Below are 57261 nucleotides of genomic sequence, written 5' to 3'. Positions count from 1 at the left end.
TCCACAGCCGGTTCATCTATATCAAGCTTCCATCGAATCCTTACCATTTCAACCTGAGCAATTTGATATTGTATTATGCGAATCTGTTCTTTCTTTCGTCAAACTGCCAAAAGCGTTACAAGAAATCTATCGAGCGTTAAAGCCGCATGGGAAGCTCATTGGTATTGAAGCGGCTCATGCGCAGTTGTCCGAAAGCGACAAAAAGGAAATTTGTTCGTTTTATCAATTTCGACAGCTTCTTACAAAAAAAGAGTGGCATCTTCTTTTACGTAAATACGGATTTCGCGCAATTCAAATGGCTGCCTATTCCGCCACCCAATATCCTGCCGACCAAACGATCTTTACACTGGAGACTCGTTTATCTGCTGAGACAATGGCGATCTTAAACACACATGAATATATGAAAAAACGATATGGAACTCAGCTTGGTTATTGCATATTTTCGTGCCAAAAGTAGACATTGGTACAAACCTCTTTTTTTTCGACACATACCCTATAAATATATCAATAAAAAGGAGGACTATACATGTCACAACAATGGTACGATGTCTGCTGCCGTTATCGCGGCCAAGTGGTGCGAATTCATGATCGATCCGGCAATGTTCATGTTGGCCGAATTACTCGCGTCACGCCCAATCGTGTCTATATCAGCCCTAATAACCAACGAAATTTAGGCGGATTTGGATACGGATATCCAGGCTGGGGTTGGGGCTGGGGTTGGGGATTTGGCTATGGAATTGCACTCGGTGCAATTGCAGGAATCGCATTAGTCGGATTATTCTGGTAGGCTTTCTCTTTTTCCTTCCTAAAAAACCGGACAGTATCCTTGCTCATGAATCTTCTCCATCTGCTCCGCAGATTTCCCTATTCACTAATGAGTCGAAAACATCTGCGCTTCAGTTTAGTTGCCTGTACGGTTAGAAGGATAAAAACGCAACTTCGCTTCCGTTTTAGCGTTCAAACGCAAGGAGAAGATCGCCATCTGCTAAATGTGATTCATTCCTAGCGATTCTCGTGAGTTCCAGAACTCCCTAAATGAACAAGCAGCGGATCCATGGTAGATCCGCTGCTTTTGTTTTGCATGATGAAAGTATAAGAAAACGCTATACTTTTTTTACAATCCGGAAATATTCTTCTAGCGTAATTCCTTTTTCAAAAATGACTTTAGCGGCTTTTGTTCCGACATAGCGCAAATGCCATGGCTCATACTCATATCCGGTAATCGCTTCCTTGCCCTTTGGATAGCGAACAATAAATCCGTATTCATGAGCATAGGCTGCCACCCATTTCCCTTCTTTCGTTTGGCCAAAAGCTTCCGTCAAGCCATTGCGGACGCTCGGGCTTGAAATGTCTATAGCCAGCCCTGTTTGATGTTCGCTTTGTCCTGGGATCGCCACAGCTTGAACCGCTTTCGCTTTTCCATTCTTTCGCACTTCTTCATCAAATAAAACCTTTTGCCGATCATAAGATCGATATCCCGATACGGCTACAAGCTGGATACCCGCTTGACGGGCAGCTGTAAATAATTGTTCGAGAGCGTTTGCCGCTTCTTTGCGCATATGCCGCTTTTCGACATTCGTTTCAGAAAAAGAAAACGGTACATTTGGAATCACTAAGTCACTTGGTTTATAGGTAGATGGCAAACTCTGTTCCTTGTTCACCATCGCCAATATATTAGCAGGGTTCATAATGACCTTCATGCCGTTTTTTACTTCAACTACATTCCAATATTGCGATTCAAGCACTAGATCCTGATCTGTTGGCGGCTTTGTTTCTTGCTCGGTCACTGGCGCTTTCGTCTCATTGCCTTGTTCCTTTGTATTCACTTTTTCCGGATGCTGATCTGTCGGCTCCGTTTGTTCTTGCGACTGATGTTGCATATGTTCTTTTTGCGTTGCGCAACCACCGAGCAGACACGCTGCCGCTATGGCTGTGATGATTACTTTTTGCATGTTTTTCACCTTGCTTTTGAGCATTCTTGGCTCACTTCGAATTGTACGGATTAAGAATGGATCACCGCTTCTAAAGCGACTTCGATCATATCATTAAACGTTGTTTGACGCTCTTGCGCTGTCGTTTCTTCGCCAGTTAAAATATGGTCGCTCACCGTTAGAATCGAAAGGGCTTTACGGCCAAATTTAGCGGCTAATGTATAAAGTGCAGCTGTTTCCATCTCAACCGCCAACACTCCGTAACGCGCCCATCTTTCAAACTCTGCATTTTCGTTATAGAACATATCGGCTGTGAATACGTTCCCTACTTTTAGCTGCAGGCCCTTTTCACCGCCAATATCATATGCTGTTCGCAGCAAATCAAAGTTCGCTGTTGGCGCATAGTCCACAGCCCCAAACGTGGCACGGTTCATTTGTGAATCAGTTGATGCGCTCATGGCCAAAATCACGTCGCGCACCTTTACATCTTTTTGAATCGCTCCGCATGTGCCTACACGAATCAGCGTTTGGACGTTATAGCTTTGCATCAGTTCATTTATATAAATCGAAATAGACGGTACCCCCATTCCCGTTCCTTGAACAGAAATTCGGTGTCCTTTATATGTACCTGTAAAACCAAACATGCCGCGTACGCGGTTGTAGCACGTTGCTCCTTCTAAAAATGTTTCTGCGATATATTGTGCTCGAAGCGGATCTCCTGGCAGCAAAACTTTCTCAGCAATTTCATGTTCTTTCGCTTCGATATGGATACTCATTCCATGTCCTCCTTCAAAAAGATCGTTTTACTCAACCATTGTACACTCTTTACTGAATATGCACAATGGTAAGAATGATGGATCGTTCCACACACGGAAGATGGAATGAATCATCTTTGAAAAATCGACGGCAAGAGACCATTCTATGGACCTGTCTATGCTATTGATGCCATAAAAGCCCAACTATAAATCCATATTGATACAAATATAAACATTTCCAGTTACATCTGTCCCAATCCGTACAACGAGCGGTCCTTTCTTTTTTATATTATGAACATCTTTTTATTTAATTCATGATTAAAAAATTTTATTAGTAGGTACAGTTAGAAGAAGATTTCGTAGGAAAAGATCAGAAGCACAAAAAAGGTAGGGAGTGTCCTCCCTATTTTCTCTACTGACCACATTCATATAGAAGAAAAAGCAACGATAGCCAAAAAGCTAGGAAGTCTTCGATTGATAGTTATCATGCCGCCCCCGAGCTAAATACTCCTCTTTAATATACAATACCTTTTTATCAGGACTTATTATATATTTTTTCCTTTTTCTTTCGTATTTTGAAAATCCGATGCAAACAAGGGCATAGATTGGCAACAGCAGTTGAATGGCTCCAAAATATACATAAAAGAATGACGGAAACGAGGGCCGACTATTCGCTTCGCTTAATATATAATACAAGCCAGCAATGATTATGCCAAGCAACAGCACATTGGCAACATGCAAACTCGAAATTTTTCTGCGCCGGTTAAACTTTCTCTCTATGACTGCTTTTATAGACAATAAAACCATTGTCAATATTATCGAAAGAAAAGCAGAAGCGATTAATGCCGTCATCATTCTTCAATCTCCTTCCTTTATTTAGCATTTAAAGTCAAAACTCTGCAAAAAATCTCCAACGATAATCCTAATAGAAGCAGCACATACTAATAGGCAAACAACACAAAGGAGGCGAAACAATGGGGAAAAAACATCGAAACCGAATAAACGGACAGAAGAAGAATAATCATATTCCAAAAGAGGCACTACAGTCAGAAAACGCAGCACATGCTAAGGAGTATTCAGCAACCGGACGAAAAAACGGTCCCGGCCATCACGACAATCCTGACAGCTAATACGTCTTACAAAATTTAACGGTAAAACGAAACAAACCCTTGCTGAACACAAGGGTTTGTTTTTACGACGATGAATCTACTTCATCCAGCGCGAGCGTCACAACCTTCGTATAGTCTCCGCGCGCAATTTCCTCTTTTGAAGCTTTTTGTCTCAATTCTTCATCATCGTCTATTCCCGGCGCCACAGTCGGTGGCTCTTGTTGCCGTTTCAAATCCTCGCCTCCTTTTTTATTTTTATCCATTCCCTTGTGTCCACGAAACTATTCGATTTTTTTCATTGTAGCATACTTTCTCGACAAACAAAATAATTTTTTAGAATTTTCTAAAATTAATCATTATCGAATGTGGACACGATTGATTTTTTTCCATCCTTCTGCGCAAAGCTTGTAATACGTTTTTCCGTACGTTCCTTCATCAATGAGGACAACATCTCCTGTACTAACATACCGCGCCTTATAGTCTTTTGGAAGCAAATCCGCTACGTTAAACATGCGATAAATCATCGCCAGTGCTTCATCGTGCGTAGTAGCATTGACCGTTAAACGATAAACAGGCTCATATCCCTTCACCTGTCCGTATCTTGGCGTCTGCAGCAGTGTCGCATCGTAGATTTGCCGTGATCTCAACATTTTTTTCACTAAAAGCCGAACCATATAACATCTCCCTTTCTTTTCTTTTATCAATTTATTAGTCATGTTGACTGTCGATTCCTTTAGCAAAATAACAGTTGTTTTGTCGAACTAAAAAAAGATCGGGCTTGTAGCCCAATCTTTCAGATTTCAGACAAAATTCATTTTGACTTTCCCTATCTCTCCGACATCCACTCATTTCGAATGTTCCATCTTCAACTGTCTTGACGCTTTTCAGATAAGAAACGCGGCTGAGCAAAGATGCGAATCGAATCAAGACGTTCATCAACGAGGCAAGTGGCACAGTATGAAAGCGTTTGTTCATCGTCTGCTTGTCGCTCCATTTTTAGCAATACGATTGTAGCAAACGGGAAAGCTTTTGAGGAAGCTGGGCAATTTCAGCAGTGGTGACGCGAAACCGAACATGCGATTCATCTAAATCCATCGCTTCTGCCAGCAAGCTGCCCAATCCACGCGCCCGACGATCAATCTGCATGTATATTTCGACTTCATCTTTCGAAATCGGCGAAAATACAAGTTCAATCTCATCCAATTTACTACGGAATGATCCGGCTTTCGGAACATACTCAAATTCTTGAACAAAAGGAAGACCGTTCGCACCTCGCGCTTTTTTACATTCCGCCTCACGCAATCGAAATCCAAGCTGTTCCACAGCCGCTAATACAGCGGTCATGACCGGAGACGGTTCAACGCGAATATAATCTTCATCTGTTGGGTCAAGCGCTTGCTTGATATCCAATCCTGTATGAAGCCATACCTTTGTCCTTCCAACAGAAATCGGCGTCTCAATCGGGAGAGTAAAACGAAAAGGGATTTGTCGCCTCTCATGAGCTCCGATCGTAAACTTGTCAGTGATGCGCCATTTGCCAATCAACGCATGGCGCGTGCTTTTTCGATCATCAATCTCCACTGTATACGTAGTATAGAGAGAAATATAAATATGATCAATTTCTTGCGCGCTGCTGCCTCCTATGATATCGACCACTCCCTGAACATCGTCGCCGATCATAAGCCTTTCAGATATCAGCTTGGCATCTACTTTAGCCGCTCCTATTCCGATGCTTGCCAGCATTTTATGAAATAATGACATGCTTGTTCCTCTCCTTCCGTTTGAGCATGCAATCAATATCCTCCTTTAATGACGCGATCTCGTCATAAGGCTCCGTAATTTGCAGCATCCTTCGCAAAATGGTGCGAGCGAAATTCGATATTTCCAATTCTTCTTCCCAGCTTCTTTCCTCTTTCGTCGTCGGCTCATAGGAAGAATAGAGCAAAAACAATAAAAAGTGTCCCAATGCATAAATGTCGCTTTTCACATCAATCTGCCGGCGTAGCTTTTTTTCCAGAATATATGTTTCTATATGAGGATCCTGTTCGGATAAAAAGCGCGCCAGACCAAAGTCGATAATGCAGACATCCTCATCGCGCAGCAAGATATTCGGGATTCGCAAATCACGATGAACAATTCCTTTTGCATGAATATACTCAACAATCGTTAATACTTGTTTTAATAATTGAAAGGCTTCTTCTTCCGTAAATACTTTTCCCTTTGCGAAGATAAGTGATTCTACCGTGTCCCCCTCCATATACTCCATTACGAGATAGGGAGTATGACGCACAGTAAACGTGTCGTATAAAGCAGGAATTTGCGAGTGATTGAGTTGCCTTAAAATAGCGGTCTCTCTTCTAAAAGAATCTTCTCTTGTTTTCCGCTTCCGCTTTCGCATTTGCTTGATCACGACTTGTTTATTTGTGTGCAAATCGTTCGCCAAATACGTGATGCCATAGCTTCCCATCCCTAGCTCCTGTATGATTTCGTAGCGGCCATACAAAACAGCTCCTTTTTTATAGCGTCGTTCGAATATTCGCTGAATGTTCATGAAAAAATAAGAAAGATTCATGGTTAGCTGCTAAAGAAGCTGGAAAAAAAGCTTCCGCTGCGATGCTTCTTTTTATAATGCCCATGACCGTAATGAGATGGATGAATATGCTTACGATATTTTGAATAATGATCGCTGCTCGAATAATGTGGCTTATGGTGGCGGCGCGAAAGGTTTTCTTTCAGAATCGACTTCATGATTTTTCTTAACACTGCCATCGCTCCCTTTGATCCATAGTCCCTTATATATACGTCAAAAGGCAAAGGAAGTTTCAAAAAGTTTTAAGGAGATACTTGCAATGGACAGTTTTCACAATTGGATCGCCAAGATTTCTCACCCATTCCAATCACTATATCGACATCTTTTATATCGGGAGTCCATTCCGATTGCCTCATCTTCTATATGTGAATACTTATGCCGACAGTGGGAGAAGCCAGAAAAAAGCCAGCCGTTCACGGACGAAGAAAAGCGTCTTATCTCCTGGATTCGCCAACAAACAAAACATCATAACCGCAATAACGTTACACGTACACAAGCGTATCTTTCTTTTTTCACACGCTTTCCCGAGATTCATTGGGCGCTTGTAGCACATCTCGTTTCGCGTAATGGAGGCTGGAATATGACTGATCTCAAAGGCGGGTTAATCCCATCGATTATTGGCCGCGAGCAAATTCAGCCGCTTTTTTTATTTTTAGAACGAGCCAATGCCTTAATCTTCCACGATGCTTATCCTCAGCTTTTGCTATATGAAGCAAGCAGGCAACATAACAAAGCGCTGTTTCATCTGCTTCCCGCCTTCTCTGTTTCTTCATTTATGCGCCCGTTTTGGGAGTATTTTTATCAAACAAAGGATTCTCCACTATTGACCGTAGCACTCATTATTAACGAGCAGCAATATATTCAACAGCGGGTCGTTGACCATCCGTTCTATCAACGGCACGTTCTTGATTCTTTTCCATTTCTCATTCAGCAATGGCTCGGATTGAATGATTTATTGATTCCTTATGTGCATAACGAGCGAATCCATCTTGCTGGGATCACGGCTCGTGACTTCGCTGATGTATATCACCGCATTCAGATAGGAAAAGCTCTTTATGGCATGCTGTTTTACAGAAAGCGCATTTTAAGAGGCGTGGGCCGTTTTGTTAGCCAAACCAAGCATACAGGATCGCGCGCTGATTTTTGGCCGCATATTTTTTCGGCGATCAACCATACAAAAGCCGCTCATATCTACAGCCCGCACTTACAAGAAGCGTGGGCTGATGTGACGCATCGTTTTTCTGATCGCCGCGATTGGTTTCACGATCTCGCAATCCTACAAGAAATCAAACAACTTCCATTCGTCAAAGCGCCAGAAATCACCAGTCATTATAAGCAAAATCTCAAAAAGCTACTTGCTGCCGCAAAGTTAACAAACTAAAAACGACGAGGTCATCTCGTCGTTTTTTTCTTTTCTTATTTTTTCTTTTCTTATTCATCATCATCCATTTCTTCATCAATAATGCATTTCTCAATTAAGTAGTCAAACGTAATATCCGCCATCTCCTCAAGCTCCATCCGCGATGGAACAAAACCGCGGCGAATCAGTTCTTTAAAAAAAAATTCCGCAATTTCTTCCGTATCAATGACGACCTCGATTTCTTTCATCCTATCGCCCCCTTTGTATTGTTGTATGTGGCAAAACTCCGATTTATGTCAAAAGATTTTTTTCATCCGTATGTATGCAAAAAAAGAGTCGCTCATACATTAGAAATAGCAAAACAAGGGAGGGGTTGCTTTGAATAAAATGGACGAAATCATTGATCATGTCATGGAAACCGTCACAAACAGCCTATTTTTAGCGATTGTTTGCTTAGGTATCCCTTATTTTTTCTATATACTTATCCAATTTTTATGATGGTAAATCTTTCTTTTGGACAAGCTTTTGTAAACGAGTGACTGTCATTTCCATCATGCTCTTATACTGTTCGTCGCCAAACCATTCATATAGCCGTTGATAATCGTTATAAGCATCTAACAGTTGATCGATTGATCCATCCTCTGTCGGGCGTTCTGGAAGCGGTAAATACGAAGAAAGCAATTGATGCTCACCAAGATACCCAAGGAGTGTGATATCTTGTAAAACCGTTACCGATGTTTCTTCTGAAGACGCGATGGAAATGACATCCTCAATATTCGCCTCGATTTCTAAACCGTCCTCTAAGCGCTTTAGCTCATATACAATTTCCTCCCAGCTTTCTTCTTGATAACGATAGATCTCCGTCCGTACACCAATAATTTTAAATAAATCGTGATCATAATTGTGGACATGCACAAGCTCACCAAGAAAGAAAGGAAGTTCAATTTCAATTTCTTCCGCAATGAGCACATCACCGGAAAATTCTGATAGCAATACAAGCGATTGTTCCATAAATAAGCTTTGACTATGATTTACTTCATACAAAAACATATCATCAACATGCTGAATGTCAGTCACCATCCCTACCGTTCCATACAACGTATTGACAACAATATCGCCAAGCGCAAATTTTGGCGTCTTCATCAAGTTTCCCTCCCTTCGATCAAGTGCTATAGTAAATTATATGCAGATAGAAACAAGCGGACACTCATTATCCAAGGAATATGCAGAAATCCAATTTCGTAAGCGATCGAATGAAAAAAGAGCGTTCTTGCTTGAACGCGCTTACGCTTCTTGCAAAAAACGCTCCCATACTTCATCAAACACCGTCATGCTTTCTACATAATCCCCATTCATTTCTAAATAACGGCTGATTTCATCGTAATCAGCTGAAGCTTTTGGAAAACCGTGATCATGATAAACCCCATTCGCCAAGCGAACAAATGGGTCATCTTTTTTTCCATCGCGAAATCTCAGCAAATATCGATAAAATGAACGCTCCATTTCTCTCATCCTCTTTTTTATTCATTCTTCTGCTGCTTGTCATTTTAATGGGTTTCATGATATTTGTGAAGAGATATTTTCATTTCATAAGTGTGAATGATCCATTATTTTACAAAAACAGAGAACGATCTGGTTAAACATTGGCTTCTCTTCCTCTTCCTTCAAATAAGAACGGCAGCAGACATATCCGTTTCGCCAACGTTTGTTGTTCGAGAAGGGCTTGCGTCTAAGGCAGAAAAGCGAGGAATCAAGCGACATCCATAGGTTTTTAGTGAATCATCCACACATCTGATGTCATTTAAAATAATTTCTTTTTAAACGGCGCGGCTGGCTCATTAGCTCTTCATAAGTGACGGTACTGGACAAACGGCTCGTATCAATTAAAAAGAGCTGATCCTCAATCTCTTCAACCACATCATCTTCTTGATACACCATTTGGCAGTCCGGACAGGAAATGCTTGGAGTATGGGTAATTTCAATAGCCCGAAGCCCGTCTGGCAGCTCCCAATAAACCGTTTGTTTCGTTTCTTGAGCTTGTGAAAACCCGCACCAAAGGCATGTAGTCATTCCTTCTTCATCTCCGTTTCATTTGTTTTTTTCAGCATCGCTTGATATTTTTTCTCTTTCAGTTCATCTCTTTTTTCCCGCAAATCCTTTAATGATTTATGAGCAGGATCTGATTCATACATTTTTCGCCGTTCAATGCGCTCTAATTTTTCAGGAACAATCGAAAATCGTGTGTCATTGGCGATGCCGGAAATACCCGCCGTTGATTGCTTCTGATCCATATCCGGAAAAATTTCTTGAAAATAGGCCTCCGCTCGATTGGGAACATAACCCTTCGGCTCCGGATATGACGTAATCACGCCTTCATAATTGCGCAAAATCACTTTTTCTGGCGTTTGTGAAATGAGGTAGTTCGGTTGCAAGGCAATTTTCCCGCCGCCGCCAGGAGCGTCAACCACAAAAACCGGCACGGCATATCCCGAGGTGTGTCCCCGCAATCCTTCAATGATTTCTAACCCTTTTGATACAGGAGCGCGAAAATGGCTAATTCCTTCTGATAAATCACACTGATAAATGTAATACGGACGCACACGAATTTTCACTAAATCATGCATTAGTTTTTTCATGATTGGAACGCTGTCGTTAATTCCCGCTAAAATGACGGCTTGATTCCCCACAGGAACGCCGGCATCAACCAGCATTTCACAGGCACGTTTTGATTCTTCCGTAATCTCAATGGAAGTATTGAAGTGGGTATTCAGCCATACTGGATGATTTTTTTTTAAGATGTTGCATAAATTTTCGGTAATCCGCTGCGGAAATACCACCGGAGCTCTTGTGCCGATGCGAATAATTTCAACATGGGGAATGGCTCGCAGTTTTTTTAAAATGTACTCTAAAATTTGATCATTGACTAATAAAGCATCGCCACCTGACAATAAAACATCGCGCACTTGCGGAGTTTGTGCGATATAATCAATGGCAACATCCAGCTGCTTTTTTGGCACCCCCATACCGACCTGGCCGGAAAAACGTCTTCGCGTACAGTAGCGGCAGTACATCGAGCATTGGTTCGTAATTAAAAAGAGAACACGGTCCGGATAGCGATGAGTCAGTCCCGGAACGGGAGAATCTTCGTCCTCATGCAGCGGATCTTCAAGGTCGTATTTTGTTTTATACTGTTCTTGTCCAATTGGCACAGACTGCATGCGAATCGGGCAGCGAGGATCATCTGGATTCATCAATGAGGCGTAATAAGGAGTAATGTTCAACGGGATGGTTTTAGCAGAAATTTTCACCCCTTCTTCTTCCTCTGGTGTTAAATGAATGACCTTTTTCAAATCATCAAGCGTACGAATCGTATTCGTTAATTGCCAAAGCCAATTATTCCACTGCTCTTCTGTGACATCCTTCCAAAGCTCGATTTCCTTCCAATGGCGTTTCGGCCGATATAGACTCATAGGTAGTAAACCCTCCTTTATTTGATCGTCGTGCTGCCTTTTTTGGCTTGCTACCATATTTATGCGTTTTTACTAAAAAGGCATCATGTCGCCGACAAATCTTTTACCCATATATTCATATCTTCTAAATCATTAAAAATATAGCAATTATTAATCAGCCGGCCGCTATAACGATAGCCTAGCTGATGGAAGGCAGCGTTCATTCCATACGATTGCGCACGGGCCAGCGAGTAAGCGCAAAAAATGCCTTGTTTTTTCAGTTCCATTTCTAAAAAGCGAAGCAAATGCTTCATAAGTCCATGCTCGCGATGCTCAGGAAGCGTAGCACAATCCGTAAGCTCTGCGTTGTAATACATCCGATTCACTTCTGCAGATGCGGCACTGACAATTTGCTTGTCATGCTCGATCAGGCAAAAGAGCGCACCTTTTTTCAAAATGCTCTCCATATATCCAAGCTCGTGCAATGGAGAGGGATAAATTTTAAAGACTGTTCGATATAGCTCGACAAGCGCCACAGCGTCCGCTTCTTGCGCGTTCCGCAGCTTATAAAGGTCAGGAAGCGGCGACAAGGAAGAGAGCGGCGATTTTGTCTGAATGTCTGCCACCATTTGATCCTCTGTCCATTCATGCCCGCTCATGCGCCTCTCTTGCTGAAAATAGTAGGTAAGAATATGAGCGTCACTCCCATGAAAGTATCCTTGAATCCATCCTTCATAGCGAAATCCTTTTTCAATGAACAATGGCACATGCTCGTTTCTCGCTTTAACAATTAATTTGCTATATTTCTTTTGTTGAGCGGCGGTTTTGATAGAATGAATAAGCGGTAAAACGCTCCCGCGATAATCTTCGACGCGCAACCGTTCATTAAAATCATCAAAGACGACAGAAGCGGCAAACTGCGTTTCTTTAATCCAGTCGTTCATATCACTTCCCCTTTCCTCACAAATGGCCAAAAGATTTTAGACTGATGTGTCCATTTCACACCAATCGATCATCGTTAATGCAATCATTTCTGCCGCTTCCAGCATCTGCGATATTTCAATATATTCATTCGGATAATGGGCCACTGCTGTCGTTCCCGGACCAAACACAACGGTAGGGATCTTTCCGACTTGTGTAAGAAGCCCTCCATCTGTTCCCCATGGTGCCGCCTCAATCACCGGTTCCTCCCGCTTCACATGACGATACGAACGGCTCAATGCTTGCATGAGCGGATGCGTTGGTTCAATCTCGCTTGGCAGCCATTGCGCGCCAAACCATTCTAACTGAACAGGATGCTCTCGAAGCCATTCATCTTGCTCATTGCATTCATGAATGGCGCGCGCCATCTCCTGCTTCGCCTGCTCAATCGTTTCATTTGGCGCTACCCCCATTCTCCCTTCTAAAACCACACAATCAGCCACAGATGAAGGCCATGTTCCTCCATGGATCGTACCGACATTAATTGGAATTGGAATCGGGATATTTTCGTACAGCGGATCGACCATGCGTTGATTTCTTTCTGTTTCTAACTGCTGAATCCTTGCTAAAATAAGCGATGCCTTCTCAATCGCACTCACTCCTTCATAGCGTGTGCCGCCGTGTGCCGATTTGCCTGAGACGATCAAACGGAACCAGAGAGAACCTTGCTGCTTTGGAAATAGTTTCATATTTGTCGGTTCAGGAATGATGGCCCCGTCCGCTTGGTATCCGCGCAAAACAGCAGCTAAAGTGCCTGCCCCACCGCTTTCTTCTTCAATCACACTTTGAAAAATCACGTTTCCTTTTAACTTGATACCAAGGGATTGCAGTGCCTCGATCGCCAATAAGAGCGATGCGGTTCCTCCTTTCATATCAGAGGCGCCTCGTCCATATACTTTTCCTTCCTTTATCTGTCCGCTGTATGGATCATCTTTCCATTGCTGCGTATCTCCCTCAGGAACAACGTCAATATGGCTATTCAAAATAAGAGACCGCCCTCCGCCTGCTCCTTTCCATATAGCTACAACATTCGGGCTATTTCTAAAGCTAGTGCGTGCTGATACAAAATATGGATGCTGTCGCAGCTTTTCGATATCCGGCTCCCATATATCAAGCTCTAACTGCAGCTGCCGACATTTTTCGATAATGAGCGCTTGTGCGTTTGCTTCATTTTTTTGTGTGCTCGCCTCTTGAACAAGCCGCCTTAATAATTGGATGGCTTGATCCTGATTTTTTAAAATCCATTGATGAAGCTGATTCTGTATATCTTTCATTCTTTCACCTCTTTTTTATTCGATTCGTTTAAGAGACGGAGCAATCTGAAGAAACGCTCCCGTATTGGCCACTACATCTTCCACATTATACGGAGCCATCACTTCTGTTAACAATAGCCCTTCTTTTGTCACTTCAATAACCGCTTGATCCGTAATAATCAAATGGACGCATTGCCTAGCTGTCAGCGGTAAAGAGCATTCCGTCACAATTTTGGGCTCGCCATCTTTACTAACATGGCTCATCACCACAATCACTTTTTTCGTTTTTTGAGCCAGTTCCATTCCTCCGCCAACTCCCGGAACACGTTTCCCCGGAACCATCCAATTCGCTAAATCTCCTTGTTCACTTACCTGCAATCCTCCGAGAACTGTAACATCAATCAATCCCTTTCGAATCATGGCAAAAGCGGTAGCACTGTCAAAATAAGAAGCTCCATCGACAATCGTGACCGGATAGCCGGCAGCGTTGCAAAGGTTTGCATCCTCTTTGCCTTTGTCCGGACTTTCCCCCATGCCCAAAATGCCGTTTTCCGCCTGAAACATAATGCGCATCCCTTTCGGCAAAAAATTAGGAATAAGTGACGGAATACCGATGCCAAGATTGACGATCATTCCATCCTTGAGTTCTTTCGCAGCCCGTTTGGCGATACGCTCCCTTATTCCCATGCCCACTTCCAATTCACTCCTCTGCTTTTCACAATATAGTGAACAAAAATCCCTGGCGTTACAATTTCCTCCGGATTCAGTTCGCCAAGCGGCACAATCTCTCCAACTTCAGCAATGGTTATATTTCCGGCCATCGCGACAAGCGGATTTGTATTGCGTGCACTTTTGCCATATACTAGATTGCCGAAAGGATCTGCTTTTTTCGCATATACAAGCGATACATCCGCTGTCAACGGACGCTCCAAAAGAAAGCGCTTTCCATCTACTTCAACGATTGGCTTCCCTTTTGACAACCATTCATGATCCATGCCAATATCCACAAGGATTCCTCCTAATCCAGCTCCTCCGGCGCGAATTCGTTCGATCAGAATTCCTTGCGGAGAAAACTCTACCTCCATCTTCCCTTCTTGAAATAAGGAACCCGCAATCGGATTGGAGCCGATATGCGAAACAATTGCTTTTTTTACTCTTCCTTCTTTCACAAGTGGACCAACCCCGATATGAGGAAAGGCTGTATCGTTACAGATGAGCGTCAGCTGCTCCACTCCTTTGTCAAACACCTCCTGAAGCAGCGTGGGAGGCGAACCAACACCGCCAAACCCGCCAACCATCAAGGTGCAGCCGTCCATTACTTTGTCAATCGCATATTCAATAGAAACGATTTTGCCATACTCATTTCCGGCTACCATCATTGCGACCATTCCCTTTCATTGGAAAATGCTTTTCAATATGATGAAAGGCTTCCTCTAGCAAACTTACTAATTCATCGAGTTGTGCGCGCTCAATCGTGAGCGGTGGAGCAATGATGATCGCTGCTCCATCTTTTCCATTTCCCGCAGCAGACGGATACACAAGCAAGCCATTTTCTTGGGCCTTCGTCACAACAATATCCGTAAATGCCCATTTATTGGGCATCATTGTTTTGGTATCGGGAACGGTGAACTCGATTCCAAGCATTAATCCTTTGCCGCGGATGTCGCCAATCCATGAAAACTTCTGCTGCAAACGGCATAGCTTCGTAAATAAATCGCTCCCAATCTCCTCTGCTTTTTGAACTAAACGATGCTGATCAATATATTGAAGCACAGCCAAAGCAACAGCAGCTGAAAGCGGATTTGCGCTTAACGTATGTCCGCTCATCACCACTCCTGACCCATTTCTAATCGGCTCAATCACGTGCTCGCTGACAAGCGTAGCAGCAATTGGCGTATATCCAGCCCCCAATCCTTTTCCAAGCGCAATAATGTCCGCCTTTGCCTGCCAATGGTCAAGCCCCATCATTTTTCCTGTCCGGCCAAGCCCTGTCATGACTTCATCGGCAATAAATAAAATCTCATGGCGACGGCAAATCGCTTGAATGTGTTCATAATACCCTTCTGGCGGAGTTAGCGCCGCGCCTGCTGCTCCGATAATCGGTTCAGCAATAAAAGCAGCAATGTGCTCGGCACCGATGCGAATAATCGCTTCCTCCAATTCATCGGCACAGCGCCATTGACACGATGGCCAAGTTAACTGATAGGGACAACGATAACAATATGGAGGAGGCACATTTGGAAAATCTTCGAGCAAAGGAACAAAACGCTCTCTTCTTGCTGTATGCCCAGACATGGAAAGTGCTCCGAGCGTAATGCCATGGTAGCTAAGCCAACGTGATAAAATTTTATTTTTTCCCTTTTTTCCTTTCTCTTGCCAATATTGAATGGCGATTTTCATAGCCGTTTCTGTCGCTTCAGATCCGCTGTTGACAAGAAACGTCCAATAGCGAGTTTCGCCGCCAATGCGCTCATTTAACGTTTCGGCAAGCTTTTCAGCCGTTTCGCTTGTAAATTGGGAACGGTATACAAACGATACTTTATTCGCCTGTTCCTTCATCGCTTCAATAATTTCTGGAACACCATGCCCGAGATTGGCTGTCACGGCCCCCGAACAGCCGTCTACATATTTTTTTCCATTCGTATCATACACATAGATTCCTTTGGCGTACTGCACGGTCGGATAGTGGCGCTGGAGATGCGGTTTAATCAAATATGTAGGCACCACAGCTGCTTCCCCCTTTTCTGTCTCTGTATTGAGATATTATGCGAATCAAAACTTTTTCATGAAAAGAAATGCTCGGCGCTACATCATGTAAAAACGCGAGCCTTTCACCTAAGGCTCGCGTTTTTTTCTGCCATAATGCTTTTATGAATCCAAATCGCCGCTTGAACCCCCTCCCCCATAGCAATCGCTACTTGCTCCGAATGAACTCCGATATCGCCAGCAGCCCATACATTGGGGACATTTGTCTGTTTCGTTCTCGCGTCTGTCGGAATGTGCCGATTTTCCAACCTTTCTACTCCAAGCTGTTTGGCTAAATTTGTATTCACCTGATTATTTCCAAAAGCAATAAATCCGCGCTCTCCTGCAATCACAGTGCCGTTTTGCAGACGGACACCGCCGAAAAGCGGACCGTCCTTCACCAACACTGCTTCAATCGGTTCGCGTACATAGCGAATATTTTGTTCTTGCAGCTTTCTCTTTAGCTCTGGAGCCACATCCTCACCATCATGATTGATATAAGTGATTTCTTTCGTCCAATAGAGGAGTGTCAACGCCATATTGGCCCCTGCCATTCCGGCACCAAGTACAATCACCCTCTTATCGGTCACCTCATATCCATCACAATCCGGGCACACGTAAACGCTCGTCCCTAAACAAGGAATCAGATTAGGAATCGGAGGAATACGATCCTTTATTCCCGTCGCCAATAAAATCCGTTTTGCTTCGTACCGTCGTCCACTTTTGCCCATAAGCTGAAATTGTTCCTCCTCCTTGGAAGCAGTGACAATTTCGTCGTCTACGAAGTGAACGTTCAGCCGTTCTGCCTGCTGCCTTCCGCTTGATCGCAGCTGTTCACCGCTGACTCCATCCGGCCAGCCAAGCAAGTTGTGATAAGCTCGGCACAGTGTGGAACGGCCATTCTGAGCATCTATAACAAGAACGCGATGATGATAACGGCCTAATTGGATGGCAGCCTGCAGCCCAGCAATTCCTCCGCCAATAATAATGCATTCATAGTCCTTCATCGTTTCACTTCCCTAGGATGTCATTCTTTTTTATTGTCGTTCACTTTTTCCGTTTTGATTCATCAAACGGCAACGAAGGTGATAGACAAAGTCAAAAGGGCCTCTGTCTATAACCTCCATTCATGGTGTTGATTTCCCCTGAGACTGAAGCAAACAAGGAACGCGGCTGAGTGAAGACAACGAATCGAACAAAAGACGTTCATGAGCGGATAAGCGAGGCCAGTGACGCAGAATGAAAGCGTTCGTTAACAGTCTAAGCTGCCCTCATTATCGAAGTCAGCGGCATCAGGCTAACCAACAAGCTCGGGACTAGTAAAATCAATTTCAAATCCAAGATCTTCTATCATGCGATAGTCCTCCGATTTTTCTTGACCAGCCGTTGTTAAATAATCCCCGACAAAAATGGAGTTGGCGGCATATAACCCGAGCGGTTGGAGTGATCGCAAATTCACCTCTCGTCCGCCGGAGATGCGAATTTCTTTTGATGGATTGATATAGCGGAACAGAGCCAGTACCTTTAGACAGTACCGCGGATCTAACTCATCCGTTCCCGCAAGTGGCGTGCCGTCGATTGCATGCAGAAAATTCACCGGAATGGAGTCAGCATCTAGCACCTTTAAACTTCTGGCCATATCAACGACATCCTGTTTCGTTTCTTTCATGCCAATAATAACGCCAGAGCACGGGGAAATGCCAACTTGCTTGACGATTTGTACCGTCTGTACACGATCATCGTATGTATGTGAGGTTGTAATTTTAGGATGATGCTCTTTCGATGTATTAATATTATGATTATAGCGATCCACTCCTGCTTCTTTAAGGCGGAGGGCTTGTTGAGGTTTTAAAATACCGAGACAGGCGCACACTTTTAAACCAAATCGCTCTTTTATTTCTTTGACAGCAGAAACAACCGTATCTATCTCTTTTTCGCTTGGCCCGCGACCGCTTGCCACGATGCAGTATGTACCTACCTGTAAACGATAAGCTTCCTCCGCTCCGCGAATCAGCGTTTCTTTATCTACCATTTTGTACGGTTGGACACGTGCCGTCGAAATCGAGGATTGCGAGCAATACCCGCAATTTTCTGGACATAATCCAGATTTAGCATTAATAATCATATTTAACTTCACTTTATTTCCAAAATACGCGCAGCGAATATGATAGGCCCCTTGCAATAAAAGAAGAAGCTGTTCATCCGGACAGTCTAACAGCGCCAGCGCCTCTTCATCGTTCAGCTCATATCCAGCCAACACTTGATCGGCTAACTCCAACCAGTTTTTCATATTTTCGCTCCCCTTTCCATACGATTACATTTATCGTAGGGTAGAAGGTTCTTATTGTCAACTTTTTTAATAAATAAGTTGACAATAAGAATACAATCATTCATCGAGAGTATTCTTTCCATTTACGAAAACAAATACCCGTAGTGCTTATCAATATAGCTTGATGCGTCGACATAGATCCCCGCGTGAGCACTATGGTGTGACCAAGGTAAGCCACCAGCTTGCTTGCGACTGTGAGTTTTTTGCAGAGGTTCCATTTTCCCAGTTCAATAGAAATACCGTTAAATCACCATAAAAAACAGGATAGGCGTACGCCTATCCTGCTATTTTGCTAGCTTTTGCGCGATATCGCGGGCAATCCAAACACCGCATGCGCCTGCCTGAGCAAGACCGCGGGTAATTCCTGCGCCATCTCCTCCAACATATAGACCCGTAATCTCTGTTTCAAAACGATCGGTTAGTTTCGGACGCGCAGAATAAAATTTCGCTTCTACTCCATAAAACAAAGTATGCTCAGAAGCAAGCCCAGGTGTCACATGATTCAGCGCTTCCGTCATTTCGATTAAGCTTTTCATTGTATTGTAAGGAAGCACGAGACCTAAATCGCCTGGAACCGCTTCTTTTAATGTCGGTTCGATAAATCCTTCTTTGATGCGCTTTTCCGTTGACCGTCTTCCTTTTAGAAGATCTCCGTATTTTTGCACAATGATACCACCGTTCGATAAAGCATTGGCCAGCCGAGAAATTTTATGAGCGTATTCATTTGGTTGATCAAACGGCTCAGAAAATTTATGTGAGACAAGCAGGGCAAAATTCGTATTATTGCTGCCCAACTTTGGATCTTTATACGCATGCCCGTTCGCCAGCATCGTTCCAGAATGGTTTTCCACGACAACATGACCTGATGGATTGCTGCAAAATGTACGGACTTGTGTACCGACCGATGTGTTGAAAACAAATTTCCCTTCATATAAATGTTCGTTAATTTCCTCCATCACAATATTGGCAGTTTCCACACGCACTCCGATATCCACTTGATTATTCAGCATGCGCAAACGGCGTTTTTTCAATATTTTGGTGAGCCATGCTGAGCCATCACGTCCCGGAGCAATCACAACCTTTTCAGCCATTACGGACGTTCCGTCCCTTAAAACCACTCCTTTGACCGTATGGCGTTCGTTTTGCTTCTCAGTTAAGATATCCCCTACTTCTATTTGAAAAGCCATGTCAATGCGCTCACGCAAATATTCATAAATGCTTTTTAAAATCTCGAGATTTTGTTCCGTTCCTAAATGCCGAACGTTCGCCCTTAGCAGTTTTAAGCCAGCAGCATACGCGCGCCGTTCAATCTCCTTGACCTTTTCTGTCGTCGGGTCAGTAATAGTAGACGTGGCACCGTGCTGCAAATTAATTTCATCGACGTAATGAATCAAGTCGAGCACAAGCGAAGCGGGTAAATAGTCCGTCATCCAACCACCAAACTCGCTGGTAATATTGAATTTTCCATCAGAGTACGCCCCTGCACCGCCAAATCCGTTCGTGATCGAACAGGCGGGCACACAGCCAGCATAATCTTTTTTTCCCATCGGTGGCGGACATTTTTCGATCCTTTTTTCCAGAATCGGGCAGCGCCGCTTATAAATATCGTGACCTTTATCAATGAGCAAAATCTTCGCTTCTTTTCGCTTCAACGTCAATTCATAGCAAGTAAAAATACCGGCCGGTCCAGCACCAACGACAATAACGTCATAATGTGACTTCATGATCCTGTCCTCCAACGCATCATTTTTTTCCATTTGTAACTATAGCAAGGATAAGATGAATCGTCAATTATAAATACGAACTTTTTATAAAAAAAATATAAAAATGTTCGTTTTTATAAACCTTGTCTTTTCTGAGAAAACTTGATAAGGTGATAGAGGATCACATAGAAAGGAGCAAACGCATGAAGACCCTTGCAAAAAACTTTATGAACGGCGTATTGACAGTTGTTCCAATTGTGCTGGCCATCTATGTGTTTATTAAAATATTCACTTTTTTCGATGGACTGCTCGGAAAATATGTCAAGCCGTATCTTCATGAAACATACATACCCGGCATCGGCATTTTATGCACGATTGCTCTCATTACCGTTTTAGGATGGCTATCGACCCAATATATTAGCGGCCGCCTCATTAAGCTGATCGATCGGCTGCTTGAAAGCATTCCGCTGATGAAAACCGTTTATTCGGTTTTAAAAGATACAATCTATTCCTTTATTGGTGAAAAACGGTCGTTTTCAAAGGTCGTCCTTATCGATCTGCCGCACACGGAAATAAAATGCATTGGTTTTATTACGTCAGAAGAAGTGGAATCGCTTTTTCATCCTCTTAAAGAGTACGTAGCCGTCTACATTCCGCAGACATTTCAAGTAGCAGGAATCACCGTCCTCGTACCCAAAGCGCAGATTGAGGTGATCAACGTCAAACCGGAAGAAGCAATGAAATTCATCCTTTCTGGCGGGATGACAGCGTCCAAAAACAAGGAAAAGCGTGTAGAATAGCCGTAATGATCGTTTTAATCCCGAACAAAAACCGCCCTTGATAAAAGGGCGGTTTTTGTTTTGCTAAAAATATCGCTTTTTCCAAAAAACAAAGGCGGTAATGCTCGATAGCAAAGCGGCCAGAAGCATTGCCACCATAAACGCATATGGGGAATGCTGATACGGAATTGGGACGTTCATTCCATAGAAGCTGGCAACCATGGTTGGCAGTGAAATCACAATCGTCACAGCTGTTAAAAATTTCATCACAATATTCAAGTTGTTAGAAATGACCGAAGCAAAAGCATCCATCATTCCGCTCAAAATACTGCTGTATACTTCAGCCATCTCAATCGCTTGCTTATTCTCGATGATCACATCCTCCAACAGCTCTTGATCGTCATCATACATTCGCAAGTAATTAAGGCGCATAAGCCGTTCCATGACAATGTTATTCGCTTTTAGCGAGGTCATGAAATACACTAAGCTTTTCTCCATGCTTAACAGCGAGAACAGCTCCTGATTTTTCATCGATTGATGCAGCTCTTTTTCAATTTCGCTTGTGCGGCGGTTGATTTGCTTTAAATACCGCAAATAGTAAGTCGAAATCATATAAAGCATTTGCAAAGCAAAACGCGTTTTCATAAAGGTGTAAAAATTTTTAATTTTGTGGTTCGCAAATTCTTCAAAAATCGGATTTTCTTGAAGGCAAACCGTAATAAAGCATGTATTCGTAATAATCATTCCGATCGGAATCGTTTCATAAATAGGGCCATCCACTTCATCATGAGTAATGATCGGGATATCCACGATAATTAACACATGATTATCTTCCTTTTCGACACGCGAACGTTCTTCATCATCGAGGGCGTCTTTGATCGAATCAATCGGGATGTCCAAATGGTTAGCGATATAGCGAATCTCTTCTTCCGTCGGAGCTACTAGCTTAATCCAGCAACCGTTTTTAAGCTCATGAATTTCTTCAATTTTTCCATTAGCATTTGACAAATACATCTTCATCATATGCACGCTTCCTCCTTTTCCAAGCGAGGAAGGCTTGCTATCTTTTCCTTTCGAATGGAGCCCGTTTTCGGATGGCGAGTAGCTCGTTCATTCGCAAAGGAAAAGGCAATGCTTCCCCGCAGTATTCCGGCTCAGGTTCGTTTGAACTTCGACTACTCATATGCGAAAACGTCACCCCTTCTCCAAAATATGTGTCCTTATTAATAATAGCGTTGAAATAACTATTTGTATAGTAAAAATTTGTTTATTGCAATAAAAAAGTAGCCTGCTGCATGGCTACTTTATTCACTTGCTTGCGTCGTATTGAAAAAATCCTTATTTTCTTTTTTAGGTGTCGAAGGCTTTTTCTGATGCTTTTTCTTCATGATCCCATCTGACTCATAGCTTAACGGAAAATCAGCTTGTTTTTTTGTCAATGAACCTTTCCCCCTTCATGGATGATGTATCTTTACTTTATGTAATCATCGCCCTGTTTAGTCAATGATTTCTGCAGCAAATATTCGCCCATTTTGCCAAAAATGCTTTATAATGGTGAATAAGGAGGGTTTATCATGGAAATTATTATCAAACCAAAAGCGTTAGCATGGTATAAAGAGGAGCTTGATTTACGCGAAGGAGATTCTATTCGCTTTTTTGCACGATATGGTGGATGCAGCACCGTGCAGAAAGGCTTTTCACTCGGTATGGAAAAAAGCGTCCCTTCCGATCCAAAAGCGCAAACGACTATAGATGGTATCACCTTTTTTGTTGAGGACAACGATATATGGTACTTTGACGGGCATGATTTGATTGTTGATTTTAATGAACAAGCAAGTGAACCCGTTTTTTCACTTGAATAAAAAGCGAAAAAGCTAGCTGACTTAAAAAAGCTAGCTTTTTTTTATAATAGCGATGGTACAGCGAGAGACACAAACAAGTCGCTGTTGATCGTCCACGATGCGAATATCCCATACCATCGTTGTTCTGCCGCGGTGAAGGACGGTGCCAGTCGCTGTCACTGTTCCGCTTCGGACTGGACGTACGTGATTAGCGTTGATTTCCAGCCCGGCCACACTTTCTGTATCTTGATCCACCAATGCGTAAGCGCCCAGACTGGCAACGGTTTCCGCCAAGGCAACCGACGCTCCGCCATGAAGCAAACCAAACGGCTGATGCGTCCGGTGATCTACCGGCATTGCAGCGACAACACGCCCGTGCCCTATTTCCTTAATTTCGATTCCAAGCGCTTCTAATAACGTTCCCTTTCCCATTTCATTTGCATTCATTGCACTTATCCCCTTTTTCTAAATGAAATCGCTCTAAATGATCCATCAATCCTTCCTGCCGCAAAACTTCTTTCTGCTTCTCTCCTAATAAATCAAAATGCGGAAAAGAGTCCCGTTGATGAACCCATTCAGGACGAAGCTGATATTTTTCGCCCCAGGCCAGCAGCTTGTCTAAATCGCCGCACCCCACTTTTGTGACTGTCGTATGATGCGGAAAGCGCTGATCATACCAAAAGTGAGTGAGAAAAGCGATTTCTCCGTTTATCACTTTTTTCTTCCATAATTCCAGCTCATTCCTTCGAATGCCGAATGCCATATGTATCGCCTTACTTTTTGGCACGCTCGTAAGCTTCATGCCAGTCCGGAAAATATTTGCGAATTAAAATCGGTCGAAAGGAATCGCGTCTGACGCACACATGCTGTGTTTTTCCAGTTGCCGCCAGCTCGCCGTCTGATGTAAAGATTTCATAACCATACGTCACACGGATTCCATCATAGGCATCAATCCATGTTCTAACGGTTGCCATATCGCCATAGCGAAGCGGCTTTTTATATGAAATTTGCAAATCGGTTACAGGAGAGAGGATATCTTCCTTTTCCATATCAGCATAATGAAATCCGAGCTGTTTGATAAATTCGGTCCGCCCAATTTCCATCCAAATCAGATAATTGGCGTGATAAACAACTCCCATTTGGTCCGTTTCAGCATAGCGTACTTCGATTTGTTTCTCAGCAATTTTCATGGCATTCCCCCACTTACTTTTTTCTTTATCTTACCATATGAATGACCTTTTGTCCTGTAAATAGCAAACAAGACGATCCGCAGCATCAGCGGGATCGTCTTCTTTCATTGTTACTGATAACCGTTTTGGCGCGCTGCCGCTTCATCTTTAATTTCAGAACGCAGCGCAGCAATGGCTTCTTCACGCCGTTTATTTTTGGCTTCGATCTGTTTTCGTTCTTCTGATGAAGAAAAAGGGATGGCTTCGTGGGCTTCTTCTATATTTTCAATGGTATTTTGCACCATATTTTGTAATTTCTCGACATTATCACTGCGATCATCTGGGTTTGGACGTTGATAAGCCATCTTCAATTCCTCCTTGATGTCGATTTAATTTTATAATAATTTTATTATGTTAACAAAAAAATTACCCACCCTTTGTCTGGATGACTTGAGCGTGCTGCCCTGATTGATCCTGCATTTTTTTTCCTTTATTTCCGCCCGCAGCACGCGGCTGAGTGCCTAGATGGTTTGGAACGAAATGTTTTCTGCTTCCTTTTGGATTGCTCATGACTCTCGCCTCCTCACCATCTAGTGTGCTCGGTTTAAATCGGCTTATACATCATTTTACTCTGCCTTTTTCAGCATCCGTTCCTCTAATTTTTTCTCGATTTCCTCCATCGCTTTCTCATCATTTAACAATTGCCGTTTATTTTCCAACACTAATTGTTCAAATGTCAGCTTTCGGTTCTTTCTCATTTGATCCAACCCCTCTCATTTTTATTATAATTTTAATAATTTCCTAAATAAGCAAAATTTATTACAAATTTTCGAAAAAAATAAAAAGAAGCTCCTCCATGTTGAAGGATGCTTCTTACGGAAGACGGCTTATGATATCTTGCATTTGTTTATATGTCATCGGCCCGATTACCTTTTTGCGAATGACGCCTTGACGATCAATCATATAGGTCGTCGGAATGGTTTGAATGTTATACAGCTTTAATACCTCTCCTTTTTCATCCATCACAATCGGAAAGGTTAAGCCATACTTTTTCATAAATGGGCTTAAGTTTTCGCGGCGGTCCTGTGATGTTAAATGAACAGATAAAAGCTCCACATCATCTTTGTACTGCTTGTAAAACTTCTCAATATCCGGCATTTCCTTCTGACAAGGCGGGCACCAAGTTGCCCAGAAATTGATGATCACTGGCTTGCCGCGCAAATCCGATAAACGAATTTGTTGACCCTCTGGGGTTTTTAATGCAAAATCATATGCGATATCACCAACGGCCAGCCCCGCTTTCCGATTTTGCTGTTCGGCTGCCAAAGCCTGCCAAATCCCATATCCAGTCAAACCGAGCAGCAAAACAATAGCAACGATTTTTTTCATGCTTTTCCCTCCTATCATCATTTAAGCATAAAAGAAAAAAAAGAGAAAGGGCTGTATATTTTCCCAGCCCTTTCCTTTCACAAACGCTTGATAAAAAATAGCTCCACTTGATCCCGTCTTAGACATACACGTGCTAGCGACTGTTTTTATGGTTGTTTTGCATTTTTTTCGCTTCTATTTCAGCATAAGAAGCAAACTCGTTGTTGAATCCGTTTTTTTGCTTGGCGTTATTGTTGCGCTGTGCATTTGCGTTTCCGAGCTTTGTGCGGCCCACTTGCTTCACCTCTTTTGAAAATCAGGAACTGCATATGTAGTTTCCGTCAGCCGCATGGAAAGTATGCTGTTAATTCTCTCCTGTTGCAATCGGATGATCCGGATAAGAAATCCAATCGCTAAAGCTGCCTACATATAGCTGCACATTCGTATAGCCCGCTTCCGATAGCGCGAGAACATTCGGACAAGCGGTGACACCTGAACCGCAATACACGATAATCTTCTCGTCCTTCGAAATGGAAGCAAAACGCGCGGCTTGCTCATGCGGCTTCTTCCAATATCCTTCGCTTGTTAGTGCATCTTTCCAAAAACAATTTTTTGCTCCAGGAATATGGCCAGCCATTCGATCAATAGGCTCTTCAATGCCCAAATAACGCTTCGGCTCACGTGAATCCAGCAAAATGGCGGAATCCTGTTCACTTGCGCGTCTTACATCTTCTGTCGTCGCCAAAAGAGATGGCTGATAGGCTGGAATAAAGGTGCGCTTCGGAAATGCAACCACTTCTTCGGTTATCGGATATCCAGCCCCTTTCCATCTCGTATAGCCGCCATCCAACACATAAATACGTTCATGCCCTAAATAGCGCAGCAGCCACCAAAAACGAGCGGCCATTGCACCATCTTGATCGTCATAAGCAACAATCGTCGTATGACGGTCAATTCCTGCCGCTGATAATTTCTCCATCAATTCATCAAAATCAGGAAGTGGATGCCGTCCCCCGTGTTCACGGACAGGACCGGACAAATCTCTTTCTAAGTCAAAATAAAGCGCGCCTGGAATATGAGATTGTATGTACTCATTTATGCCGCGGGAAGAATCGCCCATGTAAAAGCGGCAGTCAATGACCCGCACATCATCGCGAGAGAGCCTTTCAGACACCCATTGTGGCGAAACGATATATTTCATTTACGTTCCCCTTTCGTTTTTAGACGTTCTACGTATTCCGCGACCATGTCGACAGTCACGTATTTTCGCTGCGGAACCACTCCTTGTTTAGCCAGCTCATTGATTTGCTTGGTCGTCTCATTAATCTTTTCAACAGTAAATGTCTGTCCATTTCGGCAATGCTCCACCGCTTCCTCAATATAGCGCTCGCGTTGTGCATCGAGCTGTAAAAACTGCTTGATCAGTCTATGCTGCTTATGAGAATGTGCTGTGATCGCATGATGAACTTCACTCATCTTTTTTCTCCTCTCTTGCTCGTTCTTTTTCCATTAGTGATCGAACGTGCGGCTTTGGCGTCCAGCAGCGAAATTGATAATGCGGCTTCGTTTCATAGCCGAGCCGTTGACAATAGCGGTACATTCCGTTCTCTGTTTTTTTCATCCGATAATGAATGCACGTGGCACAAGCATGAAACCGCGTCATCGTTCGCTTCCCCCCTATCTTCAATCGCACGTTCAATCACCGCTTCAGTTTTTTCTAATTACTCATTTTGTGGTAAGAGAGCCGACAGCTGCTCCTCCACTTTACCGAGATGTTCTACATCCACTTGTTCGGTAAGTGCCGTCATGAGGCCTGCAAAATAGTCATCCATTTGTTGCTGCAGCGCATAAAGCAAATGATGGATCCGCTTTTCGTGTTCTTCTTGATAAAATGCAAAGAGGCGCGCTTCATTTTCGGACACATATTCATGAATTGGCTGCTGCAGCTGCTTTTCAATTTCTTCTCTCATGAGCCGCTTTTCATCCCGTTCAAAAAATGCTTTTGCATTTTTATAAAGCGACAGCGCTTTTTTAAAGTGTGATTCATTCAGCTGCTCAAGCCCTTCAGAAAACTCCAGTGTCGCAAATGCAGGAAGCTCGACCTTCGATAGCGTAATTCCCTGATGAATGCGGCCGATCTCATTTGCAAGCAGTTGAAAGCGATCCTGTGCCTTGTTTGTAAGAAAACGTTCAATGCGCAAGCTCGTTGCCCGCATTTCTTGCGCCAAATCAAAACCGACAGATTGAAGCAGCTCGCGCAGGCAGCCAGAAAGCGCCTGACGGATATCTCGGCCATCATCACGCAATGCAGCCGGATTGAACGCTTCTTTAAACCAATCGCCCATGCGGAATGAAATACGCTGCTTGATATAATACGCTAATTCAGCAATTTCTTGTTTTAATGCTTGCCTATCCATAGCAAGATCAGAGGATTGAAGCAGCGCCTGAATCCGAGCCTGTTCGTCGCCCAGCTTTTGCCGCTTCGCTGCCTTTTCTTCATTTCCTTGTTTCGCTTGGACCATATAGTCTTGCAAAGTCGCACGCAGGCGCTTCAGTTCAGCGTACGCCTCCGCTACGGCTACATTTGTTAATTCTCCCATAATGAAGCGAATAAAATCCGCTTCGAAGGCGCGAATCCCAGATTCGCGCAAAATCCCGTAATGGTGCTGCTGTTTTTTTTCTGTTTTCTCCTCAAGAGCCAATCGGCTTGATAAGGCATACAAGCGCGGAAAACGGATGCCGAAATGCTCGAGCTGCTCTTTCACATAGGAAGTGACCGTTTCTAACTCTTCTTGTGAATTCGCCAGATCCGCAGCATTGACGATAAAAAACATTTTATCCATGCTGAATGTGTCTTTGACGCGCCCAAGCTGGATTAAAAACTCGCGGTCTGCTTTCGAGAAGGCATGATTATAGTAAGTGACAAACAAAACAGCATCGGCATTTTTAATGTATTCAAACGCTACTCCTGTATGACGGGCATTAATGGAGTCCGCCCCTGGCGTATCGACCAGCGCAATGCCCTGCCGAGTGAGCGCACAGTCATAATACAGCTCCATCCACTCCACAAAGCAGGCTTTCGTCTCATCAGCTACATATTGCTGGAATTCATCAAGACCGATTTGCAAAGAGGTTCCCAGCACGTCCTTTACGTCTGCGTATCCGTGGACGACCGACTGCAGGAACGTATAATGCGGCTTTTCCTTCGCTTCGACCGTTTCGATCAACAGCGCTTTTTCGCACGCTCCCAGCGCCTCTTCCATCGTTTCCGCCTTCAAATGAAAATAGCGCAACGAGTTTTGCAAATCCTTTAACAGCTGTGAGGCTGTTTTCATCTGAACGACCACTGTGCCATGTGGATAGCTAGAAGTCGGCGGCACAATTTTATTAATGGTTGCCGTCGTTGGATTCGGTGACGATGGCAATAACTGCTCTCCCATTAACGCGTTGGCGAACGATGATTTTCCGGCGCTGAACGCCCCAAACAGCGCCACGGTAAATGTTCGGTTTTCAAGGCGGCGCGCTTTTTCCGTCAATCCATGAATAAAGCGTGTCATGCCTGGAATGCCAGACACAAGCTCGGCAGCTTGGCGTAAGTCGGCAATCGCTTTCGCTGTTTTTTCTTTTGTTTTATCACTGCTTAATGACACCGATTCGCTGTGAATCGCCTCACTTTTTTCTGCTTGACGCGCAGCATTCGAATGCTGTTCTTTGCCGACAGAAGGCACAGCCTGCTCAACTTGAATTGGCGTTAATTCGCTGACAAGCTCCTGAACCCGCGCTTCCTGTATATGGCTAGGAGCCGCGGATTCCAACAGCGCTAGCAATTGGGCGTAATGGTCGTCACGCTGCTGCTTTCGTTTCGCTAATTCATCAAGCAGCTGCTGCTTTTCCTTTTCTATTTTTAATTGCTCGGCAAGCTCATTTCGCTCTGCTTGCACCGTATTTTTCCAGAAGGAAAAAACAGGGGCAAAGATGTGCATCGCTTCGCTTCGATACCGCTTTTTCAATTCCGTCGCCACATCATTTGTATAATTTAATACAGATTCTCCTGTAACCCCCGCTCCTTTTTTAACAAGCGACTCTAGCAGCTGCTCATTCCATGTAGCAGACAACTGCTGGCATTGGCTCATTAACTGGGCATCGCCAATGTCATGCTCTTTTAAAAATCGAACAAGATGGTCGCGTACATGCCATTCGATTTGTGATGTCGCTTTTTCTTTCACATTTTCGTAAAATGCCGTGAGCCTTGCTTTCCGTTCCTGCTCTGTTTTTGCTTTACTAAACAGGAACCCGATTTTAAAATCCGGCTGAACCGATTGCAAATAAGCTTTCGCCAATTCTCTCGTTTCAAACGGCATGACATACGCATGCTCTAAAATGCTGTCAAGCTCCTGCTGAAACTTCGTCTCCACCTCCGCGCAAAGCGCATCAATCTCATGCAGTCGGCTCTCAAGATCATCGATATCACTTTCTTCCTTGGATTTCGTTAAATGCTCCATACGAGCATAAATGGCCTCTTCCTCTTTGGCATCCTGGTTTTCTATAAAAGCAAGGTGATCGCTGACAAGCCGCTTAGCTGCCACCTCGACTCCGGAGAGAAGCCGCGCCTCTTTTTCGGCAAATAGCAGCTGGAAAAAATGGACAAGCTCATTCAATTCATTGAATGGATGTTCTCGTTCTTTCAGAGAGGTAAAAAAGATACGCTCCACCTGAACATTCCATTGGCGAAACGCCTCGCGCACCGATTGCTGAAACTCTGAAAACGAAAGCTCTCCATCACGGTGCTTATCAATCTGATTGACAATTAAATACAATGCCTTTCCGTCACTTGTCAATTCCTTTGTAAATTGAAAATTTAATTCCGATTGAACATGGTTATAATCCATCATATAAAAGACGACATCTGCCAAATGAAGCGCTGATTCAGTAGCAAGCCGATGCGCATCGTCCGTCGAGTCAATGCCTGGAGTATCCAAAATCGCCACACCTTCGGGGATGTGCGTCGTTTTCCGGCTGATCTCGATCGCTTCAATTTCCTCTCCGTTTTTGCAATATGCACGAATTTGTTCATATTCATAGGGAGACGCATATTCGACCGACTGTCCGTTCTTATAAAAAATGCGGGCATATTCCCGTCCAGCCTTCACTTTGACAAGGTTAGCGCTTGTCGGAATCGGACTTGACGGCAGCAGCGGTTCACCGATTAATTCATTGATGATGCTTGATTTTCCAGCAGAAAAATGGCCGCAAAAGGCAATGGAAAATTCCTCATCTGCTATTTTCCGCAGCAGCTGCTGTACTTTTTTGGCATTTTCTTGATCTCCCTTGTTCACCCATTCGTCGTGAAGATAAGCTAGTTTGGCAAGCCAAGGACGCAATGATGAACGTTGTGTTATCTGAACCATGTATCAAAACCCCTTACGTTTGCAACATATATACCTATTTTACTGTATTTGCGCACATTTCCCAACATAAAAAATTGCAAAAAAATCTCCCGCCGTTATTTGGCAGGGAGAAATGGAAAAAAACGAGAGCGATTTCGAAAACGAGATTCATAATCTGTCATGGCGGCAAGCGCTTTTTCTTCAGTCGAAATTCGGACAAATAAGACGCAAACGTTCAAAAAAGAAAACACAACCGCCGTTATGTACGCTTGAAACAACAAAGGAATAAGCAAAAATTCAAGAACAACAACCAGATAATTGGGGTGGCGCAAAAAGCGATAGGGCCCTTTTACCACGACATGAGCGTTAGGCAAGATCAAAATTTTAGTATTCCAAAACGGGCCTAATGAAACAATGGACCAAATGCGCAACCATTGAACAATAAGAAACACGCCAAAAAAGAATGGCCACCATGGCGAAAGATGCCCTCCTTTGTATAGTGACTCAAACAAAAAAGAAAGTAAAAAAAACGTATGCATAATGACCATCCAACGATAGTGCGCACGGCCAAACTCCTTTGCCCCTATCGCCTTTAATCTCCGCTCATTCCGTTTAGCGATCCATAATTCAAGCACCCGCATGGACACAATAAGACAAAAGAAGGCATAAATGAGCATACGTTATTCACTCCCAGCACAATAAAATGAGCTCCGCGCTAAATCCTGGGCCAAGGGCCATCATTAAACCATAATCACCTTTTGGAATGGGCTGCTGCATAAATTGTTCGAGAACAAAATAGACCGTAGCAGAAGACATATTGCCAAATCGACGCAAAATCTCAAATGATACATTTGTTTTTGACTCATCCATCATAAGCGCTTCTTGATAGGCTTCAATGACTTTTTTTCCTCCTGGGTGGGCAATCAAATGGCGCAGGTCCTGCAGCGCCAGGCCGTTTCTTTGCAAAAATGCTTCTACATTCGGCTTCAGCCATGAACGAACGAGTGATGGAATATCTTTGGAAAAGACGACAAACCAACCATCATCCTGAATGTTCCACCCCATTACCTCTTCAGAATGCGGCATAAGCACCGACTGCACATCAACAATATGCGGACGAGGCACGTTATCGACAGCTTCATCCCCTGCCACACAAAGACAGGCAACCCCGTCAGCAAATAACGATGTGCCAATCAAATTGCTTTTTCCGGTATCATGCGGCTGAAAGGTGAGACTGCAAAATTCAGCGGCGACGACCAGCACCTTTGCTTTCGGAAACGCTAAGCAATATTCATAAGCGCGCGCTAGCCCGGCCGCTCCACCCGCGCAGCCTAATCCCCAAATCGGCACACGCTTCGTATGAGGAGAAAACGGCAGTTGGTTCATGATTCTTGCTTCGATACTTGGCGTGGCAAGGCCAGTAGTGGAAATATAAAAAATCGCTTCTACTTCTTCATAGTTGATCGGTTTAGGCAAAAAGGTCTCATTGCTTAAGCATTTTTCAATCGCCTCACATCCATAATGGACAGCGCGGTCTATATATAGCTCGTTTTTTTCTGAAAAGCCGTGCCGTTTTTCATACCACTCAAGCGGCTGAACGAACGATCGCGATTGAATGCCGCCGTTCGCAAAGACCGGCAGCAGCCGCTCGATATGTGGAACAGAGGACGCAAAAAGCCGTTTCACATATTGACGTATCTCGTCTTGCGTAACCGTAAATGGCAATGAAGCAAGACCAGCGGAAATAATCGCAGGCATACAACCACCTCTTTTTTCATCAGCTACCTGTACTATTCCCTTTGTGTTAAAAAAAATGCAAATGATTCCATTCTTTCCTTTTCTTCTTCCACCTGGTCAGGAAAGCGTGCCGTCCATCGCTGTTGGAACATCATTCATGGAAATCATCGAAAAATCGTATGAAACAGAAAAGCGATTCTATATAAAAAAGAGGCTGCTCATAGAAACAGCCTCTTCTGTCTGTCATACAGATCAAATCTATTCAACATGTCTACCGCTCAAAGATAAAATGATTGGCACATCGGCCATCTTTCCCGTTCACAGCACGGATCGTTCATTATTTTTCCTATTTCAACACACTTCGGAGCTTAAGCCATTATTCATCCATATCGACATTATGGTACACGCGCTGAACATCCTCTAAATCTTCCAATGCGTCGATCATTTTTTTAAATTGAGCCAGCGCTTCATCAGAAAGCGTGACATAATTTTGTGGGAGCATGGTCAGCTCAGCGACGGTAAATTCCGTGATTCCTGCGCGCTGAAACACCTCCTGCATCGCATGGAATTGATCGGGTTCGGCGTAAACGATCACCGTTTCATCCTCTTCCAAAATATCGCGCGCATCAATATCTGCTTCCATTAATAGTTCAAGCACTTCATCCACCGTCTTCCCTTCGACACCAATGACAGCCGTGGCGTCAAACATATATGATACCGATCCGCTTACTCCCATATTGCCGCCGTTTTTACCGAAGGCTGCGCGCACCTCTGATGCTGTCCGATTCACATTATTCGTAAGCGCATCGACAATGACCATTGATCCATTTGGTCCAAAGCCTTCATAACGCAATTCATCATAGCTTTCATCCGAGCTTCCCTTCGCTTTTTCAATCGCTCGGTCAATAATCGCTTTTGGCACACTATATGTTTTGGCTCGCTCAAGCACCATTTTTAAAGCCCGGTTTGACTCTGGATCTGGTTCTCCCTGCTTAGCAGCCACGTAAATTTGCCGCCCGAATTTGGCATAAATACGGCTTGTATTCGCATCCTTCGACGCTTTCTTTTCTTTGATGTTGTTCCATTTACGTCCCATTCCGCTTCACTCTCTTTCTATATTTTGAATCTGTCAAAGCCATATCGATCCATCTGTGACGCTTTTGAAACCACATAAGGCATTTATCTAGCCACAACATTATATTATATATGAAGTTAGCCATCTTTAGCTAGTTTTACTCCCTTCTGTCCAGTGTTTAAAAGCATAGAAAAATACAAAACAGCGCCATCTCGCTTTTGCTAAATACGAGACGGCGCTGTTCGTTATTCTTTATGATACTTGCTGCTCTTGAAGGGGAGAAGCGGAATGGCTGCGTTTTTTCGCGGGCCAGACATGGAAAATGATATTTAAAACAATGGCTGTCAGGCTGCCAGCGACAATGCCGCTATCGGTTAAAATTCGAATGCTTGACGGCAGCTCCGCAAATAAATTCGGCACCGCTGTGACCCCAAGCCCTACGCCAACTGAACAAGCAATAATAAATAAATTCTCTTGTGAAGCAAACTCCACTTGGCTGAGCATTTTAATGCCATAAGCAATGACCATCCCAAACATCGCCACCATCGCTCCGCCTAACACAGGAGCCGGAATAATCGTGGTCAGCGCGGCGACTTTTGGAATCAATCCGAGCACAACCAGAATCGTTCCCACCACATAAATGACTCGGCGCTTCTTCACTCCAGAAAGCTGGACAAGGCCCACATTTTGCGAGTAAGTGGTGTAAGGAAACGCTTGGAACAATCCGCCCAGCAAAATGGCCAAGCCTTCCGCGCGATAGCCATTTGCTAAGTCTTTGTCCGTCAACGGCTGTTTGCAAATATCGCTCAAAGCAAAGTAGACGCCTGTCGATTCGACCAAACTCACAATTGCGACTAAAATCATTGTTAAGACAGCTGTTAGATTAAAAGTAGGCATCCCAAAATAAAATAAATGAGGGAGATGAAGCCACGAAGCCTCTTGAACAGCGCTCATATCAACCTTCCCCATCCATGCCGCCACAATGGTTCCAGCAATCATGCCGAGCAAAATCGCAATCGAACGAATAAATCCAGTAGAAAACCGATACAACACGATAATCAATAACAGAACACCGAATGAAAGGGCAATATTATCAATATGACCAAAGTCTTTCGCCCCTTGTCCGCCTGCCATGTTGTTCATGGCCGCTGGAATCAGAGTCAAACCGATGACTGTAACAACCGAACCTGTCACAATCGGCGGAAAAAGAACACGCAGTTTACTAAAATACTTGGCAATGAAGATAACAAAAATTCCAGAAGCGATAATAGCGCCGTATACCGCTGACAATCCGTACCGCTGTCCGATCGCAATCATCGGGCCAACGGCCGTAAAGGTACAGCCTAATACAACCGGCAAGCCGATCCCGAAAAACCCCGTACGCCATACTTGCAATAAAGTAGCAATCCCGCACATTAACAAATCAATCGCCACAAGATAGGTCAGCTGCTCTGATGTCAGCTTCAAGGCTCCTCCGACTGTTAAAGGAACAATAATGGCCCCGGCATACATCGCCAAAACATGCTGCAGGCCTAAAGAACCTAATTTGATTGGATTCATTGGCACATCACCTCTTCTGCGAATTGTACGCCTTCTTTTAAAGAGGTAATGCGGGCAAGAGACACCACCCGAAAACCTAAGCGGCGCAACTGCTCTCCGCCATCTTGAAATGCTTTTTCAATCACAATGCCAATTCCTGCTACTTCTGCCTCCGCTTGCTGCACAATTCCTGTTAGTCCTAATGCCGCTTGACCGTTTGCCAAAAAATCATCAATAATCAAAACACGATCGTCTTTCTGAAGAAACGAACGGGATACGGAAATTTCGGTATATTCCTGCTTCGTAAATGAATAGACATTGGCTGTATACAAATCGTTTTGCAGCGTTAAAGATTTGCGTTTTCTTGCAAATAAAAGCGGCACCTTCAATATATATGCGGTCATTAGAGCGGGACTGATCCCGGATGATTCCAATGTCAGCACTTTAGTGATCCCCTCATTCCGAAACGCGTCCGCAAAATTTTCGCCAATTCGCATCATCAGTTCAGGGTCAACTTGGTGGTTTAAAAAGCGGTCCACCTTCAGCACATGATCGGAAATCGCTTCTCCTTCTTCTCTGATTTTTTCCATTAATTCTCGCATGCTGTTCCTCCTTTGAAAATAAAAAGCTTAAAAAACATCGCCCCCACTCTTTGTATGAGTAAGGCAATGTCTTTTAAGCCAATAGAAAACAAAGGATGGGGTCATGCGGCAAAATGAAGGCCTTCATTTATTCCATCCGTCCGTTTCTGACATTGCCACTCATAGTCGATCAATTTACGGTTGATCGGTAGAAACTAGCAGGCCATATCCCTGCTATTATATGAGTGAGTCAGCGATATCAAGTTATTAGCAGTATAGCATGATTTCCCTTGTTTGAAAAGAGATCGCAAGAGAGAAGCGAACATTTTAACAAAAACAAGATGAATTATTCGTCTAATTCCATTCACTGCCTCGGCCTTTTCTATCATTCATTCCTCTCCTTTCCTATACAAAAACGCGCCAAAACAAGGGACAGATTCGCCTCCGTTCATTGATTTTCCAGAGATCATTCGTTTTATCTTTTAACTTGACATATGAACAAGAGAAAACCCGGTCCATTTCCCTAAAACAAAGGAAGGCAGTCGAGCTGCTTTACAGGATCTGCAAGCTCCATCGTCGCGACTTTTGCCTCATAGCTGTGTAATGAAAAAGCAAGGCACAAGACTCTTCGGACTGTGCATTTTTTACAAACACTGTTCATCTATGATAGGTCAGCTGGAAAACCTATGTTCACAATATCGCCATATTTCCTATGAACGATTTTGCTCAAAAAGGGTGATCTATTAATTTCTTACTATTTCAATAGTGCTAAAGTAAGGAATGAACAATTTGTGAAATGACAAAAACCCCCTACCAAATGACCATTTGTTTTGTATTATGAAGGTGTAATCACTTGTTGGGGGATACAGCGGAAAGGAGGTATGGGAGGATGACAAAAGGAAAAGCGACAGAAGACAGCCATTTAAAAGGAACGCTGGCTGCTGTGTTTTTGCTAGGTTTTTTCCTTATCTTCACATGGGTCAGTGTTTATTTTCTATTTTTAGAACGTCTTTAAGGGAAAGGGGAGAATGGACGGCATGCACATACACAAATATGAAAAAATTTGGCTGATTTTTGGTATTGGCTGCTTATTCGTGTTTTTAACCGTCCTTGGCGTAAGCGCATTCGCTAAAGGAAACCAGCCGCCAAGCTGTTTGACAACCATCGATCCAGAGAAAGTGGATCAAACGCCCCCATTTGATAAACCGGGATTAGCCAAAACAGGAAATAATGAATATCAGCTCAACATGGTGGCATCAGCATTCGCTTATACGCCGGCTCAGGTTGAAATTCCAAAAGGAGCAAAAGTGACGATTAATATTACAACAAAAGATGTCATTCACGGCTTTGAAGTAGTAGGGACCAATATAAATATGATGGTAGAGCCCGGATATGTGAATTCATTCACAAAAACATTTGACAAAACCGGCGAATATACCATTTTGTGCAATGAATATTGCGGAGCTGGTCATCATATGATGACAGCCCGAATCAAGGTGGTGGATAAGTAATGAACGATGTGTTAAAGGTCGATCGCCGCGACGCTAAATTGGCGCTGGCCCATATTTATATAGCATTTATCGCACTAGCTCTCGGCGGCTTAGCGGGTCTGTTACAGACGCTAGTTCGTTCCGGAAAGTTTAATTTACCTGCAAATATTAGCTATTATACCATTTTAACCACTCACGGCGTATTGCTTGGTCTTGTTTTAACCACATTCTTTATTATTGGATTTCAATTCGCCGCTGTCAGTCGGACGACTGGAGCCTTTTCCGACCGCAACCGCTTTTGGGGATGGATTGGCTTTTGGCTGATGACCATCGGTACAGCCGTAACAGCCTTTTTTATCTTAATTGGGGAAGCCTCTGTTTTATATACATTTTATGCCCCGCTGCAGGCGCATCCTGGCTTTTATCTCGGCTTAACCCTTGTTGTCGTCGGCAGCTGGATCAGCGGATTCGTCTTATTTGTTCATTATGCTCGCTGGAAAAAAGCGAATCCAGGCCAGGTCGGACCGCTTCTCTCGTTTATGGCTGTTGTCAACATGGTGCTATGGTTGATTTGTTCGCTTGGAGTAGCAGCCACTGTTTTAATTCAACTATTACCATGGTCTCTTGGACTCGTCGATCAAATCAACGTACTTGTCAGCCGAACCTTGTTTTGGTATTTTGGTCACCCTCTCGTTTACTTCTGGCTGTTGCCAGCCTATATGGTTTGGTATGCCATTATTCCGAAAGTAATCGGCGGCAAAATGTTTTCTGATTCATTGGCTCGGCTATCGTTTATCTTATTTTTGCTTTTCTCCATTCCTGTCGGCTTCCACCACCAATTAATGGAGCCGGGGATTGATCCGTTCTGGAAATACGTTCAGGTTGTCTTAACATTTATGGTCGTGATTCCATCATTAATGACAGCTTTTGCGATGTTCGCCACTTTTGAAATGTACGGCCGTTCGAAAGGAGCAGCAGGCTTATTTGGATGGCTGCGCAAGCTTCCTTGGGGGGACGCCCGCTTTTTCGCTCCGTTTGTCGGGATGTTATTTTTCATTCCTGCAGGAGCTGGCGGATTGGTCAATGCTTCGCATCAGCTCGATCAGGTTGTCCACAATACCATTTGGGTAACAGGACACTTTCATTTAACATTGGCTACTACCGTTGTTCTTACATTTTTTGGAGCAGCCTATTGGCTTATTCCTCATTTAAGCGGCCGCATCATGACAAGAGCGATGAATCGCTTGGCCATTATCCAAACAATTGTATGGGTTGTCGGCATGTCCTTTATGTCCGGTGCGATGCATTTTGCTGGATTGCTTGGCGCTCCGCGTCGTTCGGCATTTTCAACATATGCGAATTCACCGCAGGCCCTTGAATGGATTCCGTATCAAATTGCCCAAGCCGTCGGTGGGACTATTCTGTTCATCGGTATTATTTTAGTGCTTGTTATCGTCACCAATTTAGCTTTCTTTGCTCCAAAAGGAGAAACAGAGTTCCCTGTCGCCGAAGTAGCCGAACAGGCAGAACGTACACCGCTTGTTTTCGAAAACTGGAAGCTTTGGATCGGCATCGCCATCATCTTGATTTTGATCGCTTATACGATTCCGTTCATTGATATGATCCAAAATGCTCCTCCTGGCTCAAAAGGCTATAAACTTTGGTAACATCGATCCGATTAAGATGGACAAGACATCGTTTCAGCCGTCCATTCCAAAGCGCTCTGGAATGGATGGCTTTTTATATGGCATCTGCTTTTCAACTCTCCCGCTATATTTTTTTAAAAAAGCGAAAGCTCTTTAGCAAATATGTTAAAACATGTTAAAAATAGAATAAATCCCTTCACTAGCAAAATAAAATGTAGTGATGAACACAGAGCGGGAGGAATCGTACGAGCATGGTATCAGAAAAAAAAATGATCCAAATTATCCAAAGCGGAATAGAAAAATCAAGTTATCCCAAAAGAATTTTAATTGTAGGAGCAGGAATGTCCGGACTTGTGGCAGCTTCCCTGCTAAACCACGCCGGACATAATGTGCAAATCATCGAAGCATCGACCCGTGTGGGCGGAAGAGTTTTCACAAAAAGGGCTCCATTTACAGAAGGGCTCTATTTAGATGTTGGCGCAATGAGAATTCCGAACTCTCACCGTTTAGTGATGGAATATGTAAAAAAATTCAATTTGCCTTTGCAGCCATTCATTAATTCATCCCCTCATGACATCCTTTACTTAAATGGAATTAAAACGACATACGGTCAATATTTACGCAATCCTGACATTTTGAACTATCCTGTCTCCCCTTCGGAAAAAGGAAAAAATGTCAATCAACTCATTACCAAAATGGTCGAACCGATTTTCCGTTTTGTCTCTCAAAATCCGAAGAAACATTGGCCTATTGTGATTGAGTATTTCGAAAAGTTTTCAGTGGACGACTATCTTCGTTCAAACCCTTATGGTCTTTTCTTATCAAACGCAGCCATTGAATTAATCAAAATTATGCATATGATCGAAGGATTCCCAGAATTTTCTTTGGTTGAAGTTTTACGAGAAATGTCCCTTCTTTTCAACGACGATGTGCATTTTTATGAAATTAAAGGCGGCAACGATTTATTGCCGAACGCTTTTTTGTCTGAACTATATCCGAACATTCATTTTAATCGTCAAGTCGTCAAAATTTATCAGACGCAGCACGATGTGACCATTTCTTGTATTCATCCGCAAACAAAATCTCTTTACCACTACACTGGTGATATTGCAATCATTACCATTCCCTTCTCCACCTTACAGTTTGTTCAGATGGAACCATACGATTCTGTTTCTCACGAAAAACGAAAGGCGATTCGCGAGCTTCATTATGTTACTTCGGCCAAAATAGGCTTACAATTCAGCCAACGTTTCTGGGAAAAGGAAGGAATGTACGGCGGAAGAGTCATTACTGATCTTCCTACTCGCTTTTCCTATTTTCCAAGTCATGATTTCGACTCAGAAGGACATGGAGTCATGCTAGCTAGCTATACATGGGAAGATGATGCGTTACCATGGGAAAGCCTAACCGAAGATGAGCAAATTAGAAAGGCTTTGGACACCTTATCGATTATTTATGATCAGTCTATTTTCGATCATTTTGTGATAGGGATCTCGCACAATTGGGGGAAATATCCTTATTCCAGCGGATGTTTTACATTATATAAACCATGGCAAGAAACAGAGCTTTCGCCACATATCGCTTCTCCAGAAGGAAGAATGTATTTTGCCGGCGAGCACACGGATGTCCCGCACGGATGGATCCAAACAGCGATTAAATCAGGAATCCGCGTGGCACTTGAAGTAAACCATCTGCCATAATCTCTTAAAGGAGTCTCCCACCTCTAAGCGAAATGTAGGTGGGGGAGCATTCCTATTAGAAAGGTTTTCGGGGACTTGAAAGAAAAAATTGTTAGTGGGAATTAAGGATAGACACCATTTATTGCATATTCACCGCTTCACATGGAGTGTCGGGTATGATATTGCCCTGCAAAGAATGGATTCATTCCTGCCTATTTAATTATTTTTAGTCAGGACAAAATCTTGAACTTTACGATCTTGTTTCGGTAAAAAAATGGATGTAACTTTATCTTCAGTGATGTCGTAAACACTTAATTTGCCACCAGCATCTTCTGATAGCTCGTATTGTTCTAATACAAAAAATTGATGATCAATAAATTTACCTGAACCATAATTAATATCCAAGTTAATAGTATTTTCCCATTTGTATTTTTCATCAAGAGTAAGAATTGAAACTTTCCCTTTATTGTTGTAGCTAACATAGAGTTTATTATTTATACTTATTGCTTTATCGCCTTCTCCTACTGCTGAACTTAATGGATAAGAAACGTCCATAACGTCAAAAGTATTCTTATCTATGAAATGTAGAAAATGATCCGTTACAGCAACCACTTTATCTTTATAAAACACTAAATCAGTTGCTGTGCTTGATATTTCAATTGTTTTAACTTCTTCTCCATTTTCTCTACTGATGATTCGTATCACAGATTTTTCCTGATCTATAACATCATTAGATAAATATATGTATTTATCATCATAATTCATTAAAGATAAATAAGTGGGATATTCTATTTGGTATTTCTTATGATATTTTAAATCACGAACATCTAGCGTATTAGATTGAATGTCTTTATTAATTCCAAACACTTCTAGATTTTGATCCTTAAACATAAAAGTTAAAGGAAATGGAATTTTATTTTCAACGATATCATCTCCTTTTTTTGTAATTTTATAATAAGAAAAGGCATGTTGCGATAATAAATAAACATTATTGTCAAAGTCATTATAAAGATATGATATATCATTTAGGTCAAATTTTACTTTTTCAAAGTTAAGGCCGTCTTTCGTTTTTAAATAATAACTTCCATCATCGAATGGATGAGAGTATATAAAATGCAATTCTCCATCATTTAATTTAAGTTCTATATTTTCATTCATTACAATATTACTTTTTTTATAAGATAAAAAGTCTAAGAGTAAATTACCTAAAAACCAAATGAATGCAGCTGATGCTACTATTATTAATAGTATTTTTATCGTCCTTTTTTCTTTTTGACTCATAATAAATTTATCTCCTCTATGATTATATTTTCAAAAGCAGAACAACAAAAATGGTTCTGCTTTTGAAAAATGGTTAATATGCTATTGTTAAATTATGCTCTTCTAAATCAGCAGGGAGTCACAATTCGGCCACCATCAGCATCTAAATCATAACCTGTATTGTTCCAAGCTTTCCAGACTAGTTGTGAGCAATAAAACTTGTCTACACTATCTTTTGTTGCTGTGAGGCTATAAGGATCTCTTACTTGATAATAAGCCCATTTTTGAGCAGAGTCATATTTCGAATAAGATGCGTCTTTTACATAAAACTTCTTTTTGGTAGAGAATCTATTTGCCCAGTTATTTTGGTAAACACGGACACCTACATCCGGCCACGCTTCTACAATATAGTCATTATTATCTCTAACAATAGCAGCGTGTCCATGTGCCCAAACAGATGTTTTATTATCATAAGTAATTAAAATATCTCCTACAGTTCCCATTTTTCCTGAATTCGCTAGAATGTTAACTTTTGTTGCTTCTTCATATTTTTCAGGTGCCATTTTTTTCAATGCTTCAAGGTTTTTTCTACTTTTTTCAGCAGTAGTCGGTTGAAAGTTTTTGATAGCTTGTTGAGTTTCTCTTTCTTCCTTTTCCCATTCAGCTTGCAATTGCTGTTCTGTAGTAACCTTATTATTAGCTAAAGTATTGCTGGTTACCGTGGAAAGACTAGAGCATAACACTGCAGTAGCAATTAATACCTTTAACTTCAATTTCAATATTAATCTTCCTTTATTTATAATTATTAGGTAACCATAACAAAATATATCAAAATTTTCTGTTTTTTCAATGAATGAATTTAAAAAATCCAACATAAAATACAAAAATTTCTTTATATGTTATAATATAATTATTGAATATGTAGAGGAGAGGATTTTTTTGAGCGGATTTACAACTATACCATTTTGGTTACTTGTTTTAATTGTAGGTATCATTATTCTAAGTATACTTGTTTCTATATATGGGATTTTTAAGAAAGTCAGGTTTTCAATATTAAACATAGTATCATTGATATTGATATCCGTTTTTCTATCCATTTTCCCACTGTATAGAACTCGGGGAAACGAATTAGAATTTTTTATATCTGAATTATTTAAAGGATCTTGGTGGGCAGTAGTAGTTTTACTTTTGTGTTTAATAAGTATTTATTGGTGGTATCATTTCTTTAAATTCTTAAATAAAAAATAGCTATGTCAAGACCAATTTTATCATCAGCTTTAGCACTTTTAATTCTTCAAAAAAATGGGAGAATTCATTTAAATAGTTCCTTAACGGTTCGTAATGGGGATACAAAGCAAAAAAATCTTTATATAACAATTTTCTTTGCTACTTAGAAGTCTAATCACTAGCGTTGCATTAATTTAATTCGAAAATTCCGAATTGAAAAAAGTCCATAAAAAATCCTTTATAGCTGTCGCCTTGGTAGTGGTAGTTTGTCACCACGCCATTGACGTTCTTTTAAATGCGGCGGCCGTCTTCGTCGTATTTTGATATAACAAAAAGAGGTTATCCTCGAAATTCTCGGATAACCTCTCACTAAGAAATATTTGGAAGCTGTCCTTGCAATTGGATCATCGAGTTTAGCAAAAAGATTGCTTCCTCGTTCAAATAGTATCTTGGAATTTTTGAATTAATAAATTTTCAATCGCTTTCTCACCAGCGATTCCAAGAGGATTAGGAATCTGATCGGCTTCCTCTTTCGAAATCACTTCACATTCCGCGATTTCTTTTACACTATCCCCGACGCTCTTACGATACTTATCCAAAAAATAGACTTTATATGGTATCTTTCTTAGTTCTTCATCACTAAATACTTTATCGGAGTAATTAGTAACAAATCTCCACCTACGTTCCCTAATACCGCTAATTCCTGTATTTGCAATGAATAAAAATTTCCTTTGCTTGACTAACTGAAAAATTTCATCTATTAGAAGCGCTGTGGGAGAGAATTTGTTCAAATAACCAATTAAAATCTCTTCATCCTTATTTTTGTTTATTTCCCCCGATACAACAATACCGTACACATATTTACTAATGTCCCGCAAATAAATTTCAAAAATATCTCCTTGATTGATTTCTTTAAAATATTTGCTCCTGTTTTTTTTAAACTTTATTTTTACTTCTGTTATTGTTAGATCACGTATTTTTCTATTGTCAAAATTGATAGCCTCCATTATTCTATTCTCAATTTCTTTTAATGTAACATCGTTAATTTCGTTAAGATTAGAAGTAAGTAACTCATGTAACTTCAGTTTTTTTTCCTTCATTTTAATCCCCCCAACTACTTTAATGATCTGTACGCATTTCTAGATACACTCATGTAATATTTATACTTTTTATTCTTACGGCTTATTGGCCTAATAACATTTCTCAATTTCTTTTTCCCACCATATTTCAGATATAATCTATGTTCTAATCCTCTAGCTTCTGCATAAGTCAGATTCGATTTTACAACACTAAACGTTGCATCTCGATGTTTCCCTAGTTTATGGGCACTTCTCCGACTAACAACATTTTTAGTTCTCCTACATACACAACCTTGCTATTCTTAGTCAATAAATAAACACTATGTGACGCTTGCTTAGCAGCTTTAATTCGCCCTCCACCAACAAAACCAAACGCCGCCGCGACCGCGACACCTTTCCATCCTTTTCCCGATTTATATGCCTTATACCCATCATACGCCGCAAATCCCGCATTAATCGCCATCCACACAAAATGCCCATCCGGATCGACCAGCATCACCGGGTTGTTGTTCGCATATGTGTAGCCGTTCTGCGTCAAGATATCGTCCGAATCTCCTGGATCAGGGTCCATAGACAAGAACACGCCATGGGTCGGGTGGTAGTATCGGGCGATCAGATAGTAGAGTCCCGTCTCTTCATCATATTGGTATCCCGCGTAGCGATACGGGTTTTCGGTTGCCATCTCACCGGATTTTGAAAGAAGTTGGCCCCATGTGTCGTACTCGTAACGGGCCACCACATTTCCTTGCGCATCCGTTAACGCGATGACATCGCCATGGGCGTTGTAGTGGTAGAAGTACGTCGCCCCGCCTTTTTTCATCGCCAACAGCTGGCCGTTTTCTCCGTATACATATGATTGTACCACATTTCCGCTTGCGTCGGTTTCATATAAGACGTTGAGGCTGTCGCCTTGGTAGTGGTAGTTTGTCACCACGCCATTGACGTTCTTTTAAATGCGGCGGCCGTCTTTACTGTGTAATTTACATAATAAAAGGCTATCCCTAGAGTCAAAGGGATAACCCTAAAAAAGCTAAATATCTTATTTTTGACCTTGTTTCTCATAGTAAGCTTTAACAAGCATTTCCGTAATATTATTACTTCCAATCAGACCAATTGGATTTTTGATTTTCTCCCCTTCTTCTTTAGAAATAGGTTGTAATTCTACGATTGGTGTATTTGCATCTCCCCTACTCACAAAATACTGCTTACCATTATAAAATACAAAGTCAGGTAACTTGTATTCTTCCGTATTGAATTTCCCTTTAGATAATTTTCCAATATTTATCCATTCTTTATTGACAATCCCATATATTCCACTGTTAATAGTATATAGAACAGAAAGTTCCTCAAATTGATTACTAAAGTTTTTTATATCTAATATTTCATTCGTGAAGATATCAAAATATTGTATATAAATGTCATCCTTTAAACCTTCTCCTTTTACTACTAAACCATAGGCATATTTTTCAATTTCTCTAAGTGGGATTGCAAACACAATGCCTGGTTCAATATTAGGAATCTTTTTTCTCTTTTTTAACTTAAATTTTACATCGGAGATTTCCATTTCCTCCAATTGTTCAACGATATTTGAATCAAGTTGCATAGCCTCCATAATCAATGCTTCTAATTCAGCCACCGTTGGTTTTCTTTTGAAATTTTCTTCATAAATTTTTTTGATTTCTAATAGTGTGTCACCTAACAAATCGATTGCATCATCACTTAAAATAATTGTTTGCTTGTTTTTTATGCTTTCCCAGAATGACATACAATCACCATCCATATCTTCTTACTACTTCTTTATAAACCCTTCTAGATTCACTCATATATTTTCTATACGTTTTATTTCTTTTACTAATAGGTCTTATCTTGTTTCTAAGCTTACTTTTTCCACCGTGTTTCAAATATAGACGGTGTTCTAATCCACGCGCTTGTCCCTAGGACAGATTGCTAGCAACTTCTTCAAAATCTAAATCAGGATGGTTTTTACTATGGACATATCTTCTCTTCTTAATATTTTTAGTTCTTCCGACATATTTTACTACATTTCCTTTCTTTAAGACATAAACAGATTGTTTTGCCGCTTTGAATCTTCCTCCACCAACAAAACCAAACGCCGCCGCGACTGCGACACCTTTCCATCCTTTTCCTGATTTATACGCCTTATACCCATCGTACGCCGCAAATCCAGCGTTAACTACAAACCAGAAGAAATGCCCATCCGGATCGACCAGCATCACCGGATTGTTGTTCGCATACGTATAGCCGTTCTGCGTCAGAATGTCATCCGCATCGCCTGGGTCTGGGTCCATGGACAAGAACACGCCATGGGTTGGGTGGTAGTAACGGGCGATCAGGTAATATAAACCTGTTTCTTGGTCATACTGGTATCCGGCATAACGATATGGGTTTTCGGTTGCCATTTCACCCGATTGGGAAAGAAGTTGGCCCCATGTGTCGTACTCGTAACGGGCCACCACATTTCCTTGCGCATCCGTTAACGCGATGACATCGCCATGGGCGTTGTAGTGGTAGAAGTACGTCGCCCCACCTTTTTTCATCGCCAACAGCTGGCCGTTTTCTCCGTATACATACGATTGTACCACAGTTCCGCTTGCGTCGGTTTCATATAAGACGTTGAGGCTGTCGCCTTGGTAGTGGTAGTTCGTCACCACGCCATTGACATTCTTTTGAATGTGGCGGCCGTCTTCATCGTATTGGTACGTCACAAACGGCGTGCTTTCGCCTTTTCTTGTAACGGAAACCAATTGATCGGCTTCGTTCCATTCATATCGATACTGGCCGTCTTCTAATCGGTTGCCGTTCGCGTCATACGTGATCGTTTCATCGCCGAAACGAACCAATTGATTCGCCGCATTATAATCGGCCGTCGTCGTCGTCGATGATCCGTCTTTCGTTTTCACGATTTTCGTCCGGTTCCCGAATCCATCGTACGTATACTCGATCGTCGTTCCATCTGGACGTTGTTCGGTCTTCAACTGATCGAGCTCATCATTCGACGTGCCTAGCACCTGAATCAAAAAATCGGTGCACATGGCGGCGAGGGAAATGGGGTATTAACACCGAAGAGGCTGAATCCGCTCCTTCGGTGTTTCTCCTTTTTTATCCGTTCATCGGGCATACTAGAAATAATTATCCGAAAAAATGTACAAAACGTTTAGAAACACTGTACAAAATCCGAAATACTCCGCAAAAAATTTGCACATGATTTCCGAAGCTGTCTGAAATAATTTAAAAAAGGATTCTGAAATCATGTGCTAATTTACAAGTATGGTCTTAAAAATTTACAACGCTAAACTTGACGGGTATGGGACACATCCCCCTATTGATTCCAAATCCATTTCAGAGATACTCCATCTATTCTTGCATTACACAAAATTCTTGACGGTATCAATTAATTCGGTACTACACTTTATAAAAAAGAACCTTGAGAAAGACCTTACTTTCTCAAGGTATGATGCGATTAATCGCCCCAGTGAAAGATTTTCACATGATGTATTAAAATATTATCCTTGCCTTGCTGCTCTTCTGTTAGCTCCTCTCCTCCCCAACTTGGTGTCATTAAATGAAGTTCTTGCTTATGCTCTAAAAGGATTTCAATTTGTTCTTTTAAGTATCTCAAGCCTTTTTCATTTGCATGGATTTCAAGTTTTTCTCCATCACTGTCATATTCAAAGGATAATAGATGTTTTTGCAATTTATATACCTCCAAAGCTATTTTAAAAAGTATTTTTTCTTTTTTCTTTTACTCCCCTTTAACCTATTGACATCAACGTGTGGAGGCTCATAACCTTTTTTATAGTGTCCCCCTTTATCTAGATAGTAGGAACGTCCTGTTTTAGGATTTACATATCCGCCCTTACCATTTAATGGGTCTGAACCTCGTTTTTCAAAACCTTTTTTCATAAACATGTCTTCTATCTCTTTGAAAGTTTTCCCTTTAAATGGGTTACCTAATCCTTTTAAAAACCTTTGAGCCCGCCTAGCTTTATACACCCTATACGCAATTTTGGCACCTTTAAATGCCGCACCACCAACAAGCCCTACACCTACCGCAATCGCCGCAGCCTTCCAACCACCTTTTTTAAAGGCTTTATACCCATCATACGCCGCAAATCCCGCATTAATCGCCATCCACACAAAATGCCCATCCGGATCGACCATCATCACCGGATTGTTATTCGCGTACGTATAGCCGTTCTGCGTCAAGATATCATCCGAATCTCCTGGATCAGGGTCCATGGACAAGAACACGCCATGGGTTGGGTGGTAATAACGGGCGATCAAGTAATAGGGATCCGTCTGTCGTATATTAATTAATAAATGGCTGCCTCATACTACATGGGACAGCCATTTCTGTAATATTAATTTAGAAGTTTTTAACTTTGCTCTTTAAGTGGATAATCTACTAGAAACTCCTCCTCGTTAATCACTATACTTTTTGCTTCGATAAATAATAACGCCTCCCAAAACTCAAGTACAAAATTAGCTGAAGAAAAATATTCACCAACCCAAATTTCTTTTGCTGAACTAATATGAATTTTACCTATTCCATTTTGATAATAATCAATTGAAGTTAGTTCAGTGTAATCCCCATCTTCTGGATCGATAGGATTTAGGCGGAATTCTCCAGAGTTTTCTATGAAATAAAAAGAAGAAACACCCTTAAATATAATCTGATAATGTCCCTTAGTATCACTTACTTTAACTTTTAGACTAATCGTATGGTATAAAATATCAATATGAAAACTTTCGACTATGCTAGCCCACATTTCATTTAGTAAAGTAACTAATTTTTCCGAGCTCATACTAATTACTCACCCCATCTATCCTCTGTATTTATTAATCGCTCTCACAATTTGTTTATAGGATCTTCTCGATACGGTAATATGTGTGAGTTCCCTACGACTAGACCACTCACCATTTAACGTCAAAGAACCTCGACCATCTTTACTTATTCTAAAGTACGGTTTATTACGTACTCCACCTTTATTCATAACTCTTACAACTAGAGGTTTTCTACCATCCGGAATAGTTACCTTCCATCCATCGCCTTTAGTTCTTCCTAAAGTTCCGCCAAATGTTTTTGATACTTTTTTCGCTAGCCTATAAGTTTTTGAAAATTTACCTGCTTTATATGCTCTATACGCAATTTTGGCTCCTTTAAACGCCGCACCACCAACCAGTCCCACGCCAACGGCAATCGCCGCTGCTTTCCAACCGCCTTTTTTAAAGGCTTTATACCCATCATACGCCGCAAATCCCGCATTAATCGCCATCCACACAAAATGCCCATCCGGATCGACCATCATCACCGGATTGTTGTTCGCGTACGTATAGCCGTTTTGTGTGAGGATATCGTCCGAATCTCCCGGATCAGGGTCCATGGACAAGAACACGCCATGGGTTGGGTGGTAATAACGGGCGATCAAGTAGTAGAGTCCCGTCTCTTCATCATATTGGTATCCCGCATAGCGATACGGGTTTTCGGTTGCTAGGGCATCCGTTTGAGAACGAATTTGGCCCCATGTGTCGTACTCGTAACGGGCCACCACATTTCCTTGCGCATCGGTTAAGGCGATGACATCGCCATGGGCGTTGTAGTGGTAGAAGTACGTCGCCCCGCCTTTTTTCATCGCCAACAGTTGGCCGTTTTCTCCGTATACATATGATTGTACCACAGTTCCGCTCGCGTCGGTTTCATATAAGACGTTGAGGCTGTCGCCTTGGTAGTGGTAGTTCGTCACGACGCCATTCACGTTCTTTTGAATGCGGCGGCCATCTTCATCATATTGGTAGGTCACAAACGGCGTGCTTTCGCCTTTTCCCGGCACATGTCTGGCACCGTAATTAAAATAGAAAAGCAAGAGAATAGAATTTCTCCTGCTTTTCAAAAATTGTCTTCACCCTTTAAGTTTTGAAATGGTATTAGCTACAAATTCCTAATTTTTGTAGTTCCTTAATAACTTCTCGCAAAACTTTTTAGCCTCCTCCTCGTCATAATAGACTGAATTAATATGATTGGTAACCTCTTTTAGCTGAAAAGCGCCTGGCAATCGAATTTCAGCAAGTTTAGATTTAAAATTTTCTTTGCACGAAAACACATAAGTTTCAATATCTCTTTCCGCCCAGATTCCCCATTGCAAAGACGGCGAAGTAAAAACGAAATAAAAACCATAATGAACCAAACCAAATTTTCCATTATCGCTTTCTTCCGTGTTGAAAATGTCTAAATAATGTTCATAAGTGAGTTCAACTGGAATTTTAACACATTCATACCATCCCATTTTTTCGTTATAATAATTTTCCAGTTCTGCTAATAGGACATATGAATCGCCTGATATTTTAGACAACTCTTGAATGCTATTCCAAAACTCTTCTTTAAATAAATAGTTATATTTCCCAAAAAGAAAACTACCATACCCCCTTTGGAATACTTGATCTGGCAATTCACATTGAAGCTGAAATGTTGTACTTAAAATTTCTTTTATCTCTAAATACTCTTTTTCGGCTTTAATAAATAGTTCTTTCAAGTTCATTCTTTATCACCTAACCGAATTTTTAAAGGTGCGGCGCCTTTATGTCCTTTTGGAAAATACTCTGCCGTCCATCCATGCCAGTTTTTGTCCTTGGCACGCACAATGTATGCAGCTCCATTTTTAGTTAACCTAAATATACTTCCCTTTCTCTCAAAACTCCAACCATTCTTTCTTAAATTTCTAATAAAATGTAGTTCCCCTCATCAGTTCCTCGATTATAAACACCTTCATCTCTTTGATAGATCTGTTAGGCTTGAAATTGAAAAACCTTGAAAGGCACATAACCAATCAAGGTTTTTTTAATATTTTTAATCGCTATACTTGGTTATCCAATCCATAACGTCTTGTTCTACATGTAGGTATTCATCCGGACCATCTTTTAAATCAACTCCGGAAACAATTTGTAAAAGTTCCCAAACAGTTTCATCTGATATATTTGGCTCATCCTGCATGACATATTCTGAAGCCCAATCTGCTGCTTCTTCTCTTGTTAGCTTTCCTTGTAAAATCATTTTTAGTTTATCAACCACTTCCTCTTTTGTTGGTTGTCTCATTTTTTCACCACTTTCCAATATAGTTCCCATTCCTATCAAAACGATAGTGAACCTTGGCACCACCAGTAAATTTAGTATCAGGTCTAACCTGTATAATTCTACCATTATGATTCAAAGTCCCATGCCACATTCTCTTTCGACACATACCTATTACTCTAATCGAAAAACTTCAAGAGAATTTGTCTTCTAAGGATTAATTCACGATTATAAATCGTAAATCTGGGAAATCTCACCTTTTAAACAGACATACTTACATAAAACACCTTCCAATTTCGTCTATTAATCTCTCTAATTTTATCCCCAGCTCATTTGGTTCATCATCATTATTTAATCCTTTTTCCAAAAACTCTTCATTTACAATATCTCTCAATTCGTTACCTAAGGTTTCATTTATATTAATTTCATTATTTAAAACCCACAGAAGGTCGGGTCTACGGGATTCCAAGCATTCTCTTAATAAAAGTAACATATCTGCGCTTAGCTTTAACATTTACTTCCTCCTTATACCTTTTGAGCCCTTTGCGTAAGTAGTAATTATTTTTCCGTTCTTATTTAGAACTACAACCGCATTCTTACCCACATATTTCGTTCTTCCTCCTGACTGTTGAACCACTTTCTTTGGGGTTCTAGTTGCATCTAGAATAGCTTTAGGAGCCACTCCTCTACCACCATCTCTTTGCATAGCCTGTGCTAAACCATGTTTAGTATATCCTGTTATTTTTCCAGCTACAGCCTTTCTAGTAACTTTAGCAAAATTTAGAGCCCGTCTAGCTTTATATGCCCTATACGCAATTTTAGCTCCTTTAAACGCAGCACCTCCAACAAGCCCTACGCCTACTGCAATCGCTGCTGCTTTCCAACCACCTTTTTTAAAGGCCTTATACCCATCATACGCCGCAAATCCCGCATTAATCGCCATCCACACAAAATGCCCATCCGGATCGACCAGCATCACCGGGTTGTTATTCGCGTACGTATAGCCGTTCTGCGTCAAGATATCATCCGAATCTCCCGGATCAGGGTCCATGGACAAGAACACGCCATGAGTTGGGTGGTAGTATCGGGCGATCAGGTAATATAAACCTGTTTCTTGGTCATACTGGTATCCGGCATAACGATATGGGTTTTCGGCTGCCATCTCACCGGATTTTGAAAGAAGCTGACCCCATGTGTCGTACTCGTAACGAGCCACTACGTTTCCTTGCGCATCGGTTAACGCGATGACATCGCCATGGGCGTTGTAGTGGTAGAAGTACGTCGCCCCGCCTTTTTTCATCGCCAACAGCTGGCCGTTTTCTCCGTATACATATGATTGTACCACATTTCTGCTTGCATCGGTTTCGTAGAGAACGTTGAGGCTGTCGCCTTGGTAGTAGTAGTTCGTCACCACGCCATTCACGTTCTTTTGAATGCGGCGGCCGTCGTCGTCATATTGGTAGGTGACAAACGGCGTGCTTTCGCCTTTTCTTGTAACGGAAACCAATTGATCGGCTTCGTTCCATTCATATCGATACTGGCCGTCTTCTAATCGGTTGCCGTTCGCGTCATACGTGATCGTTTCATCGCCGAAACGAACCAATTGATTCGCCGCATTATAATCGGCCGTCGTCGTCATCGATGATCCGTCTTTCGTTTTCACGATTTTCGTCCGGTTCCCGAATCCATCGTACGTATACTCGATCGTCGTTCCATCCGGCCATTGTTCGATCTTCAACTGATCGAGCTCATCATAGCTGTACACCGTGACGTCCCCGTTCGACGTTTCGATGCGGATTCGGTTGCCGTTTTCGTCGTAACGGTACGTTTCCGCCAATAACTCAGTTCCGTTCGCCGTTCCCACCACCAGACTGTTCACCAAGCCGCGGTCGTCATACGTAAAGGTGGCACCCGCTTCATTTCCGGTGGTAAACGTGCGAACATGGCCTCTTTCGTCATAATCCAAACGGTACGTATACGTTCCATCTTGAACAACCGTATTTTGATCCAACGCGTTGTATTGGTAGGTGTCGGTTTGGCTAAAGGAACTATGTGAGAATTGGAATTTCTTCCATTTATCCGAGGTTATCGGATAAATGCTTTTCGTCTTTTTCTAAATTTCATTTTCAATCAAAATACGATTGGTTGCCACTCGTAGATTTCCTTCCATAAGCCCAATTGGGTCAAACTTTTCTTGAAAAAGAGAAAAACCTTAAGAGAGATATAGACTCTCCTAAGGTTGGCATACTTAATAGATACCTATTACTTCATTCTAATTCAAAACTCAAAAATCTTAACATTCATCGGCATCTTCTAATCCAAAATATTTTTTCACTCGTAATGGAATATCATTTAAATAATCACGTTTCTTTAGTTCCATTAACAGATCTTTTTCCGTATGAATCTTGTCGAACATTCCAAATATTTCTCTTTCAATAAACTTTTTCAGTTCGTTCTTTCGATCTTCGTCAGGGATAGAAATCTCAAAATCTAATAGCTCCTTAATTCTTATACTTTCTCCCTGATCCAAGGAACTTAGTCTATGATAAATATGCATCACAAGGCGGCCTAGCTCAAGGTTTTTTATAATAAACCCATAATCAATATGATAATAATTACCATAATTTGATTTTGATAATTTAATTATTTTTATAATCTCGTCATTGCTAAAGCTCCACTGGGTTCCCTTCTTTTTAAAAGAGTGGGCTTTAAACAACTCATCTAAATATTTTACAAATTCGGATTTATCCATTCTATCACCCCTTAATAAACATGCAAAATTGTTTTCCATTTTCCTCCACGTTCTTGTTCAAACATTCGCTTGTATTTTTTTAACTGTCGCTTCCCTCGAGCAATGGCTCTAGGATTATACGGTTTTAATTCATAGATCGTTCTCGTATTGAAATCCACAAAATCTGGACGAATACCTTTTATCCCTTTATATTCTTTAATTCTCCCTTTTAATTCATCATGCAAATGAGCCATATATTTTTTATGCATCTGTCGACCAAGTTGGAAATTAGATTTTGTGTACTGCCTTCCAACCTTAACAATATACTTCCCTGCACCTCTAACAAGTTTAAGCTTTCTCCCACCAACCGCGCCAAGAGCCGTTTTTTTGGCGACATACATCCATCCTTTTCCTGATTTATACGCCTTATACCCATCATACGCCGCAAATCCTGCATTGATGGCCATCCACACAAAATGCCCATCCGGATCGACCAACATCACCGGATTGTTGTTCGCATATGTGTAGCCGTTTTGGGTTAGGATATCGTCCGAATCTCCCGGATCAGGGTCCATGGACAAGAACACGCCATGAGTTGGGTGGTAGTATCGGGCGATCAGGTAATATAAACCTGTTTCTTGGTCATACTGGTATCCGGCATAACGATATGGGTTTTCGTCTGCCATCTCACCCGATTGGGAAAGAAGCTGGCCCCATGTGTCGTACTCGTAACGAGCGACCACATTTCCTTGCGCATCGGTTAAGGCGATGACATCGCCATGGGCGTTGTAGTGGTAGAAATACGTCGCCCCGCCTTTTTTCATCGCCAACAGCTGGCCGTTTTCTCCGTATATATACGATTGTACCACATTTCCGCTCGCGTCGGTTTCATACAAGACGTTGAGGCTGTCGCCTTGGTAGTGGTAGTTCGTTACCACGCCATTGACGTTCTTTTGAATGCGGCGGCCGTCTTCATCATATTGGTAGGTCACAAACGGCGTGCTTTCGCCTTTTCTTGTAACGGAAACCAATTGATCGGCTTCGTTCCATTCATATCGATACTGGCTGTCTTCGACCCGGTTGCCGTTCGCGTCATACGTGATCGTTTCATCGCCGAAACGAACCAATTGATTCGCCGCATTATAATCGGCCGTCGTCGTCGTCGATGATCCGTCTTTCGTTTTCACGACTTTCGTCCGGTTCCCGAATCCATCGTACGTATACTCGATCGTCGTTCCATCTGGACGTTGTTCGGTCTTCAACTGATCGAACTCATCATAGCTGTACACCGTGACGTCCCCGTTCGACGTTTCGATGCGGGTTCGGTTGCCGTTTTCGTCGTAACGGTACGTTTCCGCCAATAACTCGGTTCCGTTCGCCGTTCCCACCACCAGACTGTTCACCAAGCCGCGGTCGTCATACGTAAAGGTGGCACCCGCTTCATTTCCGGTGGTAAACGTGCGAACATGGCCTCTTTCGTCATAATCCAAACGGTACGTATACGTTCCATCTTGAACAACCGTATTTTGATCCAACGCGTTGTATTGATAGGTGTCGGTTTGGCTAAAGGAACTATGTGAGAATTGGAATTTCTTCCATTTATCCGAGGTTATCGGATAAATGCTTTTCGTCTTTTTCTAAATTTCATTTTCAATCAAAATACGATTGGTTGCCACTCGTAGATTTCCTTCCATAAGCCCAATTGGGTCAAACTTTTCTTGAAAAAGAGAAAAACCTTAAGAGAAATACAGACTCTCCTAAGGTTGGCATACTTACATATACCTGTTACTTCATTCTCATTCGAAATTCAAAACTCTTAACATTCATCAACATCTTCTAATCCAAAATATTTTTTCACGATTAATGGAATATCATTTAAATGATCGCGTTTCTTTAGTTCCATTAACAGATCTTTTTCCGTATGAATCTTGTCGAACATTCCAAATATTTCCCTTTCAATAAACTTTTTCAGTTCGTTCTTTCGATCTTCGTCAGGGATAGAAATCTCAAAATCTAATAATTCCTTGATTCTTGCATTTTCTTTCTCATCCAAGGAACCAAGCCCATGGGAAACATGCTCCTTACAACCATCAAGCTCAAGGTTTTTTATAATAAATCCATAATAAATATAGTAAAAATTACCATATCTTGATTTTAATAATTCTATTACTTTTATAATCTCATCATTACTAAAACTCCACCGATTCCCTTTCTTTTTAAAAGAATGGGCTTTAAACAACTCATCTAAATATTTTACAAATTCGGATTTATCCATTCTATCACCCCTTAATAAACATGCAAGACTGTTTTCCATTTTCCTCCACGTTTTTGTTCAAATATTCGCTTATATTTTTTTAACTGCCGCTTTCCTTGAGCGATGGCTCTAGGATTATACGGTTTTAATTCATAGATCGTTCTCGTATTGAAGTCCACAAAATCTGGACGAACTCCTTGTATCCTATTATATTCTTTAATCCGTCCTTTCTTTGGATCATGCAAATGAGCCATATATTTTTTATGCATCTGTCGACCAAGTTTGAAATTAGATTTTGTGTACTGCCTTCCAACCTTAACAATATACTTCCCTGCGCCTCTAACAAGTTTAAACTTTCCTCCACCAATCGCACCAAGGGCTGTTTTTTTAGCTACGTATTTCCATCCCCGGCCAGTTTTATACGCCTTATACCCATCATACGCCGCAAATCCCGCATTAATCGCCATCCACACAAAATGCCCATCGGGATCGACCAACATCACCGGGTTGTTGTTCGCATATGTGTAGCCGTTCTGCGTCAAGATATCGTCCGAATCTCCTGGATCAGGGTCCATGGACAAGAACACGCCATGAGTTGGGTGGTAGTATCGGGCGATCAGGTAATATAAACCTGTTTCTTGGTCATACTGGTATCCGGCATAACGATATGGGTTTTCGTCTGCCATCTCACCCGATTGGGAAAGAAGTTGGCCCCATGTGTCGTACTCGTAACGGGCCACTACGTTTCCTTGCGCATCGGTTAAGGCGATGACATCGCCATGCGCGTTGTAGTGGTAGAAGTAGGTGACATTGCCCTTTTTCATCGCCAACAGCTGGCCGTTTTCTCCGTATACATACGATTGTACCACAGTTCCGCTTGCGTCGGTTTCATATAAGACGTTGAGGCTGTCGCCTTGGTAGTGGTAGTTCGTCACCACGCCATTGACGTTCTTTTGAATGCGGCGGCCATCTTCATCATATTGGTACGTCACAAACGGCGCGCTTTCGCCTTTTCGAGTGATAGCGACAAGCTGATCGGCTTCGTTCCATTCATATTGGTACTCACCGTCTTCGACCCGGTTGCCGTTCGCGTCATACATGATCATTTCATCACCGAAACGAACCAA

64 protein-coding genes, 5 pseudogenes and 1 riboswitch (1 of these 70 only partly in view) are annotated in these 57261 nt (G+C 42.1%); of the genes and pseudogenes, 10 read left to right on the top strand and 59 right to left on the bottom strand.

Annotation, left to right across the window (positions count from 1 at the left end; genetic code table 11):
• Together GGQ95_RS11270 and GGQ95_RS11265 are read left to right on the top strand one after the other, a co-directional pair.
• A protein-coding gene (locus GGQ95_RS11270; protein WP_183186790.1) for a class I SAM-dependent methyltransferase crosses the window boundary here: on the top strand, positions 1–457 show its 3' portion. It extends 242 nt beyond the left edge of the window; the window shows 457 of its 699 coding nt (coding positions 243–699); its start codon lies off the left edge, out of view; its stop codon occupies positions 455–457.
• Between the two features lie 69 nt (positions 458–526).
• Positions 527–787 (top strand): hypothetical protein, encoded by a 261-nt coding sequence (locus tag GGQ95_RS11265; RefSeq protein ID WP_066149060.1) that lies wholly within the window; start codon positions 527–529, stop codon positions 785–787.
• A 316-nt stretch (positions 788–1103) separates the two neighbouring features.
• Here the strand turns inward: GGQ95_RS11265 and GGQ95_RS11260 are convergent, their stop codons facing one another.
• The 3 genes from GGQ95_RS11260 to GGQ95_RS11250 all read right to left on the bottom strand — a co-directional run bounded on the left by GGQ95_RS11260 (position 1104) and on the right by GGQ95_RS11250 (position 3541).
• Complete coding sequence (locus tag GGQ95_RS11260) at positions 1104–1952, bottom strand: M15 family metallopeptidase (protein WP_244963700.1); 849 nt, start codon at positions 1950–1952, stop codon at positions 1104–1106.
• Positions 1953–2002: 50 nt separating this feature from the next.
• Complete coding sequence (gene deoD, locus GGQ95_RS11255) at positions 2003–2707, bottom strand: purine-nucleoside phosphorylase (protein ID WP_183186789.1); 705 nt, start codon at positions 2705–2707, stop codon at positions 2003–2005.
• A gap of 438 nt (positions 2708–3145) precedes the next feature.
• Positions 3146–3541, bottom strand: coding sequence for a hypothetical protein (locus GGQ95_RS11250; protein WP_244963699.1), 396 nt, complete (start codon positions 3539–3541; stop codon positions 3146–3148).
• A 119-nt stretch (positions 3542–3660) separates the two neighbouring features.
• Between GGQ95_RS11250 and yoyE the strand changes: the two genes are divergently transcribed.
• Positions 3661–3816 (top strand): protein YoyE, encoded by a 156-nt coding sequence (gene yoyE / locus GGQ95_RS11245; protein ID WP_172798633.1) that lies wholly within the window; start codon positions 3661–3663, stop codon positions 3814–3816.
• A gap of 62 nt (positions 3817–3878) precedes the next feature.
• Here the strand turns inward: yoyE and GGQ95_RS11240 are convergent, their stop codons facing one another.
• The 5 genes from GGQ95_RS11240 to GGQ95_RS11220 form a co-directional block, all read right to left on the bottom strand.
• Positions 3879–4058 carry a hypothetical protein gene (locus GGQ95_RS11240; protein WP_044746003.1) on the bottom strand — a complete coding sequence of 60 codons (180 nt, stop codon included), beginning with the start codon at positions 4056–4058 and terminating at the stop codon, positions 3879–3881.
• Positions 4059–4151: 93 nt separating this feature from the next.
• The gene (locus GGQ95_RS11235; protein WP_080861061.1) at positions 4152–4469 is read right to left on the bottom strand and encodes a YodL domain-containing protein; all 318 of its coding nucleotides are present in this window, start codon (positions 4467–4469) and stop codon (positions 4152–4154) included.
• Between the two features lie 322 nt (positions 4470–4791).
• Positions 4792–5556, bottom strand: coding sequence for a sporulation protein (locus GGQ95_RS11230; RefSeq protein ID WP_183186788.1), 765 nt, complete (start codon positions 5554–5556; stop codon positions 4792–4794).
• Positions 5540–6367, bottom strand: coding sequence for a serine/threonine protein kinase (locus GGQ95_RS11225; RefSeq protein WP_183186787.1), 828 nt, complete (start codon positions 6365–6367; stop codon positions 5540–5542). The genes GGQ95_RS11230 and GGQ95_RS11225 overlap by 17 nt, the downstream gene beginning before the upstream one ends.
• 2 nt (positions 6368–6369) lie before the next feature.
• Positions 6370–6564, bottom strand: coding sequence for a hypothetical protein (locus GGQ95_RS11220; protein WP_221212083.1), 195 nt, complete (start codon positions 6562–6564; stop codon positions 6370–6372).
• Positions 6565–6644: 80 nt separating this feature from the next.
• On the opposite strand from GGQ95_RS11220, the gene GGQ95_RS11215 reads away from it, so the two are divergent.
• The gene (locus GGQ95_RS11215; RefSeq protein ID WP_183186786.1) at positions 6645–7766 is read left to right on the top strand and encodes a DUF2515 family protein; all 1122 of its coding nucleotides are present in this window, start codon (positions 6645–6647) and stop codon (positions 7764–7766) included.
• A 50-nt stretch (positions 7767–7816) separates the two neighbouring features.
• On the opposite strand, the gene GGQ95_RS11210 is transcribed toward GGQ95_RS11215, so the two are convergent.
• From GGQ95_RS11210 to GGQ95_RS11150, 13 genes are all read right to left on the bottom strand, one after another.
• Positions 7817–7993, bottom strand: a complete 177-nt coding sequence (locus GGQ95_RS11210) for a YozD family protein (protein WP_080861053.1) — start codon at positions 7991–7993, stop codon at positions 7817–7819.
• Between the two features lie 244 nt (positions 7994–8237).
• Positions 8238–8888: a germination protein YodN gene (yodN, locus tag GGQ95_RS11205; RefSeq protein ID WP_044746009.1), complete on the bottom strand. Its 651-nt coding sequence runs from the start codon at positions 8886–8888 to the stop codon at positions 8238–8240.
• 141 nt (positions 8889–9029) lie between these two features.
• Positions 9030–9248, bottom strand: a complete 219-nt coding sequence (locus tag GGQ95_RS11200; RefSeq protein ID WP_044746010.1) for a YozE family protein — start codon at positions 9246–9248, stop codon at positions 9030–9032.
• A 294-nt stretch (positions 9249–9542) separates the two neighbouring features.
• The gene (locus GGQ95_RS11195; RefSeq protein ID WP_066149071.1) at positions 9543–9815 is read right to left on the bottom strand and encodes a YokU family protein; all 273 of its coding nucleotides are present in this window, start codon (positions 9813–9815) and stop codon (positions 9543–9545) included.
• Positions 9812–11215, bottom strand: coding sequence for a lysine 2,3-aminomutase (gene kamA, locus GGQ95_RS11190; protein ID WP_376768713.1), 1404 nt, complete (start codon positions 11213–11215; stop codon positions 9812–9814). Before kamA ends, GGQ95_RS11195 begins: the two co-directional genes overlap by 4 nt.
• Before the next feature lie 83 nt (positions 11216–11298).
• Positions 11299–12138, bottom strand: a complete 840-nt coding sequence (gene ablB / locus GGQ95_RS11185) for a putative beta-lysine N-acetyltransferase (protein WP_183186784.1) — start codon at positions 12136–12138, stop codon at positions 11299–11301.
• A gap of 36 nt (positions 12139–12174) precedes the next feature.
• Positions 12175–13449: a peptidase gene (locus GGQ95_RS11180; protein WP_183186782.1), complete on the bottom strand. Its 1275-nt coding sequence runs from the start codon at positions 13447–13449 to the stop codon at positions 12175–12177.
• Positions 13450–13464: 15 nt separating this feature from the next.
• Entirely contained in the window at positions 13465–14127 is a 663-nt protein-coding gene (locus GGQ95_RS11175; protein ID WP_066149075.1) for a 3-oxoacid CoA-transferase subunit B, read from the bottom strand.
• Positions 14106–14807: a CoA transferase subunit A gene (locus tag GGQ95_RS11170; RefSeq protein ID WP_183186781.1), complete on the bottom strand. Its 702-nt coding sequence runs from the start codon at positions 14805–14807 to the stop codon at positions 14106–14108. The genes GGQ95_RS11175 and GGQ95_RS11170 overlap by 22 nt, the downstream gene beginning before the upstream one ends.
• Complete coding sequence (locus GGQ95_RS11165) at positions 14788–16155, bottom strand: aspartate aminotransferase family protein (protein WP_183186780.1); 1368 nt, start codon at positions 16153–16155, stop codon at positions 14788–14790. The genes GGQ95_RS11170 and GGQ95_RS11165 overlap by 20 nt, the downstream gene beginning before the upstream one ends.
• A gap of 104 nt (positions 16156–16259) precedes the next feature.
• Positions 16260–17180 (bottom strand): NAD(P)/FAD-dependent oxidoreductase, encoded by a 921-nt coding sequence (locus GGQ95_RS11160; RefSeq protein ID WP_183186779.1) that lies wholly within the window; start codon positions 17178–17180, stop codon positions 16260–16262.
• A 290-nt stretch (positions 17181–17470) separates the two neighbouring features.
• Entirely contained in the window at positions 17471–18463 is a 993-nt protein-coding gene (gene bioB / locus GGQ95_RS11155) for a biotin synthase BioB (protein WP_066149081.1), read from the bottom strand.
• A 323-nt stretch (positions 18464–18786) separates the two neighbouring features.
• A complete protein-coding gene (locus GGQ95_RS11150; RefSeq protein WP_159719889.1) occupies positions 18787–20226 on the bottom strand; it encodes an NAD(P)/FAD-dependent oxidoreductase in 1440 nt (479 codons plus the stop codon).
• Positions 20227–20408: 182 nt separating this feature from the next.
• Here GGQ95_RS11150 and GGQ95_RS11145 point away from each other — a divergent pair, with 182 nt between their 5' ends.
• A complete protein-coding gene (locus GGQ95_RS11145; protein WP_066149083.1) occupies positions 20409–21005 on the top strand; it encodes a DUF502 domain-containing protein in 597 nt (198 codons plus the stop codon).
• Between the two features lie 63 nt (positions 21006–21068).
• Here the strand turns inward: GGQ95_RS11145 and GGQ95_RS11140 are convergent, their stop codons facing one another.
• Together GGQ95_RS11140 and GGQ95_RS18610 are read right to left on the bottom strand one after the other, a co-directional pair.
• Complete coding sequence (locus tag GGQ95_RS11140) at positions 21069–22007, bottom strand: magnesium transporter CorA family protein (protein ID WP_044746022.1); 939 nt, start codon at positions 22005–22007, stop codon at positions 21069–21071.
• A gap of 281 nt (positions 22008–22288) precedes the next feature.
• Positions 22289–22423, bottom strand: coding sequence for a hypothetical protein (locus GGQ95_RS18610; RefSeq protein ID WP_255357507.1), 135 nt, complete (start codon positions 22421–22423; stop codon positions 22289–22291).
• A gap of 135 nt (positions 22424–22558) precedes the next feature.
• On the opposite strand from GGQ95_RS18610, the gene GGQ95_RS11135 reads away from it, so the two are divergent.
• The gene (locus tag GGQ95_RS11135; RefSeq protein ID WP_044746023.1) at positions 22559–22846 is read left to right on the top strand and encodes a HesB/YadR/YfhF family protein; all 288 of its coding nucleotides are present in this window, start codon (positions 22559–22561) and stop codon (positions 22844–22846) included.
• A 30-nt stretch (positions 22847–22876) separates the two neighbouring features.
• On the opposite strand, the gene GGQ95_RS11130 is transcribed toward GGQ95_RS11135, so the two are convergent.
• From GGQ95_RS11130 to GGQ95_RS11050, 17 genes are all read right to left on the bottom strand, one after another.
• Positions 22877–23272 (bottom strand): hotdog fold thioesterase, encoded by a 396-nt coding sequence (locus GGQ95_RS11130; protein ID WP_183186777.1) that lies wholly within the window; start codon positions 23270–23272, stop codon positions 22877–22879.
• Positions 23259–23588, bottom strand: coding sequence for a hypothetical protein (locus GGQ95_RS11125; RefSeq protein ID WP_159719891.1), 330 nt, complete (start codon positions 23586–23588; stop codon positions 23259–23261). Before GGQ95_RS11125 ends, GGQ95_RS11130 begins: the two co-directional genes overlap by 14 nt.
• A 10-nt stretch (positions 23589–23598) precedes the next feature.
• A complete protein-coding gene (locus tag GGQ95_RS11120) occupies positions 23599–24015 on the bottom strand; it encodes an acyl-CoA thioesterase (RefSeq protein ID WP_044746026.1) in 417 nt (138 codons plus the stop codon).
• Between the two features lie 110 nt (positions 24016–24125).
• Entirely contained in the window at positions 24126–24359 is a 234-nt protein-coding gene (tlp, locus tag GGQ95_RS11115) for a small acid-soluble spore protein Tlp (RefSeq protein WP_044746027.1), read from the bottom strand.
• A gap of 61 nt (positions 24360–24420) precedes the next feature.
• Positions 24421–24564: an acid-soluble spore protein N gene (locus GGQ95_RS11110; protein WP_183186776.1), complete on the bottom strand. Its 144-nt coding sequence runs from the start codon at positions 24562–24564 to the stop codon at positions 24421–24423.
• Between the two features lie 56 nt (positions 24565–24620).
• Positions 24621–24752 (bottom strand): FbpB family small basic protein, encoded by a 132-nt coding sequence (locus GGQ95_RS11105; protein WP_080861042.1) that lies wholly within the window; start codon positions 24750–24752, stop codon positions 24621–24623.
• A gap of 115 nt (positions 24753–24867) precedes the next feature.
• The gene (locus GGQ95_RS11100) at positions 24868–25383 is read right to left on the bottom strand and encodes a TlpA disulfide reductase family protein (protein WP_183186775.1); all 516 of its coding nucleotides are present in this window, start codon (positions 25381–25383) and stop codon (positions 24868–24870) included.
• Positions 25384–25516: 133 nt separating this feature from the next.
• Positions 25517–25657 (bottom strand): protein YpzF, encoded by a 141-nt coding sequence (gene ypzF / locus GGQ95_RS11095; RefSeq protein WP_183186774.1) that lies wholly within the window; start codon positions 25655–25657, stop codon positions 25517–25519.
• 69 nt (positions 25658–25726) lie between these two features.
• Positions 25727–26563 carry a sulfurtransferase gene (locus tag GGQ95_RS11090; protein ID WP_159719892.1) on the bottom strand — a complete coding sequence of 279 codons (837 nt, stop codon included), beginning with the start codon at positions 26561–26563 and terminating at the stop codon, positions 25727–25729.
• Positions 26560–26838, bottom strand: coding sequence for a YpbS family protein (locus GGQ95_RS11085; protein ID WP_080861040.1), 279 nt, complete (start codon positions 26836–26838; stop codon positions 26560–26562). Before GGQ95_RS11085 ends, GGQ95_RS11090 begins: the two co-directional genes overlap by 4 nt.
• On the bottom strand, positions 26831–27025 hold the full coding sequence (locus GGQ95_RS11080; RefSeq protein ID WP_044746032.1) for a hypothetical protein: 195 nt from the start codon (positions 27023–27025) through the stop codon (positions 26831–26833). Before GGQ95_RS11080 ends, GGQ95_RS11085 begins: the two co-directional genes overlap by 8 nt.
• A 58-nt stretch (positions 27026–27083) precedes the next feature.
• Positions 27084–30770, bottom strand: a complete 3687-nt coding sequence (locus tag GGQ95_RS11075) for a dynamin family protein (protein WP_183186772.1) — start codon at positions 30768–30770, stop codon at positions 27084–27086.
• Between the two features lie 95 nt (positions 30771–30865).
• A complete protein-coding gene (locus tag GGQ95_RS11070; protein WP_044746034.1) occupies positions 30866–31426 on the bottom strand; it encodes an isoprenylcysteine carboxyl methyltransferase family protein in 561 nt (186 codons plus the stop codon).
• Between the two features lie 7 nt (positions 31427–31433).
• Positions 31434–32507 (bottom strand): type III polyketide synthase, encoded by a 1074-nt coding sequence (locus GGQ95_RS11065; RefSeq protein WP_183186770.1) that lies wholly within the window; start codon positions 32505–32507, stop codon positions 31434–31436.
• Between the two features lie 355 nt (positions 32508–32862).
• Complete coding sequence (locus GGQ95_RS11060) at positions 32863–33582, bottom strand: YebC/PmpR family DNA-binding transcriptional regulator (RefSeq protein ID WP_044746036.1); 720 nt, start codon at positions 33580–33582, stop codon at positions 32863–32865.
• A gap of 231 nt (positions 33583–33813) precedes the next feature.
• Positions 33814–35121, bottom strand: a complete 1308-nt coding sequence (locus tag GGQ95_RS11055; protein ID WP_044746037.1) for a nucleobase:cation symporter-2 family protein — start codon at positions 35119–35121, stop codon at positions 33814–33816.
• Positions 35118–35702: a xanthine phosphoribosyltransferase gene (locus GGQ95_RS11050; protein WP_066149095.1), complete on the bottom strand. Its 585-nt coding sequence runs from the start codon at positions 35700–35702 to the stop codon at positions 35118–35120. Before GGQ95_RS11050 ends, GGQ95_RS11055 begins: the two co-directional genes overlap by 4 nt.
• Before the next feature lie 142 nt (positions 35703–35844).
• Positions 35845–35946, bottom strand: a riboswitch (purine riboswitch).
• Positions 35947–36570: 624 nt separating this feature from the next.
• Between GGQ95_RS11050 and GGQ95_RS11045 the strand changes: the two genes are divergently transcribed.
• The 4 genes from GGQ95_RS11045 to GGQ95_RS11030 all read left to right on the top strand — a co-directional run bounded on the left by GGQ95_RS11045 (position 36571) and on the right by GGQ95_RS11030 (position 40517).
• Complete coding sequence (locus tag GGQ95_RS11045) at positions 36571–36696, top strand: cytochrome c oxidase subunit 2A (RefSeq protein WP_159719898.1); 126 nt, start codon at positions 36571–36573, stop codon at positions 36694–36696.
• Between the two features lie 22 nt (positions 36697–36718).
• Entirely contained in the window at positions 36719–37192 is a 474-nt protein-coding gene (locus GGQ95_RS11040; RefSeq protein ID WP_183186769.1) for a cytochrome c oxidase subunit II, read from the top strand.
• Positions 37192–38838, top strand: coding sequence for a b(o/a)3-type cytochrome-c oxidase subunit 1 (locus GGQ95_RS11035; RefSeq protein ID WP_183186768.1), 1647 nt, complete (start codon positions 37192–37194; stop codon positions 38836–38838). The genes GGQ95_RS11040 and GGQ95_RS11035 overlap by 1 nt, the downstream gene beginning before the upstream one ends.
• A gap of 230 nt (positions 38839–39068) precedes the next feature.
• Positions 39069–40517 carry a flavin monoamine oxidase family protein gene (locus tag GGQ95_RS11030; RefSeq protein WP_183186766.1) on the top strand — a complete coding sequence of 483 codons (1449 nt, stop codon included), beginning with the start codon at positions 39069–39071 and terminating at the stop codon, positions 40515–40517.
• Positions 40518–40712: 195 nt separating this feature from the next.
• On the opposite strand, the gene GGQ95_RS11025 is transcribed toward GGQ95_RS11030, so the two are convergent.
• From GGQ95_RS11025 to GGQ95_RS10930, 19 genes and pseudogenes are all read right to left on the bottom strand, one after another.
• Positions 40713–41777, bottom strand: a complete 1065-nt coding sequence (locus GGQ95_RS11025; RefSeq protein ID WP_183186765.1) for a hypothetical protein — start codon at positions 41775–41777, stop codon at positions 40713–40715.
• Between the two features lie 107 nt (positions 41778–41884).
• Positions 41885–42535 carry a YiiX/YebB-like N1pC/P60 family cysteine hydrolase gene (locus GGQ95_RS11020; protein ID WP_159719901.1) on the bottom strand — a complete coding sequence of 217 codons (651 nt, stop codon included), beginning with the start codon at positions 42533–42535 and terminating at the stop codon, positions 41885–41887.
• A gap of 469 nt (positions 42536–43004) precedes the next feature.
• Positions 43005–43133 carry a YxiJ family protein gene (locus GGQ95_RS18865; protein WP_159719902.1) on the bottom strand — a complete coding sequence of 43 codons (129 nt, stop codon included), beginning with the start codon at positions 43131–43133 and terminating at the stop codon, positions 43005–43007.
• 287 nt (positions 43134–43420) lie between these two features.
• Positions 43421–44083: an Imm26 family immunity protein gene (locus GGQ95_RS11010; protein ID WP_066148744.1), complete on the bottom strand. Its 663-nt coding sequence runs from the start codon at positions 44081–44083 to the stop codon at positions 43421–43423.
• 319 nt (positions 44084–44402) lie between these two features.
• A pseudogene (locus tag GGQ95_RS11005) lies at positions 44403–45038 on the bottom strand (RHS repeat-associated core domain-containing protein); the annotation flags it as partial.
• Positions 45039–45101: 63 nt separating this feature from the next.
• The gene (locus GGQ95_RS11000) at positions 45102–45827 is read right to left on the bottom strand and encodes an Imm26 family immunity protein (protein WP_159719903.1); all 726 of its coding nucleotides are present in this window, start codon (positions 45825–45827) and stop codon (positions 45102–45104) included.
• A gap of 232 nt (positions 45828–46059) precedes the next feature.
• Positions 46060–47073 (bottom strand): annotated as a pseudogene (locus tag GGQ95_RS18350) (RHS repeat-associated core domain-containing protein); the annotation flags it as partial.
• A gap of 470 nt (positions 47074–47543) precedes the next feature.
• On the bottom strand, positions 47544–47777 hold the full coding sequence (locus GGQ95_RS10985; RefSeq protein ID WP_159719909.1) for an Imm32 family immunity protein: 234 nt from the start codon (positions 47775–47777) through the stop codon (positions 47544–47546).
• 311 nt (positions 47778–48088) lie between these two features.
• A pseudogene (locus GGQ95_RS18990) lies at positions 48089–48385 on the bottom strand (RHS repeat-associated core domain-containing protein); the annotation flags it as partial.
• A 74-nt stretch (positions 48386–48459) separates the two neighbouring features.
• Positions 48460–48888 (bottom strand): YxiG family protein, encoded by a 429-nt coding sequence (locus GGQ95_RS10975; RefSeq protein ID WP_044744209.1) that lies wholly within the window; start codon positions 48886–48888, stop codon positions 48460–48462.
• An 18-nt stretch (positions 48889–48906) separates the two neighbouring features.
• Positions 48907–49914, bottom strand: a pseudogene (locus tag GGQ95_RS18335) (RHS repeat-associated core domain-containing protein); the annotation flags it as partial.
• A 108-nt stretch (positions 49915–50022) separates the two neighbouring features.
• Complete coding sequence (locus GGQ95_RS10965; protein WP_044743716.1) at positions 50023–50619, bottom strand: hypothetical protein; 597 nt, start codon at positions 50617–50619, stop codon at positions 50023–50025.
• 308 nt (positions 50620–50927) lie between these two features.
• Positions 50928–51173, bottom strand: coding sequence for a YxzC family protein (locus GGQ95_RS10960; protein WP_044743719.1), 246 nt, complete (start codon positions 51171–51173; stop codon positions 50928–50930).
• Between the two features lie 250 nt (positions 51174–51423).
• The gene (locus GGQ95_RS10955; RefSeq protein WP_044743717.1) at positions 51424–51663 is read right to left on the bottom strand and encodes a hypothetical protein; all 240 of its coding nucleotides are present in this window, start codon (positions 51661–51663) and stop codon (positions 51424–51426) included.
• Positions 51664–53160 (bottom strand): RHS repeat domain-containing protein, encoded by a 1497-nt coding sequence (locus tag GGQ95_RS10950; RefSeq protein WP_183186763.1) that lies wholly within the window; start codon positions 53158–53160, stop codon positions 51664–51666. It abuts the gene before it with no gap.
• Positions 53161–53442: 282 nt separating this feature from the next.
• Positions 53443–53901: a DUF4304 domain-containing protein gene (locus GGQ95_RS10945; protein ID WP_159719906.1), complete on the bottom strand. Its 459-nt coding sequence runs from the start codon at positions 53899–53901 to the stop codon at positions 53443–53445.
• 11 nt (positions 53902–53912) lie between these two features.
• Positions 53913–55379, bottom strand: a pseudogene (locus GGQ95_RS10940) (RHS repeat-associated core domain-containing protein); the annotation flags it as partial.
• Positions 55380–55696: 317 nt separating this feature from the next.
• Positions 55697–56155, bottom strand: coding sequence for a DUF4304 domain-containing protein (locus tag GGQ95_RS10935; RefSeq protein WP_159719908.1), 459 nt, complete (start codon positions 56153–56155; stop codon positions 55697–55699).
• Between the two features lie 11 nt (positions 56156–56166).
• Positions 56167–57261: RHS repeat-associated core domain-containing protein (locus GGQ95_RS10930; RefSeq protein WP_280528792.1), on the bottom strand; the 1095-nt coding region annotated here is incomplete at its 5' end.

It is taken from the genome of Anoxybacteroides rupiense (assembly GCF_014196195.1).
Taxonomy (GTDB): domain Bacteria; phylum Bacillota; class Bacilli; order Bacillales; family Anoxybacillaceae; genus Anoxybacteroides; species Anoxybacteroides rupiense.
Note: the sequence above shows the minus strand (reverse complement) of the source record. Positions and strands in the feature narration are given on the sequence as shown.

Coding starts and splice junctions, on each gene's coding strand:
- GGQ95_RS11050 (WP_066149095.1), bottom strand. CDS start 35,702: ATGCGAGAATTAATGGAAAAAATCAGAGAAGAAGGAGAAGCGATTTCC.
- GGQ95_RS11170 (WP_183186781.1), bottom strand. CDS start 14,807: ATGATGGTAGCCGGAAATGAGTATGGCAAAATCGTTTCTATTGAATAT.
- GGQ95_RS11250 (WP_244963699.1), bottom strand. CDS start 3,541: ATGATGACGGCATTAATCGCTTCTGCTTTTCTTTCGATAATATTGACA.
- GGQ95_RS11130 (WP_183186777.1), bottom strand. CDS start 23,272: ATGAATGCAAATGAAATGGGAAAGGGAACGTTATTAGAAGCGCTTGGA.
- GGQ95_RS11135 (WP_044746023.1), top strand. CDS start 22,559: ATGGAAATTATTATCAAACCAAAAGCGTTAGCATGGTATAAAGAGGAG.
- GGQ95_RS11030 (WP_183186766.1), top strand. CDS start 39,069: ATGGTATCAGAAAAAAAAATGATCCAAATTATCCAAAGCGGAATAGAA.
- bioB (WP_066149081.1), bottom strand. CDS start 18,463: ATGAAAAACTGGTTGGAGTTAGCCGATCAAGTGTTGGCTGGATATGAG.
- GGQ95_RS11090 (WP_159719892.1), bottom strand. CDS start 26,563: ATGAAATATATCGTTTCGCCACAATGGGTGTCTGAAAGGCTCTCTCGC.
- GGQ95_RS10955 (WP_044743717.1), bottom strand. CDS start 51,663: ATGTTAAAGCTAAGCGCAGATATGTTACTTTTATTAAGAGAATGCTTG.
- GGQ95_RS11065 (WP_183186770.1), bottom strand. CDS start 32,507: ATGCCTGCGATTATTTCCGCTGGTCTTGCTTCATTGCCATTTACGGTT.
- GGQ95_RS10945 (WP_159719906.1), bottom strand. CDS start 53,901: ATGGATAAATCCGAATTTGTAAAATATTTAGATGAGTTGTTTAAAGCC.
- GGQ95_RS11210 (WP_080861053.1), bottom strand. CDS start 7,993: ATGAAAGAAATCGAGGTCGTCATTGATACGGAAGAAATTGCGGAATTT.
- GGQ95_RS11180 (WP_183186782.1), bottom strand. CDS start 13,449: ATGAAAGATATACAGAATCAGCTTCATCAATGGATTTTAAAAAATCAG.
- GGQ95_RS11035 (WP_183186768.1), top strand. CDS start 37,192: ATGAACGATGTGTTAAAGGTCGATCGCCGCGACGCTAAATTGGCGCTG.
- kamA (WP_376768713.1), bottom strand. CDS start 11,215: ATGAGTCTATATCGGCCGAAACGCCATTGGAAGGAAATCGAGCTTTGG.
- GGQ95_RS11140 (WP_044746022.1), bottom strand. CDS start 22,007: ATGATGAAGATGTATTTGTCAAATGCTAATGGAAAAATTGAAGAAATT.
- GGQ95_RS11060 (WP_044746036.1), bottom strand. CDS start 33,582: ATGGGACGTAAATGGAACAACATCAAAGAAAAGAAAGCGTCGAAGGAT.
- deoD (WP_183186789.1), bottom strand. CDS start 2,707: ATGAGTATCCATATCGAAGCGAAAGAACATGAAATTGCTGAGAAAGTT.
- GGQ95_RS11075 (WP_183186772.1), bottom strand. CDS start 30,770: ATGGTTCAGATAACACAACGTTCATCATTGCGTCCTTGGCTTGCCAAA.
- GGQ95_RS11230 (WP_183186788.1), bottom strand. CDS start 5,556: ATGTCATTATTTCATAAAATGCTGGCAAGCATCGGAATAGGAGCGGCT.
- GGQ95_RS10935 (WP_159719908.1), bottom strand. CDS start 56,155: ATGGATAAATCCGAATTTGTAAAATATTTAGATGAGTTGTTTAAAGCC.
- GGQ95_RS10965 (WP_044743716.1), bottom strand. CDS start 50,619: ATGAACTTGAAAGAACTATTTATTAAAGCCGAAAAAGAGTATTTAGAG.
- GGQ95_RS10960 (WP_044743719.1), bottom strand. CDS start 51,173: ATGAGACAACCAACAAAAGAGGAAGTGGTTGATAAACTAAAAATGATT.
- GGQ95_RS11125 (WP_159719891.1), bottom strand. CDS start 23,588: ATGGCATTCGGCATTCGAAGGAATGAGCTGGAATTATGGAAGAAAAAA.
- GGQ95_RS11195 (WP_066149071.1), bottom strand. CDS start 9,815: ATGACTACATGCCTTTGGTGCGGGTTTTCACAAGCTCAAGAAACGAAA.
- GGQ95_RS11010 (WP_066148744.1), bottom strand. CDS start 44,083: ATGAAGGAAAAAAAACTGAAGTTACATGAGTTACTTACTTCTAATCTT.
- GGQ95_RS11220 (WP_221212083.1), bottom strand. CDS start 6,564: ATGGCAGTGTTAAGAAAAATCATGAAGTCGATTCTGAAAGAAAACCTT.
- GGQ95_RS11110 (WP_183186776.1), bottom strand. CDS start 24,564: ATGAGCAATCCAAAAGGAAGCAGAAAACATTTCGTTCCAAACCATCTA.
- GGQ95_RS11160 (WP_183186779.1), bottom strand. CDS start 17,180: ATGAAGGACTATGAATGCATTATTATTGGCGGAGGAATTGCTGGGCTG.
- GGQ95_RS11085 (WP_080861040.1), bottom strand. CDS start 26,838: ATGAGTGAAGTTCATCATGCGATCACAGCACATTCTCATAAGCAGCAT.
- GGQ95_RS11235 (WP_080861061.1), bottom strand. CDS start 4,469: ATGGTTCGGCTTTTAGTGAAAAAAATGTTGAGATCACGGCAAATCTAC.
- yoyE (WP_172798633.1), top strand. CDS start 3,661: ATGGGGAAAAAACATCGAAACCGAATAAACGGACAGAAGAAGAATAAT.
- GGQ95_RS11000 (WP_159719903.1), bottom strand. CDS start 45,827: ATGTCATTCTGGGAAAGCATAAAAAACAAGCAAACAATTATTTTAAGT.
- GGQ95_RS11260 (WP_244963700.1), bottom strand. CDS start 1,952: ATGCAAAAAGTAATCATCACAGCCATAGCGGCAGCGTGTCTGCTCGGT.
- GGQ95_RS11225 (WP_183186787.1), bottom strand. CDS start 6,367: ATGAATCTTTCTTATTTTTTCATGAACATTCAGCGAATATTCGAACGA.
- GGQ95_RS11145 (WP_066149083.1), top strand. CDS start 20,409: ATGAAGACCCTTGCAAAAAACTTTATGAACGGCGTATTGACAGTTGTT.
- yodN (WP_044746009.1), bottom strand. CDS start 8,888: ATGAAGACGCCAAAATTTGCGCTTGGCGATATTGTTGTCAATACGTTG.
- GGQ95_RS11200 (WP_044746010.1), bottom strand. CDS start 9,248: ATGGAGCGTTCATTTTATCGATATTTGCTGAGATTTCGCGATGGAAAA.
- GGQ95_RS11070 (WP_044746034.1), bottom strand. CDS start 31,426: ATGCTCATTTATGCCTTCTTTTGTCTTATTGTGTCCATGCGGGTGCTT.
- GGQ95_RS11105 (WP_080861042.1), bottom strand. CDS start 24,752: ATGAGAAAGAACCGAAAGCTGACATTTGAACAATTAGTGTTGGAAAAT.
- tlp (WP_044746027.1), bottom strand. CDS start 24,359: ATGGCTTATCAACGTCCAAACCCAGATGATCGCAGTGATAATGTCGAG.
- GGQ95_RS11215 (WP_183186786.1), top strand. CDS start 6,645: ATGGACAGTTTTCACAATTGGATCGCCAAGATTTCTCACCCATTCCAA.
- ablB (WP_183186784.1), bottom strand. CDS start 12,138: ATGAACGACTGGATTAAAGAAACGCAGTTTGCCGCTTCTGTCGTCTTT.
- GGQ95_RS11150 (WP_159719889.1), bottom strand. CDS start 20,226: ATGAAGTCACATTATGACGTTATTGTCGTTGGTGCTGGACCGGCCGGT.
- GGQ95_RS11265 (WP_066149060.1), top strand. CDS start 527: ATGTCACAACAATGGTACGATGTCTGCTGCCGTTATCGCGGCCAAGTG.
- GGQ95_RS11100 (WP_183186775.1), bottom strand. CDS start 25,383: ATGAAAAAAATCGTTGCTATTGTTTTGCTGCTCGGTTTGACTGGATAT.
- GGQ95_RS11240 (WP_044746003.1), bottom strand. CDS start 4,058: ATGGATAAAAATAAAAAAGGAGGCGAGGATTTGAAACGGCAACAAGAG.
- GGQ95_RS11025 (WP_183186765.1), bottom strand. CDS start 41,777: ATGAGTCAAAAAGAAAAAAGGACGATAAAAATACTATTAATAATAGTA.
- GGQ95_RS11040 (WP_183186769.1), top strand. CDS start 36,719: ATGCACATACACAAATATGAAAAAATTTGGCTGATTTTTGGTATTGGC.
- GGQ95_RS11080 (WP_044746032.1), bottom strand. CDS start 27,025: ATGACGCGGTTTCATGCTTGTGCCACGTGCATTCATTATCGGATGAAA.
- GGQ95_RS10975 (WP_044744209.1), bottom strand. CDS start 48,888: ATGAGCTCGGAAAAATTAGTTACTTTACTAAATGAAATGTGGGCTAGC.
- GGQ95_RS11120 (WP_044746026.1), bottom strand. CDS start 24,015: ATGAAAATTGCTGAGAAACAAATCGAAGTACGCTATGCTGAAACGGAC.
- GGQ95_RS11055 (WP_044746037.1), bottom strand. CDS start 35,121: ATGAATCCAATCAAATTAGGTTCTTTAGGCCTGCAGCATGTTTTGGCG.
- GGQ95_RS11045 (WP_159719898.1), top strand. CDS start 36,571: ATGACAAAAGGAAAAGCGACAGAAGACAGCCATTTAAAAGGAACGCTG.